The sequence below is a fragment of the Halomonas salinarum genome (assembly GCF_012062845.1).
Lineage (GTDB): Bacteria > Pseudomonadota > Gammaproteobacteria > Pseudomonadales > Halomonadaceae > Onishia > Onishia salinarum.
In genome coordinates this window covers 1-57,671 of record NZ_WWNB01000009.1, presented here as the reverse complement: position 1 = coordinate 57,671, position 57,671 = coordinate 1, and the positions used below count along the sequence as shown (strand labels likewise).

Below are 57,671 nucleotides of genomic sequence, written 5' to 3'. Positions count from 1 at the left end.
CCGCCGGGTGATCAAAGAGTGCACAGTCGTCCATCGACCAGTCGCTGGGCTGGAGGTTGTAGGGATGGCGGTTACTCATGCGAAAGTCCAGAGTCCAGACGTCGCTGAAGCCCGCGTCCAGCAGGTAGCTGACCAGGTTCTCGTGCTCAGGCTGGATGAACATGTCCGAGGAGGTGGTCAGGCCATGGATGATCATCACCACGTCGCGGCACGGCGCCCGGCAGAAGCGAAGCAGCGACAGCCCCAGGCCGTCCTCCGTGGTGAAGTGGTGGGTGCTGGTCTCGGCGTCGCGGACGCCTTCTAAAGTGTAGAGCGGAATCTCGCGTGACATGGAGCCCTCCTTGGAGATGAGACATCAACGGTCTTGAGGAACCGCTAAGCGAGGATCTCGCTCATCGCGCGCTCGGCCAGGGCGGCGATGGTTCGCGAGGGGTTGAGCCCCAGGGCCCGGGGCACGATGGCGCCATCCAACACGTACAGTCCCGGATAGCCGAACGCCTCGCCCTTGTGGTCCACCACCCCGTCCTCGGCACTCGTGCCCATGTTGCAGCCGCCCAGCGGATGCGGCGTCAGCAGGTAATCGAACAGCGTCCAGGACAGCGGCTCCAGCGCCAGCCCACCGGTGGCCTCGGAAAGACGCTTGTGGCGCTCGATCAGCGCCTGGATGGTGGGCCGCGAACGCTGTACGTCGTAGTCCAGCATCAGGTCCAGATCGCGACCGAGCCAGGAGCGGTCGAGGCGCATGACCCCGTCGCTGGCATCGACGCCCTGGCCGAACCAGGGCATCAGGTGGGCGTGAGGATCGTGGCTGCGCAGTAACCCGTCGAGTAGCAGCCGCCAGCCTTCGTAGAGCCGTTCGCCGGCGCCGTTGCGTGCCAGGGCGGCGTGCAGGGCATTGCCGACCACATCGGGGAAGCCACCGTCCTCCACGAAGTAGCGCTCGCCGCCGTCCGCGCCATCCAGATAATCGATGGCGCAGGTGATGGTCGGCCCCCGAGTCGGCGACACCTTGCGATCGGCATAGAACGCCGGGGTCAGGAAGTCGCCGTTGGCACACCAGCCATGGCCGAGCCGGGGCGATAGCGCCGGCAGGGTGCGATACTGGTCACGACAGCGCAGCAATAGCTCAGTGGAGCCCAGCGACCCTGCTGCCACCACCACTCGTCGGGCGGTCTCGCTTTCCTCACCACCGCCGTCCAGGCGCCGGTAGCGTACCCGGTATCCCTGCCCTTCCACCTCGATGGACCGCACCAGGCATAGCGGGCGAATCTCGGCGCCCTGATCCTCGGCGCGGGCCAGATAGTTGAGATCGAGGGTATTGCGGGCGCCTACCGGGCACCCCAGGTCGCACTCGCCGCAGTGCACGCAGGTGCCCTGAGGCCGGCCGAAGGCGTTGGTCTCGTCACGGCTGTGACGCGGATCGTGGGGCGCGTCGAGGCCATAGTGCCAGGACTCGTCGAAGCGCACCGCCATGGGTAGCTTGCGGAAACGCGACGCATCGCCGGTTCGTGAGGCAGCGTCGCGCATCAGGGCATAGCGTTCGGTGAGCTGGCCGTCGGGCAGGGTCTGGACCTCGAGCATGCGGCCGGTGGTGGCATAGTGCGGCGCGAGTGCCTCGAAACTGATCTCCTCGGGCCAGCCGTGATCGAAGACGAAGCGCTCGGCCTCGACGAAAATGTTGGCATAAATCAGCGACCCTCCGCCGACGCCGGCGCCCTGAGCCACCCCGACGCGGGGGAAGAGCCGCAGATCGAGCCAGCCGTGGTGGTGCTCGGGGTCCTCCACGTCGAAGATCCAGTCGTCGCCGGCGCCGCGGGGCAGGTCTTCGGTCTTCCAGCGCCGACCGCGCTCCAGCACCAGCACACGCTCGCCGGCCTCGGCCAGGCGGCAGGCCGACACCGAGCCGCCGAAGCCGGAGCCAATGACGATGGCATCATAGGTGAAACTCATGAGCGGCCTCCTCCTGCCAGGGGGGCGTAGAGATCCCAGAGCTCACCGAAGAAGAAGCCGCCGAAGGTGGCCAGGGTGCGCACATCACCGTCGCCGGTGGTGTGCAGGGTCGAAAGCAGCGCCATCAGTTGGGGCACACCGAGCTCGAGGATGCCGGCGCCGATCACTTCGCCGCCGGCATCCTCGCCCCGGTGCAGACGGGTATAGAGAGTGGTGGTATCACGCCACAAGTCGGGGCCGGGATCATTGCGCACCCGTTTCTCGCCGGCCAGGTAATAAGCGGAGCCGCCGGCCGTGAAGCCCAGCTCGTAGACCATGCGGCGCCCCGCTCCGTCCGCCTGGGCCGGCGAGAAAAGCTTGAAAACGCCGGAAGGCGCCGCGAGATCGACGCCCAGGGGCGCGAAGTCGATCCGACCCGTCAGCTCCCCGGGATGGTCAGGGTCGGCGACAAAGCGCGAGAGATCATCGATGAACACCTCAGCGTGCATGGCCAGTCGGGTACCGGTGCGGCGTCCTGCTTCCGCGCCGGAAACCGGATCTGTCTCGCCCAGAGCAAAGCAGCCCTGCATGGTCTCTTCGAAGGCGATGCCCGCGGTCATGATGTCGTCCTCTCTCAGTCCCAGGGCTCGAGCGGCAGGTCGTTGGCCTCCACCAGCCGCCCGCCGTCATCGGTCACTCTCACCGTCTGCCCCTCGGCATCGAGCACCCGCACGCGCAGTCGATGCCGGGTCTTGTCGATCTCAAGGCGACAGAAGTTGTCCTCCTGGCTGAACCCCCAGGTCCTGTAATGCACCACGGCGTCGCGCCCAGGTAATGGGAAGCCATCGAACTGTCCCGGTGCAGTTGAGTCATGGACGAAGCCGTTGGGATCACCGTCGGCAAAGGGAAAGGGCCAATAGAGTGCCGAGGAGGTGATGTCGTAGGCGCAGAGGTCGCTATCGCCCTGCCCGGCCTGGAAGCGCAGCCGGGCGATGTTGGCGCAATGCACGTCGCCGCTCAGGAACACCACGTTCTGGATGCCCTCGTCGAAGATGTGTTCGAGGATCGCTCGGCGAGTGGCCGGATAGGCCGGCCAGCTGTCGCTGCGCTCGCGCTGCTCGAGGTTCGCCTCGAAGATCTGCCTCTCAGGAGCGTCGTGAAACTCGTCGCCGAGGCGCTCGTCGATGGGGCTGGGCGCGAAGACGCTGGAGACGACCAGAAACTTGGGCACGTTGCCGTGCTCGCGCTGCTGCTCGCTCAGCCAGTCGCGCAGGCGGTCGAGCTGGCCGGGATGGGCCGAATCGATGGTCGGTCGCCCCAGCAGGTGATTGTCGTCCAGCCCCGACCGCTGGCGATAGCGCTGGGTCCGGGTGTCGACCACGAAGAACGGATAGCCGGCGCATTCAAAACGATAGTAGAGCCGACGGCCAAAGCTGCGTGGACCATGACTCCACTGGTAGCTCATATAGGCGCCAATGGCGATATTGAAGAGGTGGAGGTTGTCCCGCAGCCGGTCCTGACTCCAGTTGTCCTCGATCTCATGATCATCAAGGATCATGTAGACGGGGGACTGGCTCAGCAGGCGGCGCATATTGGGAGCACCGAAGGCCTCGTGGTAGCGCGACTGCATCTCATCGAAGGTGTCTGCCCGCCCGAGGGGCAGGTGTCGATTGAGCTTATCGGCGTAGATCTGATCTCCCATCATCAGCGTGAAGCGCGCCGCCTTGCGCCCACCCTGGCGCTGGAAATGCGCCGCCATCGGCCCGAAGATGCGATCCGCTTCCTTGACCTTCCACAGCAGGCCAGGATAGCGGCAGGAGCCGATCAAAAAGCTCAGCTCGTCTGCTGGGCCCGCAGCGGGGTCGGGGAAGGTGCGAAAGCACGCCTCGCAATCAGCCGGGTCGAGCTCTTTGAGGAGCGGCACCATGCTGGCGAGAGGCGGCAGGCGCTCGGCCAGGTCCGCGTCGGAGAGCGACGCGGCATCCGGCAGGGGGTCGTCGACGGTCAGGGTCGCCAGGCGCACCCGGTAGTCGGTATCCGGTTCGAGAGGAAAGGGGCCGGGGCCGTTATGGCCGCCGAGGGAGGACGCCTGACCGAGCACAAAGGTGCCGGTGCGATCAAACTCGCGGTGCAGGCGGAAGTAGTAGGCCCAGGGCTCACCGCTAGCCTCATCGATGAGCGGCCGGCCACGTTTGTCGACCACTGCCAGCAAGCCCAGCGTGCGCATCTCTGAGCCGAGATCCACCCCCTCGTCCCGTGTCGCGTGACCACGAATCCAGATCCGGCAACGGTCGTGGGCGGTGTGTCCAATGATGGGCCCGATCTGAGGTGAGCGTAGTCCCGACATGACAGCCCTCTTGTGCTGGCGTGATGGTCGGAGCATGGCCCCGACTTCCTGCGACGACACTTAGCAGCGTAGTACTGCCTCACCAAGTTGGCTAAGGCTACAGTACGGAGCACCCGTCATGCTTAAGCCAAGCACACCCGCCGATGCCTTGCTCACCAGATGAGTTTAGCCGGGTCCCGCTTGAGCGCCTGATGCGGCGTTTCAGCTAATTCCCCTGACGAGGCAGGGCCAAGGGTCGGCAGCATGTTAGGCTGAGCGGCGTTTCGATCAAGGATGCCGCCGCCATGAACCAGGCCGATACCCCGACCTTTTCCGTCAGCGAACTCAACCGCCGTGCCCGGCTGATGCTGGAGCGCGACTTCGGCGATTGCTGGGTCGAGGGCGAGCTTTCCGGTGTGTCGCGGCCGGCCTCGGGGCACGTCTACTTCACCCTGAAGGACGACCGAGCCCAGCTGAAGTGCGCGCTGTTTCGCAACCGCGCGCGCTTCGTGGCCACGCCACTCAAGGACGGCGACCGGGTACGCCTGCGCGGCAAGGTATCGATCTTCGAGCCCCGCGGTGATTACCAGATGATCGTCGAGGCGGTGCAGCCGTCGGGCCAGGGCGAACTGCTGGCCGCCTTCGAGCGCTTGAAGCACCAGCTCGATGCACAGGGGGTGTTCGCCAATGCACGGCCGCTGCCGAGCCCGCCGCGTCATCTCATCGTGCTGACGTCTCCCAGCGGCGCGGCGATCCGCGATGTGTTAGCGGTGCTCGCCGCACGCTGGCCGCTTTCGCGCGTCAGCGTGCTGCCGGTGCCGGTGCAGGGCAAGGAAGCCGCGCCGGCGATGATCCGTGCCCTGGCGCTTGCCAACCGCGACAGCCGCTTCGAGGCGGACCGAGACGCCATCCTGGTGACCCGCGGCGGCGGCAGCCTCGAGGACCTGTGGGCCTTCAACGACGAGCACCTGGCTCGGGCGATCTTCCATTCTCGACTGCCGGTGCTCTCGGCGGTGGGCCACGAGACCGATGTCACGCTTTCCGACTTCGCCGCCGATGGTCGCGCACCGACCCCCTCGGCAGCGGCGGAACGGCTGGTGCCCGACCAGGTGGCGCTGCGTCAGCGGCTCGATAACGCCCTGTCTCGCCTCGCTCGCGCCCAGCGCAGCCGCCTGGATGCCGACACCCAGCGCCTGGATCATCTGCGTGCTCGGCTGCGCCATCCCGGTGAGCGGCTCGCTCAGCAGCGGACGCATCTTGGCCAGCTCGAGGCTCGCCTGCGGCGCGCCATGCAGACACGGCTTGTCGAAGCCCGCACCCGTGAGCGCCACGCCACCGCCCGCCTTAATGCCTTTGATCCGCGCCAGCAGTTGCACAATGCCCGCCAGCGACTCGCGCAGGCCGACAGCCGCTTGCAGGCCAGCCTGCCCCGCCAGCTCGCGGAGAAGCGCAAGCGACTCGCATCGCTGGCGCGGGAACTGCAGGCGGTCAGCCCACTGGCGGTACTCGGGCGTGGCTATTCGATTCTTTCTGATGATGAAGGCCGGGTGATCCGGCGCAGTCAGGACACCCAGCCGGGGCAGCAGCTTACCGCCAGGCTGGGGGAAGGCAGGCTCAAGGTGGAGGTGAAGCGGCGCTTCAAGCCAGCACCCCAAGCGCCGGGAGAGGCCTAGCCCCTCAGTCTTCTTGCTTGGCCACGGCCTTGAAGCTGCTTGGCTCAAGGTCATGACGCCCCAGCAGCTTGTAGAAGTCGGTGCGGTTGCGCCCGGCGATGCGCGCCGCCTGGGTGACGTTGCCATCGGTGATCTTCAGCACCTTGATCAGATACCCCCGTTCGAACTCCGCCCGGGCATCATTGAATGACGGCAGCGCATTCTCTTCGGCAACCAACGCCTGGGAGACCATGGCCTCGGGAATGATCGGCGCGCTGGTCAGCGCCACGCACTGCTCGACCACGTTGACCAGTTGGCGGACATTGCCCGGCCAGGCCGAGGCCGCCAGCAGGTTGAGCGCCTCGGCGGAGAAGCCCTTGACGAAAGGCTTGTGGCGCGCCGCAGCCTGAGTGACCAGATGCTTGGCCAACAGCGGCACGTCTTCAGCGCGCTCCTTGAGCGGCGGCAGGCGCAGGTTGACCACGTTGAGGCGGTAGTAGAGATCCTCGCGGAAGTCGCCTTCCTGCATGGCCTGATCCAGGTCGCGGTGAGTCGCCGAGATGATGCGCACATCGACGGGAATGGAAGCCGTCGAGCCCAGCGGGCGTACCTGACGCTCCTGTAATACGCGCAGCAGTTTCACCTGCAGCGCCAGGGGCATGTCGCCGATTTCATCGAGGAACAGGCTGCCTCCCTCGGCGGCCTGGAAGAGACCTTCGTACTGGGTGATCGCGCCGGTGAAGGCGCCCTTGGCGTGGCCGAAAAGCTCGCTTTCCAACAACTGCTCGGGCAGCGCACCACAGTTGATGGCGATAAACGGCTTGCCGGACCGCGGGCTTGCGTTGTGCAGGGCGCGCGCCAGCAACTCCTTGCCCGAGCCCGAAGGGCCACTGACCAGCACACTGACATCGGCACCGGCGACCATCCGCGCCTGATCGAGGATGCGTTCCATTTGCGGGCTGCGAGTGATGATCGCCGACCGCCAGGCGTCATCGCCGTCACCGGCGGCGGGTGCCTGTAGCAGGGCCTCGTCGATGGCCGTGAACAGCTCATCGCGGTCAACGGGCTTGGTCAAGAAGCTGAACACCCCCTGGCGTGTGGCATTGACCGCCTCGGGGATCGAGCCATGGGCGGTAAGAATGATCACCGGCAGACCCGGGGCCTGACGCTGGATCTCCTGAAACAGTGCCAGGCCGTCCATCTCGTCCATGCGAAGATCCGAAAGCACCAGATCCGGGCGTTCAATCGCCAAACGATCCAGCGCCATGCGGCCACTATCAGCCGTGGTGACACGAAAGCCGCGGCTTTCCAGGCGCATGCCCAATAGCCTCAGCAGGCTGGCATCGTCATCGACCAGCAGGATATGCGCGATGGATTTTCCGCCCTTCAGGGCGCCGGTCAGTTGCGCAGCGTCTTTCACGATGATGTCCTTTCTTTATCAGACGAAGCCTGGACAGGCCCCTGCTCAGCGCGTTTCAGGGAGACTGTTGTCGCAGGTTCATGCTTTTCTCGATATCGCCCAGGGCGTCGAGCTTGTTCGTCAGCTCCTCGAGCTTGCCGGCCTGGTCGGCGTTCTCGGCGGCCAGCGCCTGACTTTTCTGGCGTTGCTCTGCCAGCCGCCCGGCCAGGGAACGGCGGCCCTCGAGTTCGTTAAGCCAGTAGCGCAGCAGCGGCTCCAGTTCTTCCGGGGCCTTGGAAATATCGGCCTTGTAAAGCTCTGAGGCCTTGTTCCATTCGCTCTCGTTCCCCCAGGCAAGCACCACGGCACGGACCAGCCGTTCGTGGGTGTCGTTGCCGTCGAGAAGGGCCAGCTGGCGGTCGCGCCACTCGCGGTCGCCACGCTGCGACTCGAGGCCGAAGGCCACCCAGGCCTCGGTCTGGCAGGTGCTGACGGTGAGGCTCGGCCACTTGCTCTGGCAATCGGCCGGCAGCTCCGAGACCGCCGGCTCATGGGAAAAGGGCTCCTCCGGCAGCCACTGGCAACCTGCCAGCAGAGAGATGGCGACCAGCCCCATCAGGGTGCGATACAGCATGGTTCATGAATTCCTTGCGTCTGCGTCTGCCGCGAGACGTGGCGGCGACGCTATTCTCGTCGTGTCTTGCTGTTGGCTATCCTGGGTATCCTGCTTGGTCAGTGACTGCCAGGGCAGTGTCAGGCGGAAACACACCGCCAGGCGCGGGTCGTCGACCAACTCGAGATGCCCCTGTTGGGCCTTGGCACAGTCGGCAGCCACCGACAGGCCTATTCCGGAGCCCTTGAGCGGCCCCTTGCGGCGGGCGTGGCCTTGATAAAAGGGATCGAAGAGCTGCTCGCGGTCTTCGGCACTGATCGCATCGCCGCTATTGGCGACCTCCAGCAGCATGACGTCGCCACGTTGCTGGACACGTAGCTCAAGCACTCCGCCATCTTCACCGTAGGCGATGGCATTGGACAGCAGATTATCGACAACCCGCCCGGTAGCGGTGCGATCGGCCTGCCAGTCGAGCGGCCGGTCGCGCCACTTGAGCTGCATGCCCTTGGCATCCAGGGCCAGCTGGTGCTTCGCCAGTAACTCCTTGATCAGCGTCGTGACATCGAAACGCTCGACGTTAATCTCGGCATGGTGCTGGAGCAAATTATAGTCGAGCAGCTGCTCGATGAGGCGCTGAAGCTCCTCTCCGCTGCCCTCGATCAAATCGAGAATCTCGTGCTGTCGCGATGTCAGCTCGCCGGCCACGCCATCGGAAAGCAGGGCGGTGCCTTCCCTGACGCTTGCCAGTGGCGTCTTGAGTTCGTGAGACATATGGCGCAGGAACTGGCGCTTCTGGGCCTCGAGCTCACTAAGCCGCGACGACAGCCAGTCCAGCCGCTCATCGAGACGCACCAGCTCAGCGGGCCCCTGTACACCCTTCGAAGGCTCGGGGTGACCAGTACTGCCAAGGCTCAGTATATGCCGTTCGAGCTGGCGAATCGGGCGAATGATCAGCCAGGTAAATAACAGCATCAACACCAGACTGGCCGAGACCAGTGCTGCGGTCTGCAACCACAGGCGGGTCTGCACGCCACCCGCCTGGGCGCGAATGCGTTCAATCCGCGCATCGATGTGCTGGTTGGTAGCCTGGCGCACGGCCTCGGTGCGCTCGGCAAAGGGCACAAAGTCATCTAGCCGGGATTTAATCTCGGGTACCGGGGCATCAAGCAGGTTCTTGAGATTATCGATGCGTTCGGCCAATGCCTTGACGTCAGGGTTGTCGGGCAACAGTAACCGCTGGCGCGCCAGCATCGCTTCGAACTCGTTGGCTCGCTGGGTATAAATCTCACGCAGGCCAGACTCCTCGAGTACCGCGTACTGGCGAGCGCTGCGCTCCATCTCTACGGCAAGCGATGACAACGCCCGGGCGCGACGTGTTTCCTCGACCGCCTGACGGGCGCTGTCATCGGCGAGCCGAGTCAATTCGGAAAGGGCCTGACCTGCCTGAAACATCAAGACACCCAGCGGCAGCATTACCACCAGAAAAGCCAGCAGCACCAGTTGTAGCAGGGAACGTGGGCGCCAACGGCGCGAGACCTGAGTGGTCATGACAAGGGTTCTTTGCAGAAGGAGTTGGGACGCTGTCATGGAGCTTACCACTGCAGGATACCAGAGTTGCCGGAAACGGCCGTGACCTTTCACGGGTCAGGGGCGTGGTCGGGTGCATGGGTCTGGCTTAGTACATGATCTTGGCTTTGATATACCGCGCCATGCTAATTAACAGGCAAAAAAAAGAGGCCGGCAGAGCCGGCCCAATACGCAGGGAACTTAAGGGTGAAACAATGTCGGGGGGCAGGCGCGTCTGGCCGGACTGTTCGACATTATTTCTGGGCCGAAGCCCCGAAGTCACACGGCAGTATCGTCACTCGCCAGAAGCTGGCCGCCGTGCTGGGGACGCATCCCCACTTCGTTCTGGTGGCAGCGCCGCTTGAGCGTCGCCGCCGAATTCAGCCCCAAAGGGCGAGGCATCCTTGCCGAGAGCATCCTTGCCCGTAGCGGTACCTTTCCATGCCTGTCGGCGGTACCCGTCTCATCGCTACATCAGTCACACATCGCGTGGAGCAGACGCGGACCGACCCGATCGGGTGGCATACACAGGGTAGTAAATGCGCCCTGTCAGGCCGGTCAGGAAACGGTTCGAGCCGTAATGAACCGAGTCCCTTGCTTGCTCACTTATTATATAGCGAGGAGCGTGCCAAAAACTTTAATACTCCATTTTTATCAATGACTTAGAAAAACCCAAAAGTGCCAAATGGGCTAATGCGCGTCACGGTATGGCAATGAAAGCCGCGACAGCCGGCGCTTTCTGTCTCCAATCGGAGACGCTGCGCCGGCCATTCATAAAAAACTGTTAAAAATCAATCTCTTACCATGTATCAGTTTGGCGACATGACCCGCATTTCTGCCACACCAGCCGATGCATGGCACTGGCTATCAGCCCAGGTGCTTGAGCAGGATCTTTGACTTGCGGGCATGGTTGTAGGCATCCCGCTTGAGGATCGGCAGAGCATCGATCTCGGCAAGCCCGAAACCCTGCTCGATAAACCAGTGAGCCGTATGGGTCGTCAGTGCGAACATCGCGGTAAGTCCCCGGCGCCGGGCACGGCGCTCGACGTCGGCCAGCAGCCGTTCGCCGCGATTGCCGCCGCGATAATCGCCATGCACCGCCACGCAGGCCAGTTCGCCCATCTGGGCGTCGGGGAACTCATGCAGGGCGGCGCAGCCGATGATCATGCCGTCACGCTCGATGACCAGGTAATCATCGATCTCGTGTTCCAGACGCTCCCGGGAGCGCGGCACCAACATGCCCCGCCTCTCAAGGGGTTCGAGCAGTTCGAGCAGGCCGCCGACGTCGCCCAGTTCGGCGTCGCGTAGCTGTTCGTAGCGATGCTGGGTAATCATGGTGCCAACACCATCGCGGGTAAACAGCTCACCAAGCAGCGCATCGTCGTCATGCCAGGACAGCAAGTGAGTACGGGCGACCCCGTGGCGGGCGGCCGCACAGGCCGCCGCCAGGTGGCGCGACAGTTCGCTGCCGGGTTCCGCCGCCTGCATCAGCGGCTCCGCCTGTGCCGGAGTCAGTTGGCGCTGCAAGGCGCCGCTTTCATCATGTAGCCCCTCGGCCTCGCCCAGCAGCACCAGCTTGTCGGCGCCAAGCGCCACTGCGGCCTGCTGAGCGACTTCGGCGGCGTCCAGATCGAAGACTTCGCCGGTACTCGAGAACCCAAGCGGCGGCAGTACCACCAGCGAGCCCTGGTCGAGCAGCGCGTCGATTGCCTCCGCACGCACCCGACGCACCTCGCCGCTGCGGGCGAAGTCGAGGCCGTTGCGCACCCCGAGAGGCTTGGCCATGACCAGGTTGCCGGAGACCGCGGTCAGTTCGATACCGTGCAGCGGCGTATTGGGCAGCCCAAGCGACAGCCGCGCCTCGAACCACAGCCGCTGCTCGGCAGCAATGCGCTCGACCCGCGCCATGATGGCATCTTCGGCTACCCAGCGGCCCTCCTCGCGACGCGGGGTAATGCCCTCCTCCGCAAGCGCCGCACTGACCTGGGGGCGAATGCCGAACACCAGCACCAGCCTGACGCCCAGGGTATGCAGCAGCGCCAGGTCCTGAATCAGCGACTCGCTATGACCTGCCGCCATCGCCTCACCTTCGATCAGCACCACGAAGGTTCGCCCACGGTGGGCGTTGATGTAAGGCGATGACTGACGAAACCAATCGACGAAGGGAAAGCGCGTATTCAAGGGCCGCACTCCGGCAGCAGGAAAGTGAAATCGGGCAGCGTGCCCACGATGTTCTGACTATAACAGAGGGCGAAAAAAGGCGGCACCGCCTGCGCGGTGCCGCCTTTTACGGAGACGCTCGAAAGCGTCGGGCGCCCCTGGCCCTGCTTACTTCATCATGCCAGCAGGCATCAGCCGAACATGCCCTTGAACATGAAGAAGAACATGATCGCCAGGAAGGCGCCGGCCGGCAGGGTGATCAGCCAGGACATGACGATGGTGCCGATCACGCGCAGGTTGAGCGCCGCCATGCCGCGCGCCAGGCCCACGCCGAGTACCGCGCCGACCAGGGTCTGCGTGGTCGAGATCGGCAGGCCGGTACCCGAGGCCAGCACCACGGTCGTCGCGGCGGCCAGGGTAGCGGCGAAGCCGCGGCTCGGCGTCAACTCGGTAATGCCGGTACCGACGGTCGCGATGACCTTGTGGCCATAGGTCACCAGGCCGACCACGATGCCGCCGCCGCCCAGTACCAGCACCCACCAGGGCACCATCGAAGCACCGTCGACGTCGCCGTGGCTGTACACCACGCTGATCACCGCGGCCAGCGGGCCGACGGCGTTGGCGACGTCGTTGGAACCATGGGCGAAGGCCATGGCACAGGCGGTGAACAGCATCAACACCGCGAAGACGCGCTCCACACCGCCGAAACCAAAGGCGTCATCCTCACTGCGGTTGCGGCTGACGCGACGCTCGAGGAGGCCCCCCAGCGCCATCACGGCCAGGCCGACAATGACCGCGTAGAACAGGCTCACGCCGAAGCTCAGATCGAGACCCACATGCTTGAGGCCCTTGGTCAGGGTCACCATGGAGACGATGAAGCCGACCAGGAAGATGTACATCGGCACATAGCGCTTGGCGGCCGCGAAGGGATCACGGTTCTCAAATATCAGATGCTGAACGGACTTGAACAGCATGAAGGCGATCGAGCCCGACATCAGCGGAGACACCACCCAGCTGGCGGCGATCTGACCGACCTTGCCCCAGCCGATGGCGTCGAGACCGAGGCCGGCCATGGCGAAGCCGACAATGGCACCGACGATGGAATGGGTGGTCGAGACCGGCCAGCCACGCATCGAGGCGATCAATAGCCAGGTACCGGCGGCCAGCAAGGATGCCAGCATGCCGTAGACCAGCAGCTGGGGGTCATCCTGCAGCAGGGTGGGGTCGATGATGCCCTTGCGGATGGTATCGGTGACCTGGCCGCCGGCGAGCCAGGCGCCCAGGAACTCGAAGATCACGGCGATGAAGATCGCCTGTTTGATGGTGATGGCCCGCGAGCCCACCGAGGTCCCCATGGCATTGGCGACGTCGTTGGCTCCGACGCCCCAGGCCATGAAGAAGCCGAAGAGACAGGCCAGAATGATGAAGATGTCGCCGTACTGCGCAATGATCGACATAAAAACTACATCCTTAGGGATGACTGTAAGTCCGCCTAGACACGCCTCGATGCGCCTATCCCTGGCGAGTGCATCACGTAGCACTCACGGTGGTCGTGGGGCGGAGAGTTCGAGGTCGTGAATCAGCGAGCGGTCAGCACCTGCAGACGGCTACCCACGCGTTCGGCACCGTCGGAAAGCTCGCCGACCCAGTCGATGATCTTGTAGAGGAACATCACATCGACCGGCGGCAGCTCGCTCTCAAGCTGGAACAGCTGGCGACGAACAGCGACCTGCTGGTCGTCGGCCTGGTGCTCAAGCACATGCAACTCACGGATCAGGTTCTGCATGACATCGGCGACGTTGCTGCCAAAGCCGGATTCGAGCAGGTCCTTGAGTTCTTCGAGCGCCTTGCGAGCTTGAGACACGGCAGCCACCGAGGTCCGCAGATAATCGCGCATCATCGGCGCCAGCGCGTCGGGGACCTGCATCTGCCGACCGAGCATGATGCCGGTGATATCGCGAGCCTTGTTGGCAATCTTGTCCTGCACGCTGATCAGGTCCAGCAGGTCAGAGCGTGAGACCGGCAGGAACATGGTGTTCGGCAGGTTGAGGCGCAGCTCGGTCTTGAGCTCATCGGCCTCGTGTTCAAGGTTGGTGATGGTGCCTCGATGACGCTCTGCCGCCTTCCAGTCACCGCTCAGGGTGGCCTCGAAGAACGCAAGCAGCTCATCGGCACACTCACTGACCTTGACGATATGCGCCAGCAGCGGCTGGAAGGGCGAGCGACCGAAGATCGCTGAGAACGGATTAGATGTCACCATAATAGGTAAGCGATTCGTGTTGGAAATGGCGGGGACATTATAGTGATGGCACCGACTGACGTCATAAAGAATTCACCAATTTGTCATAAGGATGCTTCGGTCATGAGCCAGGAAATCGAATTAACCCTCGCCCTGCCGCCGCAGAGCCCGAGCGGCTGCAGCCCCTGAAGACGACCGGCAGCGGCCAGGGCGGCCCGAGCCGCAGCGAGTGGGAATGGGAAGTGCCGGGCCCGGGGCCCGGCCTCGTGGGGCTGGCCGCTCTGCCCGCCCATACAGGCGTTGGGCGTAGGCGTGCTGGGTCGCCTGATGCCGCATTGAGCCGGCCGCAGGAGCACGGCTCGACGCCTGTGGCTTCAGGCTTTACGCCTCATCACTTTTTTCACGGCCGTACAGCTGGCGCTCGTACGCGTGCGCGGCATCGGACCAGAGGAAGCGCGCCTCGGCGGCTCGGGTTACCACCGCCTGCCATTCCTCCGGCCGCTCCGCGGCCATGGCCAGTACCTCATCAAGGCGCGCGACCAGGTTCGCGGCCTGCTCCTGCAGGCTGCCGCCACCGAACGAGAAGCCGTCGACGTTGTCCTGCACCGTATCGACCAGCCCGCCGACGCGGTGCACCAGGCAGGGCTGCCCAGCGCGCATCGCCAGCATCTGGCTGATACCGCAGGGCTCGAAGGAGCTCGGCATCAGGAAGAGGTCGCCCGCGGCGTACAGATGCTGCGACAGCGACTCCGCATAGCCCCGCAGGAACAGGAAGTTGCGCTTGTGCGCCGCGACCCGGGTGAGGAAGCGCTCCTGCTCGGCATCGCCGCTGCCCAACAGGATCAGCCGCCCGCGCCCCTCCAGGCGATCCAGCAGCTCCTCGAGCGCCGACTGGCCGCTCTCCAGCGGCTGGCGCAACAGCTGCACCTTCTGATCCGTGATGCGGCCCACCGACGTCATCAGCACACCCGGCGACGCCTGATCGGCCCACTCCGAGAGGCGGAAATGGGCAATCAGGTGGGCGCTTTCGGTCAGCGGATTGGCGCCGATCCACTCCAGCACCTGCTGCTGGCAACGCTGCAACAGTTCGCTTTCCGACAAGGGCTCCGGAGGCTCCCCGGAATAGTCGGCACCGTTGAGAATGCCGAACAGGCGATGCTCGGCACCGGCCCGCTGCAGATCCTGCTCCAGCCCCTCGCCACCGAAAAAGCCACGCCCGGGATCGCTCGGACGAACGATTTCCGTCACATAGGTCGGTGAAACCGCGTGTACCCGGTCGCAGAGATTGATCCCCACCCGCATGGCGTTGATGCATTCGGGGTAGCGGGGGTCACGCACCGCATCGGCGTCGTAGGACAGGTCCGGGTACCAGGCGACGAGCGACGAGGCGTCGCCGTCCAGCGGACGGATCCCCTGCAACGCGATATTATGGATGCTGAAGGCGAAACGGATATCGCCCAGCGCGCCGTATTCAGGGTGAAAGCGCCGCAGGAACGCCACTAGCGCCGCATGCCAGTCATGCAGGTGCACCACATCCAGCTGGCCGAAGGCGCCGTCGCGAATGCTCTGGGCGACCGCCAGGGAAAACAGCGCGAACTTGCTCGCATCCGTGGCGAACGGCCGGTCGGCCGGGTCATCGCAGTAGATCCTGCCGGCGCCGCCGGCGCCGAACAACGGGTGCTCCAGTACCCACTGGGTGACACCCTCCACCGGCGTGCGCCCGGTCACCTGGAACAGGCTGACCATCTCTTCCCGACCGCCGAAACGCACCTTGACGGCGCCCAGATGCCGGGCACCGGGCTGCCGCGAGAACAGCTGGTAGCCAGGCACCACCACCTGCACCTGATGCCCGATCCCCGCCAGCGCCGGCGGTATGTCGCGGACCACATCTCCTATGCCGCCGACCTTGCCCTTTTCGAGGGCGTCGTTCTCGGCGGCCACCATCAGTATATTCATTCGCGTCTACCGCTTATCAGGTGATGACATCGGGCGCTTCGCGGCCGGTGTACTTGCGAATGCCGGCGACCTCGTCGGCGGCGTCGATCAACCCGGCCAGCGCCACCTGCGCCGGCTGCCCCAGCAGCGCGGGGTCCACCTGATAGAGGTCATAGTAGACGCGCAGCGCGGCTCCGGAGGTGCCGGTGCCGGACAAGCGCATCACCACGCGGCCACCGTTGTTGAAGAACAGCCGCAGCCCCTGGCCGGTGCTGACGCTGTCGTCGACCGGGTCGCGGTAGCTGAAGCTGTCGGCCGACTCGACCGTCAGACCGGCGAACGTCTGGCCCGGCAGCGTATCCAGCTTTTCCTCCAGCGTAGCGATCATCCGCGTCGCCGCGTCGCTGTCGATGCCCTCGAAATCGTGTCGTGAGAAGTAATCGCGACCGAAGCGCTGCCAGTGATCGCGGACGATCTCGCTGGCCGGCTTGGCCTCCTCGGCAACGATGTTGAGCCAGAACAGCACCGCCCAGAGACCGTCCTTCTCGCGCAAGTGGTCAGAACCGGTGCCGAAGCTCTCCTCACCACAGAGCGTGATGCGCCCGGCATCCATGAGGTTGCCGAAGAACTTCCAGCCAGTCGGCGTCTCATAGCAATCGATGCCCAGCTCCCGCGCCACCCGGTCGACCGCCCGGCTGGTCGGCATGGAACGCGCCACGCCCGCCAGGCCGTCACGATACCCCGGCACCAGGTGCGCATTGGCCGCCAGTACCGCCAGACTGTCGCAGGGATTTATGTAGAAACCACTACCCATCACCATGTTGCGGTCGCCGTCACCATCGGAGGCGGCGCCGAAGTCCATCGGATCGTCGCCGTTCATCAGCGCGACCAGTTCGTGGGCGTGGACCATGTTCGGGTCCGGGTGACCGCCGCCAAAGTCCTCCTTCGGGTCGGCGTTGACCACGCTGCCCGGGCGGGCGCCGAGGCGGTTCTCGAAAATTTCCCGCGCATAGGGCCCCGTCACTGCGTGCATGGCGTCGAAGCAGAGTCTGAACTTGGGGTTGCGTACCAGCGCCGACATCTTCGGGAAGTCGAACAGGGCTTCCATCTGGTCGGCGTAGTCGGCGACCGGGTCGATCACCTCGATCACCGCCCCTTCCAGCCGGCTCTCGCCGAGCCGGTCGAGATCGACGTCCAGCGACTCCAGCGTCAGGTAGTGGTCGATCTCCTTGGACGCCTGCCAGATCGCATCGGTGACCCCTTCGGTCGCAGGCCCGCCGTTGTCACCGTTGAACTTGATGCCGAAGTCCTCGTCGGGACCGCCAGGGTTGTGGCTGGCGGACAGGACGATTCCGCCGCGGGTAGCGTACTTGCGGATCACGCAGGACGCCGCCGGCGTTGACAGCAGGCCGCCCTGGCCGACGATCAGCCGGGTGAAGCCGTTGGCGACCGCCATGCGGAGGATGGTCTGGATCGCCACCCGGTTGTAATAGCGGCCGTCACCGCCAATGACCAATGCCTGCCCGCTGCAGTCGCCGAGGGTATTGAAGATCGACTGCACGAAGTTCTCCAAGTACCCGGGCGTCTCGAACACCCGAACCTTCTTGCGCAGCCCCGACGTACCGGGTTTCTGTCCCTCGAAGGGCTGGCTTTCCACTCTTAGTACATTCATGCATTCCGCTCCTGGAACGACCTCGGTCAGGAAAAGTAGCCTTCGCCCTGGCCCAGCATGGCGCGTGTCACCAGCACCACGCCCTTGTCCGTGACCCTGAACCCGTTTTTCCGGTCCTGCTCGTTGTCATGGCCGATCACCATGCCGTCGGGTATCTGGCAGGCCCGGTCGGCGATGACATTGCGCAGCCGACATCCTCTCCCGACCTCCACGCTCGGCAGAATGACCGACCTCTCGACGACAGACTGGGAATGTACATGAACCTGGCTGAAAAGTACCGAGCAGCGCACCTCGGCGCCGGTGACGATGCAGCCGCCCGAGACCATGGATTCCAGCGCCATGCCGCGGCGCCCCTCGCTGTCGCAGACGAACTTCGCCGGCGGCAGCTGCTCCTGATAGGTCAACAGCGGCCAGCCGGGATCGTACATGTCGAGCGGCGCCTGGGCGTCGAGCATCTCCATGTTCGACTCCCAGAAGGCGTTCAGCGTGCCGACATCGCGCCAGTAGGCGCGCCCACCGGTCTCGGGGTCGCGGAACGGGTAGGCGTAGACCTTGTGGCTGTCGATGATCGACGGAATGATATCGTTGCCGAAGTCGTGCGACGAATCGGGATTCTGCGCGTCCTTGAGCAGCTGCTCGAGGAGGAACTCGGTGTTGAAGATGTAGTTGCCCATGGACGCCAGCGTCAGATCGTCGTTGCCAGGAATCGGCGACGGCTGCTCCGGCTTTTCCTCGAACCCGACCACGCGCTTGTCGGCGTCGACCTTCATCACGCCAAAACTGCGGGCGGCTTCCTCGACCGGCACCTCCAGGCAGGACACGGTCATCTCCGCACCGTTCTTGACGTGCTCGGCCAGCATCGGACCGTAGTCCATCTTGTAGACATGATCGCCCGACAGCACCAGCACGTATTTGGGGTTCATGGCGCGGATAATGTCCAGGTTCTGGTAGATAGCATCCGCAGTGCCCTGGTACCAGTCTTCCGAGTAGCGCTGCGAAGCGGGCAGGATCTCAACGGACTCGCCCAGTTCGCTCTTGAAGTGACTCCAGCCCCGCCCCAGGTGCCGAACCAGGGAGTGTGCCTTGTACTGGGTCAGCACGCCGATGCGGCGGATGCCGGAATTGACGCAGTTCGACAGCGGGAAGTCGATGATGCGGTATTTGCCGCCGAAATAGAGCGCCGGCTTGGCGCGCCAGCTTGTCAGCTCATACAGCCGAGACCCCCGCCCACCGGCGAGAATCAGGGCGAAGGTATCCCGGGTCGGAAGACTTGCGTAACGCAAATTATCATCAGCCATGGCCATTCTCTCTCGATGTTGTTGTTCTGATCGGGATCAGTTGCGAGTTTGGCCCGTATCGCACGCGAAAACGGGCCGATGCGGCAAAAGTTCAGTCCTTTTGAATCACTCCTTGGGTTTGTTCCAGATATCGCGTTCGTAAGCGCGGATGGTGCGGTCACTCGAGAAACGGCCGCTGCAGGCGGTGTTGAGGATGCTCTTGCAGCTCCAGAGCTCCGTGTCCCGGTAGACGCGGTCGACCCGGCGCTGGGCATCGACGTAGCTGCGGAAATCCGCGGCGGTCATCCAGGCGTCGTGTGGGCTGCGAATGGAGGCGCTGACCGAGTCGAAGATGCCCGGCTCGAGCAGGTTGAAATGACCGGATTCGATCAGCTGCATGACGCGCTCGAAGTCGCGGTCGCCGCTAATGATCGCATCCGGGTCGTAGTGCTTGCGGGTTTCCTGCACTTCGCTGGCATCGAGACCGAAAAGAAAGAAGTTGTCCTGGCCGACCGCCTCGAGAATCTCGATGTTGGCGCCGTCCAGGGTGCCGATGGTCAGCGCACCATTCATCATGAACTTCATGTTGCCGGTGCCGGACGCCTCCTTGCCGGCCGTGGAGGTCTGCTCCGACAGGTCCGCCGCCGGGCAGATCCGTTCCATGAAGGAGACCTTGTAGTCGGGCAGGAAGGCGACCCGCAGCCAGGGGCGGCAGCGCGGATCCCGGTTGACCGTCTCGGCGACATTACCGATCAGCTTGATGATGGTCTTGGCCATGGCGTAGCCGGGCGCGGCCTTGCCGCCGATCAGCACGCAGCGCGGCTGCAGCCCCTCGGTATCGCCACGGCGGATGCGGTCGTACAGGTGAATGACGTGCAGCACGTTCAGCAACTGTCGCTTGTACTCGTGGATGCGCTTGACCTGGACGTCGAACATCATGTCCGGATCGAACTGCACGTCGCATTTGCGCGCTACCAGCTCGGCGAGGCGGACCTTGGCATCGCGCTTGACGTCACGCCAGCGTGCCCGGAAGGCCGCATCGTCGGCCAGCGGCTTCAACCGCTCAAGAGCGTCCAGGTCGGCGACCCAGTCGTCGCCGATCGTCTCGCTGAGCAGGTCGCGCAGCCCGGGGTTGCAGTGGGCGAGCCAGCGCCGCGGCGTGACGCCGTTGGTCTTGTTGTTGAATTTCTCCGGCCAGAGTTCACAGAAGTCGCGGAACAGGCCCGACTTCAGCAGCTCGGTGTGCAACACCGCAACGCCGTTGACCGAGAAGCTGCCGACGATCGCCAGGTACGCCATGCGCACCTGTGGATGATCGCCTTCCTGGATGATTGACATCCGGCGCTGGCGATCGACGTCGCCCGGATAGTGCTCGGCCACCTCGGCCAGGAAACGGGCGTTGATCTCGAAGATGATGTCCAGCAGGCGCGGCAGCAGCTCGCGGAACAGCCCCACCGGCCAGCACTCGAGTGCCTCGGGCAGCAGGGTGTGGTTGGTGTAGGCCATGGTTTGGGTGGTGATCTCCCAGGCCTGCCCCCAGGACAGCAGGTACTCGTCCATCAGCAGGCGCATCAGCTCCGGTACCGCCACCGTCGGATGGGTGTCGTTGAGCTGGAAGCCGTTCTTCTCGGCGAACTGGCTGAAATCCCGGCCATTGTGCCTGACCCAGCGGCGCAGCACGTCCTGTAGGCTGGCCGACGACAGGAAATACTGCTGGCGCAGGCGCAGTGCCTTGCCGTTTTCGCTGGCGTCGTTGGGATAGAGCACCATGGTGATCTGCTCGGCGAGGTTCTTCGCCGCCACGGCGTCGGTATAGCTGCCGGCGTTGAACTCGTCGAGGTTGAACTCGTCGGTCGCCTCCGATTTCCACAGCCGCAGGGTGTTGACGGTGCCGTTGCGGTAGCCCGGCACCGGCACATCGTAGGGCACCGCCAGCACGTCGCTGGTGGCGACCCAGCGCGCCCGCTCCGTGCCGTTGTCGTCCTGGTAATATTCAGTGTCGCCGAAGAACTGCACGCGGCAGGTGTTTTCCGGGCTTTCGATCTCCCAGGGGTTGCCGTTGCGCAACCAGTTGTCCGGGCTCTCGACCTGGTAGCCGTTGCGCACGATCTGGTGGAACATGCCGTACTCGTAACGGAGACCGTAACCGGTCACCGGCAGATCGAGGCTGGCGCAGCTGTCGAGGAAGCAGGCCGCGAGCCGACCCAGACCGCCGTTGCCGAGCCCGGCGTCCATCTCCTCCTCGACCAGCGCTTCGAGGTCGCAGCCGTACTGCTGCAGCGCCTCACGCACCACCGGTTCCATATCCAGATTGAGGGCGGCGTTGCTCAGCGCCCGCCCCATCAGGAATTCCAGCGACAGGTAGGCGATGCGCTTCGGATTCTCATCCCGGTAGCGGTCGCGCGTCGCGCGCCAGCGCTCGACCAGCCGGTCGCGCACCGTCAGTGCCAGCGCGGTATACAGATAGTGGTGGGACTCGCCCACTTCGTCGCGCCCCAAGGTCAGGGCGAAATGCCGTTTCAGGTCGGCGGCGACCGACTCCGGGTCCATGCCCAGCCAATCGGGTTTCTCGACACAGCCGCGTGTTGCCTTGTCCATCTCAGATTTCCTGTATGTCAGTGCTCGTCGGCATCGCCGAGAGTATGCACAAAGAGCGCTCCGGCCGTTCGAGGCACTCGTCGCTCTCCATCGGGATTAAATCGGAGCCGGCATCGGCCGCGGTGTCGAGCAGCAGTTCCCAGCCGTCGTACCCCTCGACCGTCGGCAACCGGAAATCGGCCGCCTGCAGTCCGTTGTTGAAGATCACCAGCAAGGCTTCCTTGCCGTCGGCGTCGTCCACTACTGCCGTCAGCAGGTAGCCCAGCAGGTTGTTCTCCGGATCGTGCCATTCGTCCGGACACATCGGCTCACCCGCCGCCGAGTACCAGTGGATGCCTGGGCTGTCCGGAGATTCGGCCGCGTGCACGTAGTGGGCGAAGCCGAACGCCGGGCAGCGCCGGCGCAGCGCGATCAGCTCGCGGGTGAAGGCCAGCAATCCGGCCCCCTCCCCTCCCTCGAGACAGGACCAGTCGACCCAGTTGATGGCGTTGTCCTGGCAGTAGGCGTTGTTGTTGCCCTGCTGGCTGCGGCCGATCTCGTCGCCGCCGAGCAGCATCGGCGTGCCCTGGGACACCAGCAGCGTGGCCAGGAAGTTTTTCTGCTGTCGCAGGCGCAGCGCCCTGACGGACGGATCCGCCGCCGGCCCCTCGACGCCGCCATTGTCGCTGAAGTTCTCGTGGTGGCCGTCGAGGTTCTGCTCGCCGTTGGCGGCGTTGTGGCGCTGCCGGTAGCTGACCAGGTCACGCAACGTGAAGCCGTCGTGACTGGTGATGAAGTTGACGCCTGCCCAGGGACGGCGGCCGTCGTGCTCGAAGCAGTCGGCGGAGCCGTGCAGGCGACGGGCGAAATCGGGCATTGCACCGGCATCGCCACGCCAGAACCGGCGCACCGAGTCGCGGTACTTGTCGTTCCACTCGCTCCAGCCCGCCGGGAACTGGCCCAACTGATAGCCCCCCGGGCCGATATCCCAGGGCTCGGCGATCAGCTTGACCGTCGACAGCAGCGGGTCCTGCGCGATCGCCTGGAAGAAGGCGTGTCGGCCGTCGAACCCCTGCGCCGTGCGCCCGAGGATCGTCGCCAGGTCGAAGCGGAAACCGTCGACGCCCATGACGCCGGCCCAGTAGCGCAGGCTGTCCATCACCAGCTGCAGCACCCGTGGATGATCCAGGTTGAGGACGTTGCCGCAGCCAGTGTCGTTGACGTAGTGCCCCCGATACTCGAGCTGCAAGCGGTAGTAGGAGGCATTGTCGATGCCGCGGTAACAGAGCGTCGGGCCCAGGCGGTCGCCCTCGGCGGTGTGGTTGTAGACCACATCGAGGATCACCTCCAGCCCGGCATCATGGAAGCGGTCGACCATGCGGCGAAACTCCTGCACTTCGCCGCTGGCCAGGTAGCCGCCATGGGGGCAGAAGAAATTGAGACTGTTGTAGCCCCAGTAGTTGGTCAGGCCGCGGTCGTGCAGAAAGCGCTCGCCGATGAAGGCGTGCACCGGCATCAGCTCGACACTGGTGATGCCCAGCGCCTTGAGGTAGTCGATGACCGCGGCGTCGGACAGGCCGGCGAAGCTGCCGCGCAGCGATTCCGGCACGTCCGGGTGCAGTAGGGTAAAGCCGCGCGGGTGCGCCTCGTAGAGCAACGTATCCTGGGGTGCCGCGCGCCAGGGGCCCGGCTGCGGCGGCCCGACTTCCGGCGGCGCCGTGACCACGCACTTGGGCATCCAGGCGGCGTTGTCGCGGCTGTCGAAGGAGGCGTCCTCAAGGGGATCATCCCGGCGGTAGGCGTAGTGGGCGTCATGCCAGCGGAAGCGCCCCTGCAGTTGCCGGGCGTAGGGGTCGAGCAGCAGCTTGTGGTGATTGAAACGGTGGCCCGCGGACGGGTCGTAGGGACCGTAGACCCGGTAGCCGTAACAGCTGCCGGGCGTGACCCCGGGCAGGTAACCGTGCCAGATGTCATGGGTTTTCTCGGGCAGCGGGTAGCGCGCCAGCTCCCGTTGCCCGGAGGAATCGTAAAGACACAGCTCGACGCGCTCGGCATGCGCGGAAAACAGTGCGAAGTTGGTGCCCTCGCCATCGAAGGTCGCGCCCAGCGGCGTCAAGCTTCCTGCCATCATCACCGGACTCCTCCGTCAGTCCCTGTCATACGCCGCCCAATTCGAGCACCAGTGTCGCCAGCGGTGGCAAGGTTAGCGCTACCGAGAACGGGCGACCGTTGCACGCCTCGGGCTCGGCCTCGACGCCGCCATGATTGCCGACATTGCTGCCACCATAAAGCGCGCTGTCCGAATTGATGCGTTCGACGTACTCCCCCTCGACGGGCACCCCGACACGATAGTTGTAGTGCACTTCGGGCGTCATGTTGCTGACCACCAGCGCCAGCGAGCGGCCGTCCTCGCTCCTGCGCAGCCAGGCGAACACCGACTGCCGACTGTTGTCGCCCTGCACCCACTCGAAACCCTCGCTATCGCAGTCGCTCCGGTACAGCGCCGGGACATCGCGGTAGACCCGGTTCAGATCCTGCACCAGCGCCTTGACCCCGGCATGCCCCGGATACTCGAGCAGGTACCAGTCCAAGCTCTGGTTGTGGTTCCACTCGCCGCGCTGCGCCAGCTCTCCGCCCATGAACAGCAGCTTCTTGCCCGGATGGCCCCACATCAGGCCGAGGTAGGCGCGCAGGTTGGCGAACTGTTGCCATTCATCACCGGGCATGCGCGCCAGCAGCGACCCCTTGCCGTGCACCACCTCGTCGTGGCTGAGCGGCAGTACGAAGCGCTCGCTGAAGGCGTACACCAGGCCGAAGGTCACCTGGTCATGGTGGTACTGCCGGTAAAGTGGGTCCCGGCCCATGTACACCAGGCTGTCGTTCATCCAGCCCATGTTCCACTTGAAGTCGAAGCCCAGCCCACCCTGTTCGACCGGCGCCGTCACGCCGGGCCAGGAGGTCGATTCCTCGGCGATCATCAGCGCGCCGGGATAATGGCGGGCGACGCTGGCGTTGACCCGCTTCAGGAACTCGATGGCCTCGAGATTTTCCCGACCGCCGTCGCGGTTCGGGATCCACTCGCCGTCCTCGCGGCTGTAATCCAGGTAGAGCATCGAAGCCACGGCATCCACGCGCAGGCCATCGATATGGAACTGATCGAGCCAGAACAGCGCATTGCTGAGCAGGAAGCTCAGAACCTCGTTGCGGCCGTAGTTGTAGATCAGGGTGTTCCAGTCCGGGTGAAAGCCCTGGCGCAGGTCCTCGTGCTCGTACAGGGCGGTGCCGTCGAAGCGCGCGAGGCCGTGAACATCGGCCGGGAAGTGGCCGGGCACCCAGTCGATCATCACGCCGATCTCGTTGCGGTGACAGCAATCGACGAAATAACGCAGGTCGTCGGGGGCGCCGAAGCGGATGCTCGGCGCGTAAAGGCCGATCGGCTGATACCCCCAGGACCCATCGAACGGATACTCGCTGATCGGCATCAGCTGAATATGGGTAAAGCCCATCTCGAGGACATAGGGAATCAATTCGTCGGCCAGCTCGCGATAGCTCAGATAGCGATTGCCGTCCTCGGCGCGGCGGCGCCAGGAGCCGGCATGCACTTCATAGATCGAGATTGGCTGATCGCTGCCCTGGCGCGCGGCGCGCTGCATCATCCACGTCTTGTCGGACCAGGCGAATTCGGACTCGCCGATCACCCGCGACGCCGTTTCCGGTGGATGCTGCATCGACAGTGCATAGGGGTCGGACTTGAGCGGCAGCAGGTTGCCCTGCGCATCGAGGATTTCATACTTGTACAGTGCCTGCGGCTCGACGCCGGGAATGAACACCTCCCAGACGCCGGACGCCGGATGCTTGCGCATGATATGCCGGCGCCCGTCCCAGAGGTTGAAATCACCGACTACCGAGACCCGGCTGGCAGCGGGCGCCCAGACCACGAACAGCACGCCGTCGATGCCGTCGACGCTGCGGGGATGGGCGCCCATCCAGCGATAGGTGCGCTCCTGCGTCCCCTCGCCGAACAGATAGAGATCGTCATCGTTCAACATCGACGGAAACCGGTAGGGATCCTCCTGAACCACCTCGGCATCGGCGTAACGTACCTTCAGCCGGTAATCGAAGCGGTTCTTGCGCCGCGGCATGACCGCCTCGAACAGACCGTTCGCGCCGATAGGCACCATCCTGGTGATGGTCCGGCCGTTGCGCCGGTCGACGACCGCCGCCTCCTGAGCCCCCGGCAGCAGGGCCCGGACCACCAGGCCGTTGCCCACAGGATTCTGCTGAAGCCCCAAAACCGAGAAGATATCGGAAAATTCACCACTTTCAATGCTATCGATTTGCGACGCATCAATCGTCGCCTGGACAGTCAGTTCCATCATGATCCCCGAATATCGCTGTTTGTTTGTAACTATTCAGCTCACGCTACCCGACCTAGGTTGTCCTGTCGCATGAAGGCAGGCACTTCACCGACACACAGTTGCTCCAATGCCGTGTCCGCCGCCAAGCCCTGCTTGACGGAACTCGAGAGGAAGCGTCACATCCGGCACACTATCTCGGCGCCCTCTCAGGATTGCACACAGCCCAAGATCGTCTACTGGACCTTGGTCATCCGCAGATCGCGCCCCCTGGTTGGTGGTGAAGGGGACGGCGGCTGGCTGCTATTGCGACTGCTGGCGGCCCCGTTCCAGGGCCTCGTCGATGTTGATGTTGATGTTGATGTTGATGTCGCTGATGGTCATGTCCAGGCTAACGCAGGGAAGATGAGGCTAAATATGCCAGAGGAAACGGCAGATTAGCGAGCCTCACACGGCACTGAATAGTTACAATTCATCTAACCTTCACTGACATCCGACAAGGGGCCCACACATGGCAAACGAGATCGAGCTCAAGCTGGCCCTGGGGCCCACCGGCCCCGAGGCCCTGCGCCACCATCCCCGGCTCGCCGGCCTGGCGCCCCGCACCACGCGCCTGGGCAACACCTACTTCGATACCCCCGAGGGGGAGCTCGAGGCCGCCCGCATGGCCCTGCGCCTGCGCCATGTCGATGATCGCCTGCTGCAGACACTGAAGACCCGCGGCGAAGGCAGCGGCGGCCTGTCGACCCGCGGCGAGTGGGAATGGGAGGTGATGGGCCCGGGGCTCGACCTGACCCGACTCGCCGACCTGCCTCCCATGGAGGCGCTCGGTGAGGGCGTGCTGGGTCGCCTGATGCCGCGCTTCTCCACCGACTTCGTACGCGAGACCTGGTGGCTGGAAGACAACAACGCCACCATCGAGGTAGCGCTGGATCTCGGCGAGATCCGCGCCGATGAGCGCAAGGCGCCGATCCGCGAGCTGGAACTGGAACTCAAGGCCGGCGACCCGGCCGCCCTGGTGGAGTTGGCCGCGCGCCTGGCCGAAGACGTGCCGCTGCGTCCCTCCGACACCAGCAAGGCGGCCCGCGGCAGTGCCCTGCTGGGTCGCGGCTGGACACTGCCCGAGGGCGATTCGGCGCCCACCTGGCTGCATCGCGCCGTGGTGGCCCTGGATGCCCTGGCCGACACCGACGACGCCGCCTGGCGCCACCAGGCCCACCAGGCCTTCCAACGCCTGGCCGAGCTGGGCGATGATGCCGTGAGCGCCGACGCCCAACGCCTCGCCGAGGCCCTGGCGACGCCGACCTGGCTGACCACGACCTTCGGCCAGCGCGCCCTTTCCTTGGCGCGGCGACTCCCCGGCGAGGTATCGCTCGGCTGAGCCCGGCCACCACAAGGATGACGCCCGTGAACCACCACGACCTCAAGCCCGCCGCGGAAGGACTCCGGACCCGCGTCTTCCAGATCATCTTCGAATCGGACACCCGGCTGGCCAAGGGCTTCGACATCGCTCTGATCGTGATGATCCTGGCAAGCGTCGGGGTGGTGATGCTGGAAAGCGTCCCGGCCTATGAAGCCGCCTATGGCAGCCTGTTCAGGCTGATGGAATGGGGCTTCACCGGCCTCTTCACGCTGGAACTGGCGGTACGCCTTTACTGCCTGGATCGCCCGACCCGTTATTTGAGAAGCTTCTACGGCATCATCGATGTGTTGGCGATCCTGCCCACCTGGCTGGTGCTGTTGCTGCCCGGGGTACATTCGCTGGTGGTGATCCGCCTGCTACGGGTGCTGCGCATCTTCAGGGTGCTCAGGCTGATGCAGTTCGTCGGTGAGGGACGTCTACTGATCGAGGCCCTCAAGCGTAGCTCGCATCAGATCCTGCTGTTCCTGTTCACGGTGTTCATGCTGGTGACCATCTTCGGCTCGCTGGTCTACATGATCGAGCCGCCAGAGGCGGGATTCACCAGCATTCCCGTCTCGATCTACTGGGGCATCGTCACGCTGACCACGGTCGGCTATGGCGATATCACCCCCACTACCCCATTGGGTCAATTCATCTCGATGACAGTGATGCTGATGGGCTACTCGATCATCGCCATCCCTACCGGGGTGTTTTCTGCCGAGGTGATCCGCTCGATTCGCGCCGACCGCTATTCAGACGAGGCCTGCCCCGGCTGTGGCTACGACCGCCACGAACACAAGGCGCAATATTGCCTGAAATGCGGCACCTGGCTGGACGAGAACACCGAGGACCCGCGAAAGGCGGAACAACGTGAAGAAGCACAGCGGCAAGAGTCCAGCCGCCAGGCGCAACAGGCAGAAGACGCGAGAGAAAAAGCGGAACAGTCGCGAAACGCGCGCGACGCTCAACGGGATCAACAGAGAAAAGGCGGGGGCGACAACTCAGATAACGGCTCAGACGACGAGCAGGACGACGCCTGAGCCCCACAGGCCAAGGCGCCGTCGCAGGGTAGATTCATCCCCTGAAGGGCGCCAGATCGCCGCGCCCTTCGCGCAGGATGACCGGCGGCAGATCGCGTAGATCGATCACACTGGTCGGCTCCAGGTGGCAGGCGCCACCATCGATGACCAGGTCGAGGTGAGCGCCGAAACGCTCACGGATTTCCTCGCCATCGGTCATCGGCAATTCCTCACCAACCGGGATCAGCGTCACGCTCATCAGCGGCTCACCGAGCGCCTTGAGCAACGCGTGGGTGATGCGGTGATCCGGCACTCGCACCCCGATCGAGCGGCGCTTGGGATGCAAAAGCAAGCGTGGCACTTCGTTGGTGGCATTGAGGATAAAGGTGTAGGCCCCCGGCGTATGCGTCTTGAGCAGCCTGAACTCCGCATTATCGACCTTGGCATAGGTGCCGATCTCGGACAGATCCGAACACACCAGGGTGAAGTTGTGCTTGTCATTCAGCGAGCGTAGCCACTTGATCTTCTCGATGGCCTTCTTGTCGCCCAGGTGGCAGCCCAGCGCATAGCCGGAATCGGTGGGATAGGCCACCACGCCGCCACGGCGGATGATCTCGGTCGCCTGGTCGATCAGGCGCTTCTGGGGAGTCTCGGGGTGCATCTGGAAGAATTGCGTCATGCTCACTCCTGTGTGCGTGATCCATGAAGGGAAGCGGCGTGTCAGGCCGCCTCGGCGAAGATTGCCGCGAGACGGGGGTGCTGCCAGATGGGGCGCAGCGCGGTGCGCGGCACCGCGCTCATGCTGCCCGGCGCCACCGGCCCGCCGGGAAAGTGAAAGTCGCTGCCAAGCGAGCCATAAAGGCCCCGCTCGTCTAGCTGGCGGGCAAGATCCCGGGTCACATCGGCGTTCTGGAAGCCGCTGACCAGCTCGGCGGCCTCACCGCCCGCGGCGGTGAAGGCGTCGAGCAGCAGGCCGCGCTTGCGCCGGGTCAGGCCATAGCGCAGCGGATGCGCCAGCACCGCCACGCCGCCGGCATCATTGATCCACTCGACCACTTCAGACAGATACGGCCAACCGGCCTTGACGTCTCCCCGCTTGCCGCTGCCCAGATACTTCTTGAAGGCCGTGCCCATGTCCTTGACCAGACCATCGGCGACCATCGCCCGGGCGAAGTCGGGGCGTCCCAGCGGACGCTCGCTACCGGCCTGTGCGCGTGCCTTAGCCAGGGCGTCATCAAGCCCCAGCTTTTCCATGCGCCGGGCGATCTCTTCACCGCGGGCGATCCGCGCGCGCGCCTGAGACTCGAGCCCCGCCACCAGGCTGCCCTGGGCACCCTCTGGCAGCAGACCCACCACATGAATGTTCAACCCCTGCCATTGAGACGACAGCTCGAGCCCCGGCAGCAGCGTCAACCCCAGCGTCGCCGCGGCGTCTTGCGCCTCGGCAACGCCATCCAGGGTGTCATGATCGGTAAGTGATACCCGTGAGAGGCCACGCTCATGGCACAGTTTCATCAGCGCGGCGGGCGAGAGGGCGCCATCCGAGGCGGTAGAGTGCATATGCAGGTCGATGCCCGGCGCCTCGTCGAAGGCACTATTGGCCTGAGGGGCAGATGCATCAGCGGTAGCGGGGGGCACGTGAGTCTCGTTCATCAGCATGACGCCGGCAGGCGTCTTTGTCAGAATAGGCCTCCTATGGTGCGCGCCGCGCCGGTTGCGGTCAATTTCAGGTGCGACGGCGCCTTCCTGCCCACTCAGCGAAGGAAACTGCGATGCTCTACGCCATCATCAGTGAAGATGTGAATAACAGCCTCGAATGGCGCATGGCCGCCCGCCCCGACCACCTGGCCCGCCTCGAGAAGCTGCGCGACGAAGGCCGCCTGGTGCTCGCGGGCCCGCACCCGGCCGTCGATGCCGAGAGCCCGGGCGACGCCGGTTTCAGCGGCAGCCTGGTGGTTGCCGAGTTTGAGGATCTGCCCACTGCGCAAGCCTGGGCCGATGCCGACCCCTACGTGATCGCCGGCGTCTACGCCAAGGTGACCGTAAAGCCATTCAAGAAAGCACTACCCTGAGCCGCGCATGAACACCGCCTGAGCCTGCCCGCCGGAAGACGTTTTCCCCAGACGGGTTTTCCACAGCCAGTTTTACACCGTGGCTGTGGAAAAGCTTGTTGAAAGCCCGCGGACGCCTTGCCATAAGCCAGCCAAGACGCCCATGCGGCGAAACTGGTTATTTTTTGATCAATCCTGATGCTTTTCGGAGCCCACCTTGAGTGCCGCCGACGACCGCCCTGCGCCCCTGCCTCCCCTGGCCGCCCTCGAGGTTGCGCGCCTCGATTGGCCGCGAGACGACACCGACAGCGAGGCGCCCCACTCCAGCGCCTTCGATGATGTCTACTTCTCGCGCCACGACGGTCGTGCCGAGACCGAGCACGTCTTCATCAATGCCAACCATTTGCCCGAGCGGCTGGCGGCCTGGCAGGGGCCGCGGCCCTTCGTGATCGGCGAGACGGGCTTTGGCACCGGGCTCAACATGCTGTGTGCCTGGGCCGCCTTCGAGCGCCATGCTCCACCCAAGGCGCGGCTGCACCTGGTCTCCACCGAGCGCTTCCCGATGACCCGGGACGATCTGGCCAGGGCCCTGGCCGGCTGGCCCGATTTCCGCGACAAGGCCGCCTGTCTCATCGGCCAATGGCCGGCGCCGGTCTCAGGCGTCCACCGGCTGCGTCTCGATGAGCGCGTGACCCTGGACCTGCACTTCGGCGACAGCGCCGAGCGACTGGGCCAGCTCGATGGCAAGGTCGATGCCTGGTTTCTGGATGGCTTCGCGCCGGCCAAGAACCCCGAGATGTGGCAGCCTGAGCTTTTCACCGCCATGGCCCGCGCCAGCCGCCCGGGCGCCACCTTCGCGACCTTCACCTGCGCCGGCGTGGTCAAGCGCGGCCTCAAGGCCGCCGGCTTTGTCTGGCGCAAGGTGCCCGGCCACGGTCGCAAGCGCGAGATGCTCGCCGGCGAGATTGCCACCCCACCCCACCATGATCCGCGCCCGACGACACCCTGGTTCACTCCGCCCGCGGCGGCACCCAGCCGGCATGTGGCGGTGATTGGCGCCGGCCTTGCCGGCACCACGGTCGCCGAGGCCCTGGCAAGGCGCGGCGTGACCGTGACCCTGATCGAGCGCGAGGCACCGGGGGCCGGCGGCTCGGGTAATCGTCAGGGCGCGCTCTATGTGAAGCTTGCCGCCGAGACCAACCCGCAGAGCCGCGTCTATCTCTCGGGGCTCATGTACAGCCGGCGCTGGCTGTCGACGCTGGACCCCGAGCACACGCTGTGGGACGACTGCGGCGTGCTGCAACTGGCAACCGGTGAGCGCGAGGCCAAGCGTCAGGCGCGCTTCCTGGCCAACCATGGGCTGCCCAATGACGTAGTGGAAGGGGTAGACGTCGAGACGGCCTCGGCGCGGGCGGGTGTGGCCATAGAATCACCGGGCCTCGACTATTCCGGCGCCGGCTGGGTACGACCCGACCTGTTATGCGCGCGCCTAGCCGCGACACCCGGCATTAGCCTGCACCATGGCGACGTCACCAAACTCACGCGGCTCGGCCCGGATCAAGACGGCTGGACGCTGACACTGGCCGATGGCGAGCCCCTTAATGCCGATCAGGTGGTGGTGGCCACGGCGGCACTCGCCAACCGCTTTGTCCAGACCGAGGCGCTACCCCTGCAGCCGATTCGTGGCCAGGTCAGCGCCCTGCGCCTGCCTGAGGGCATTGATGTGCCGACGCTCTCGCGGGTGGTCTGCGCCGGTGGCTATGTGCCCCCGGCAACAGACGGCGTGCTGAGTTTTGGCGCCACCTTCGCGCCCCATGACACCGACACGGCACCGCGCGACGCCGATCATGCGGCCAATATTGCCGAACTGGAGGCGAGCCTGCCGAGTCTGGTCAAGGCACTGCGCGATGCCCTGCAGAAGGCCGGCGCCGACCTGACACCTGAGCACCTCACGGGGCGGGTAGCGGTGCGCGCCGCGAGTCCCGACAAGACACCTTACGCAGGCCCGGTGCCGGACGCCGCAAAGTGGCACGAGAGCTATGCGGTGCTTGCCAAGGATGCCAAGCGCGTCCCGGACGTCCCCGGCCCCCATCATGCGGGGCTGTGGATCAGCGCTGCCCACGGCTCCCGGGGGCTCGCCAGCGCGCCGCTCTGCGCCGAGGTGATCGCCTCACGAATCTGCGACGAACCGCTGCCGGTGGAGCGGGCACTTGCCGATCACCTTCATCCGGGACGGCGACTGATCAGCGACCTGATCAAGAGCCAGGCCCCTTAGCACCCGGTGATCGAGGCAGCGGTCGCTGAACGACGAAGGCCCCGCCGGGCGGGGCCTTCGTGTTTTCAGGGCCTCGACGCTGTCGATCAATCCTCTTCGTCGTCGGCAAGCTCGCGGCCAAAGGCGCGCCACTGGGCAAGCGTCATCACCTCGGTCAGCTCGGTCTGCAGGTCATGGGCGATCAGCAGCTCGCCGTGCTCGAGCTGGCGCTTGAGCTCGGCGGACCAGCCACGCATGCCCTCGCCGGTATCGGTGGTGTCGTAACCCTGGCGGGTGACAAAGGCCTCGAGCAGAGCATCCAGGGTCTCGCCGGGCAACATGCGATAGGGAACTTCCACGAAACGGCTCATTCGGCCTCCTCATTGGCTGTCGGGTCGGGGGATTCACCGCGCTCCCAGGCGGCCAGGCGCTCCAGAAATTCGGACTCATCGATCACCGGCACACCGAGATCATTGGCCTTGGCAAGCTTGCTGCCGGCGGCTTCGCCGGCCACCAGGCAGGCGGTCTTCTTCGAGACGCTGCCAGCGACCTTGGCGCCCAGGGCCTGAAGCCGCGCCTTGCCTTCGTCACGGGTCAGCTGCTCGAGGGTGCCGGTCAGCACCCAGGTCTCGCCCGCAAGCGGCTGGGGCCGTTCGCCCACCGCCTCTTCCTGCCAGGTGAGGCCCTGGGCGATCAGCGCATCGATGGTCTCGCGGTTGTGGGGCTGGCGAAAGAAGGTGTGCAGATGGGCGGCGACGATCGGCCCCACATCCTCGACCCCCTCGAGATCGGCTTGTTCGGCAGCCATCAAGGCCTCGAGAGTGCCAAAGTGGCGCGCCAGGTTGTTGGCAGTGGCCTCGCCCACCTCGCGGATGCCGAGCGCATAGATGAAGCGCGGCAGCGTCGTGCGCTTGGCCTTCTCGAGCGCCGCCACCAGATTGGCCGCTGACTTCTCGCCCATGCGCGGCAGGCCGGCCAGATCAGCGGCGGTCAGGGTGAAGAGATCCGCCGGCGTTTTCACCCAGTCTCGCGCGACCAAGGCATCGATCAGCTTCACGCCGAGCCCCTCGATATCCAGGGCGCGACGGCTGGCGAAGTGCTTAAGGGCCTCCTTGCGCTGGGCCGGGCAGTAGAGCCCACCGGAACAGCGGGCCACGGCCTCGCCTTCCAGGCGCTCGACCTGGGACTCGCAGACCGGGCAGCACTCGGGAAAGACGATCTCCCGGGCATCCGCAGGCCGTTCTTCCTCGATTACCCTCACCACCTGCGGAATGACGTCACCGGCGCGACGGATACTGACCCGATCACCGATCTTCACGCCCAAGCGCGCGATTTCATCCTGATTGTGCAGGGTGGCATTGGACACGGTGACGCCGGCCACCGAGACCGGCGCCAGCCGTGCGACAGGGGTAATGGCGCCGGTACGCCCGACCTGAAACTCGACATCCTCGAGGGTGGTGAGCTGCTCCTGGGCGGGGAACTTGAAGGCAATTGCCCAGCGTGGTGCCCGGGCAACGAAACCCAGCTCACGCTGCGCTCGCAGGTCATCGACCTTGATCACCACGCCGTCGATGTCATAACCGAGGCGATCGCGCTTCTCGCCGAGGCGGCGGCAGTAGTCGATGATGCCCGTTGCGCCGCGCACCACGTCCAGTTCCGGGCTAACACGAAAGCCCCACTCCCGCAGCAGCGCCATCTGCTCACTATGGGTCGGGGTATCGATATCGGCGAGGCTCGACATATCCTGGCCAACCAGCTGATAGGCACTGAATTCCAGAGGGCGCTTGTCGGTAATACGCGGGTCGAGCTGACGCAGGCTGCCGGCGGCGGCGTTACGCGGATTGGCAAATACCTTGGTGCCTTCTTCGCGGGCCCGCTCATTCATGGCCTCGAAGTCGGCGTGGCGCATGGTGACCTCGCCACGCACTTCGAGTCGCTCCGGCCACTCTTTGCCGCGCAGTTTTAGCGGGACGGATTTCAGGGTCTTGAGGTTGGAGGTGATGCCCTCACCGGTATGGCCATCCCCGCGGGTCACGCCTGCATCAAGCTCCCCCTTGCGGTAGACAAGCGACACCGCCGCACCATCGAGCTTGGGTTCGCAGCAAAAAGACAGCGTATCTGGCTCGACCTCGAGCCGAGCGGCCACCCGGTGCACAAACTCGGCCAGCTCATCCTCATCGAAAGCGTTATTGAGCGACAGCATGGGGACGTTGTGCTGAACCTCGGGAAAGCCATCCGCCGGCGAGGCACCGACCCGCTGGGTCGGCGAGTCCGGCGTCACCAGCGCTGGATACTCGGCCTCGATTTCCTGCAGGCGGCGCAGCTTGAGGTCGTAGTCCGCATCGGTCAGCTGCGGCTCGTCGAGCACATAGTAGCGGTAGTTGGCATCATCAAGGGTGGCACGCAGCTGGGCCACCTCATCGTGGATCTTGGCGTCAGGCTGGTTCATGAAGGGGCGGCATCACGTCTGGTAAGCAAACGGCTATTGTAGGCGTATTGGGGCCGTGGCCCAAACGACACATGGGCTCCCGAAGGAGCCCATGTGAGAGGGTCGTACGGCAGATGTTGCCGATTCAGTTGACCTGGGTACGATGCAGCCGGTGGCGGCGTTCGAACTCCTGTACCCGCTCACGGGCGAAGCCGACGGTCTGCGCGGTCATCACGCTGTGGTTCTCGTCCTTCAGCTCGCCGCCCAGATGGCGCACGACGACCATGGCCGTTTCCACCATGGCCTCGAAGGCCGCCGAGCCATCGTGCGCGCCCGGCAGCGGCATCAGAAAGCTGATACCCGGCGTGGTGAAGTCATCGCCGTCAGCGATCGGGAAGGTTCCCGGCTTGATCACGTTGACCATCGAGAACTGGAGTTCGCTGTGCGGATCCTGCGTCTCGAAGCGATGGAATATCTGCATATCGCGGCAGTAGCGCAGGCCACAGACCAACATCAGATCCAAGAGGGCAGTTCCGGAGAATCCTTCCTCATCACGGGACATTACACTGATGACGACGATCTCTTCGGCGTTGCCCAGGGTCTCACGGGGGTGATCGACCCTGACGCTGGTGCGTAGCGCACTCTGGATCGTCGGATCCATGGGTACGTCGCTGTCCGTCGCGGCCATCGGCTCTTGTGCATACTCAGGTTCATGATCCGGCGCATAAGCCCTTTCTTGGGGTGCGTACTCTTGCGCTTCACCGTAGCGGGACTCTGCCGGGTGCGGGGCGCTAGGGGATGAGAACAGCGGATCACCGCCGTCACTTTGCGCAGTCGATCCGCGGCGGGCCTCGGCCTCCCGCTCAGCTTTTTCCTGCTGCTGGCGGCTGGCCTCGCGGGCCTTGCGTTCGGCCTTCTGGCGCTCGCGCTCCAACTTGTCCTTCTTGCGCTGCTCCTTACGGCTGGCCATCTTCTGCTGGAGGGAGGAACCCAAGCGTTGCACCGAGTCGCCGACCTTGGCTGAGCGTTCACGCAACGAGTCGGAGACGCCATCGAAGTCGACTATCCGATAGCGCTCGTCATCGTGATAGCCCTCATGATCCGCCGGATCGGCAGCCAGCCCGGAGAGGGTATCGTCATGAAATGCGTCTTGCTCCTCAGCCTCGATATTGCCATGGGCACTCTCTTTATCAGCCATGGCTTTATCGGCTCTCGCGGTGACCGCCGCTTCATCTTCTATCTGATCGTCAACCTGAGCGGGCCGAGCCATCTGTGGACGCTCACCGGATGGCGCCTGGCGCGTATCGGCGCGGGGGGCACCGTGAGGTTCCTGGCTATGTTCAAAGGAACGCTCAGCCGGGTGCTCAGCCCCGGCGGGCGACCCGAAGGCGGATGCTGACGTAGCCCTGGTGGTGCTCGGCGCACCTGTGTCGAGATCGGCTTGCCGCGAAGGGGCCTCGGCTCGAGAGCGCGCTTCCTCGGACTGGCTCTCCTGACGCCAATTGGCAAGCACCCTGGATGGCCCCGGGTGCTCCTGGCGCTGGAGCTTGGGTTTCGAGCGCACTTCATAGGCAGCGGGTTTAACCACCCGCGCGCCCCCATTGGGCAGCTCACTGCGCACTTGGGCGTCCCGAGCTTCCTGCTCAGGGTCGGTGTCTGCCCCCGACGCTGCATCGGTCGATGAAGCATCGACCTGATCCAGGCGGGGGACGCGACGCTGACGCTGCAAGCGACGTACACCATCGATCACGATGATGGTCACCAGCGCCAACCCCAGGATGATCAGCCACTCTCTAAGTTCCATGAGTCGTCTTGCCTGTCTGCTAGGGGCACCATGCCGGAAATATTAATAGCCATCAGCATAGCGCGATTACCAAAAAAAGGGCCATGTCTTTTTTGATTGTCAAGCAGCATTCATTGCATGACAGCATGTCGAATGGCCTGCGTAATCACCCTACGTATGCGCTCACCGACACCGTTCTTATCAGCCATCTTGTTACCCGCTTTGGCGATCAGGTGCAAGCGTCGCATTTCACCGACTCTCGCCATGCGCTGCTTGCTTCAAGCTTCGGCAAGCACTGCCGCTTCCTCAACACCCACCGATACCAGACGTGAAACCCCGGGCTCCTGCATGGTCACCCCCATTAAACGCTCACCGGCTTCCATGGCGATCTTGTTGTGGGTGATATAGATGAACTGAACGGTCGCGGACATTTCCTTCACCAGGTTGGCATAGCGCCCCACGTTGGCATCATCCAGAGGGGCATCGACCTCATCCAGCATGCAGAACGGGGCGGGGTTGAGCTGGAAGATGGCAAATACCAGCGATAGCGCAGTCAGGGCCTTTTCGCCCCCCGAGAGCAGATGAATGGTGCTGTTCTTCTTGCCCGGAGGTCTTGCCATGATGGCGACCCCGGTCTCCAGCAAATCCTCGCCCGTGAGGGTCAACCATGCGGTTCCACCACCGAAGACTTTGGGAAAAAGTGTCTGTAGACCGGCATCGACCCGATCGAAGGTGTCCTTGAAACGGGTACGGGTCTCCTGATCGATCTTGCGAATGGCCCGATCCAGGGTCTCCAGGGCCTCGGTCAGCTCGGCGTGCTGGGCCTCGAGATAGTCGCGCCGTTCGGCCTGCTGGTCGTATTCCTCGATGGCGGCGAGGTTGATGGCGCCGAGTCGGCGAATCTTGTCGCCCAGACCGTCGAGGCGCTCACGCCAGGCGGATTCGGTGGCATTGGGGTCGAGGTGTTCGGCCAGGGTATCGGCATCATGATTGAGCTCGGCGAGCTGTTCGTCCTGTGCGTCGGCCTTCAAGGCCAGTGCCTGCACCTGCATGCGCGCTTCCTGCAGACGCTCGCGTATGCCCTCCAGATTGCGCTCATGCTGCTGGCGAGCCAGTTCGTCCTCACGTAGCTGCTCGGTGAACTCGGCCGTCTTGTCGCGACAGGCGGTCAGGGCCCGCTCATCGCGATCGCGCTGGTGCAACAGCTCTTCAAGGCGCTCGCGATTCTCCTCGTCGGGCTCGCGCAGCATCTCGAGATTTTCCTCGAGCTCGGCGCACTTCTCCTCGAGCCTCGCACGGGATTCCTCGGCCCGCCCCTGCTGCTGACCGAGACCGGCCCGCTCGGTGGTCAGACGCTGATGATCCAGTGCCAGCTGCTGGGCGCGCTGGGCCAGCGGTCGCTGGCGAGTCCGCAGGGAGGCGAGTCGCTCCTGCGCCTCGCGGCGGGCACGTTCCAGCTGCTCGCGCTCGGCGCTATCGTCTTCCAGTTGCGCCATTGCCGCCTGCCACTGCTCGCGGGCTTCCTCCAGCGCCAGGGCCCGCTCTTCGCGCTGCTCCTCGAGACGCACGAGCTCCTCGTCGATCTCCCGGGCACGCGCTTCCTGATGCTCGAGCCGAGTGGCGAGGTTGGATTCGGCGAGGGTCCACTGCTGATGGCGCTCCTGCTGCTGTGCCTCGTCGCGCCGACATTGTTCGAGGCTCGCTTCGATCTCCTGATCACGGGCCTCGAGAGTGGCCAGCTGCTCATCCAGGGTGGAGAGCGTGGTTTCGACCTCGTCCAGTTCCGCGGCCACCTCGTCACGGCGACGGCGGCTGGTCAGCAGACTGTCGCTGCCCTGGGCCTCGCCGCGTCGACGCACAAAGCCCGGGCCAAGCCAAAGGCCAGCCGGGGTGACCAGGCTCTCACCCGGCGCAAGGCTTTCAACACGCGCCCAGGCCTCTTGTTCGTCAGCGGCGCAGTGGATACCCGTGAGCAACAGCGCCGCGGCGCCAGCGCCCTCTACCTTGGCGGCCAGCCCCTCTGCGGCGTCTCTGACCTCGCGCGTTGCATCCAGCAGCGCCAGGTCACCGAGTGCCTCGGTATTGGCGTCAGCATCCAGTGCCTGTCGGGCATGCGCCAGATCGACGAGGCGCGTATTGAGCCAGGGGGCGAGAATCCAGCCCACGACCTCTTCCCAGTCGGCGTCCACCGACAGCCGCTCTCCGAGACGGGGGGCCTCGTTGAGCCCGTGCCTGGCCAGATGCGCTTCCAGGGCCTCGTCGTGGTCGGCAAGCGCCGCCTCGATCAGGGCATCCAGCGAGGCCAGTTCGCCCTGCAAGCGGTTACGACGCTGGCGTTCGGCTTCCCGCTTCGCCTCGGCGTCGCGGCGTTCGTCACGGTTCTGCTGGCGGCGGTCCAGGGTCTGCTGGCGCTTGTCTTCCAGGGCCTCGCGCTCAAGCTCCGCCTCGGCCAGGCGCTCGGCATATTCGGCGCGCTGCTCACGAAGCTCAGAAGCATCGGGAAGCTCCGCTTGCTGCTGGCGACGGCGCTGCACATCGGCGGCCAACGACTCCACGCCCTGCTCGAGGTTACGCACCCGGTCCTGGGTGCGCTCGGCCTCGTGGCTTGACTGCTGATGGCGCTCGTTGAAGGCGTCCCAACGCTCGCTATGCTCGGTGTTGGCGGCCTCGGCTTCCTCAAGAGCCTCCTCGAGCTGCGCCAGTTCCTCGGCGACCTCTTCCTGTTCGGGCCCCAGGGTCTCGAGACGCTCATCCAGGGCCGCAAGGCGCTCCCCGTCGCTTTCGTTCACACGGTCGAGCTCGGCCAGTTCGGCACGGGCGCTCTCAAGATCCCGCGTCAGTTGTTGCTCGCGAGTCCGCGCATGCTCGAGGCTCTGCTCGAGGCGGGCGATGGCGGTGGTGGTCTCGTAGAAGCGGGCCTGATGGCCCTCGAGTTCCTCGGCGAGGCGGTCATGCTCGCTTCTCGCCTGCTCGAGGCGCGTCTCGCACTGGCGCGCACCCAGCACCTCACGCTCGACCCCGGTCTCGAGTTCACGGACGCGCCCCTCCTGCTCGGTCTGCTCGGCGCGCAGGGCGCGACCGCGCAGCAGCGCCAGCTCGCCCTTGAGGCGATACTCCTCCTGCTTGAGGGTCTGGTAGCGCTTGGCGGCATCGGCCTGGCGCTTCAGGCGCTCGAGCTGCTTGTCGAGTTCCTCGCGGATGTCGTCGAGGCGCTCCAGATTCTCCTGGGTGCGCCGCATGCGGTTCTCGGTCTCGCGACGGCGCTCCTTGTACTTGGAGATGCCGGCGGCCTCCTCGAGGGTCGAGCGCAACTCCTCGGGGCGAGCCTCGACCAGCCGCGAGATCATGCCCTGGCCGATGATGGCGTAGGAGCGCGGGCCCAGGCCGGTGCCCATGAACAGGTCGGAGATATCGCGGCGCCGACACTTCTGGCCGTTGAAGAAGTAACTGGACTGGCTATCGCGGGTGACCACGCGTTTGACGGCGATCTCGGCGTACTGGGCGTAGGCGCCGCCCATGCTGCCGTCACGGTTGTCGAACAAGAGCTCGATGGACGCCTGGCCGACGGGCTTACGCCCGGTGGAGCCATTGAAGATGACATCGGTCATTGACTCGCCGCGCAGCGTCTTGGCCGAGGACTCGCCCATGACCCAGCGCACGGCATCGATGACGTTGGACTTGCCGCACCCGTTGGGACCGACGATGGCGGTCATGTTGCTGTCGAAGGGCACGGTGACCGGGTCGACGAACGACTTGAAGCCGACCAGCTTGATGGACTTGAGCTGCATGGTTATTCGCCGGTCTCGCTGCTGCCCGCCTCGACCACTCGGTCAATGATCACCGCAACCGGGGCGTTCTCGCCGTCAACCGGCACCGCCTGATGCTCGCCGACCAGGTCGCCGGCCTGGGGCTCGGCCTGGCCGCTGGAGGAGACCCGCACCACCAGGCGCGCCTCATCCACCTGAGAGAGCTTGGCCATGGGGCTCATGGCATCATTATCATCGAGGCGCACGGTGAAGGGCAGATCGCGGACAGTGGCGCGCACGATCGCCAGCGGCGGACGCTCGCCGGCCACATCACGGGCCACCACGAAGACGCTGGCATCGGGGCCGACGCGCTCGGCGAGACGCTCATCCAGGCTCACCTGCACGCGGATGCCGGGACCGGCACTAGCGACCTGCTGGCTACCGACCTGCTGGCTATTGGCATTCTTGCTATCGCTTGCCTGACTATCGCTTGCCTGATTGTCGCCTGCCTGGCCCAGACGCGACTGCGCCACGGCGATGCCCTGACGCAGCGACTCGGCGGCGGCAGGATTGTTGAAGCCGGCCACGGCACGACGCCAGTAGTCGATGGCCTCTTCATAGCGACCATGATCGAAGGCATCGATACCCAGCATGCCGAGAATGGTCGGCTCGCGCGGATCCTTGTCGAGGGTCTCGTCGACCAGCGACTGCACCTTGTCGGTCAGCGTACGGTTGGCGGCGAAAAACTGGATCTGTGCCAACTGCGCGAGCAGCGATGGCTGACGGCCTTCCAGCGCGATCAGTCTCTCAAGTGCGTCGATGGCCTTAACCGACTGGCCGCGGTCGCGATAAAGCGGGAAAAGTGCGGCCCATACATTGGGATTCTCGGGCTGGCGAGCGGCCTCCTCTTCCAGGCGATCGATCATCATCGCAGGCGAACCCTGGGGATTCTGTCGCACGTCCTGCTGCGCGCCATAGAGTGCCAGATCGCCGGTAGCGCCCTGCTGGCTGTACCAGACGAAGGCCACCACGGTCACCAGTACCATGGTGATCGGTACCATCAGCCGGCCGGCGCCCGCCGCCTTGAGCGGGCGCTTGGCCTGGGTCTCGGTGTCCTCGAGCAGGCTGCGCTCGAGCTCCAGCCGGTCCTCGTCGAAGCGGGCGTCGCTGATTTCACCACGCTCGCGGGCGGCCTCCAGTGACGCCAGGCGACGATGATAGATAGCCAGATTCTGTTCGACGGTGCGATCAGCATCCTCGTAGGCGCGCTGGGCCTTGGCGAGGGCGCTGGCACGGCGCAAGGGCAGAGCCAGCAGCCATAGCGCCGGCAGCAGCAACACGGCCAGGGCGAGCCAGAGTAGGGTCATTCAGTGATCTCCCGATGCATCAGAGTGTCGATTGACCAGGGCGTCCAGTCGCGCGCGCTCCTCCGCGGAGAGCGCACGGGCCGAGGCACGCCGACGCCGTCGCACGATCAATGCCACCAGCACGCCGCCGAGCAGCACCAGCGCGGCGGGCAGGCCCCACAGCAGCAGGGTGCGATCTTCGAGGCGTGGGTTATAGAGCACATAGTCGCCGAAGCGGGCGACCATGAAATCCTGGATCTCGCGATCGCTGCGGCCTTCGCGCAGCAGCGCCGCGACCCGTTCGCGCATGTCCTTGGCGACCGGCGAGTCGGAATCACCGATCGCCTGGTTCTCACACTTCGGGCAGCGCAGGCCATCGGTCAATGAGCGATAGCGCTCGGCGGTCACCGGCGAGTCGAAATCGCGCACCTCGACCGCGGCCTGGGCCTGGTTAGCGGCAAGCCCCGCCAGCAGCGAAAGCGCCAGTGAAAACAGTATTGAGAAAACGAACGATACTCGCAGCGTCGCGGTGCCATGTCGGCTGAAAGCCGGCAATCCAAGCCGTCTTATTGCCATTTTCGCACCTCCGGCATGATGGTCTCGGTGACATCTTCTGGCGTGATGTAGCCGGTGTGGTGATAGCGGATCACCCCATTCGCATCGACCAGGAAGGTCTCCGGTGCTCCATAGACGCCAAGCTCGAAGCCAAGCTCGCCCTCAGGGTCGAATAGATTGACCTCGAAGGGATTACCAAACTCCTCGAGAAAGGCGCGGCCCTTCTCGCGGCTGTCCTTGTAATCGACGCCGACCAGCCGTACGCCGCGATCCGCGAGATCAAGAAGCTGCGGCATCTCCTGCTTGCAGGTAGGACACCATTCGCCCCAGACGTTGACCAGGGTGACCTCGCCTTTGAACAGCGAGGCGTCATAACTCGCCCCGGGATTCTCGAGGCTCGAGAGCGAGAAGGCCGGAAAATCCCGGGCCAGCAATGCCGAATCCCGAGCCGAGGGATCCAGGGACAGGCCGCGATACAGAAGCCCTGCCAAGGCGATGAAGACCAGCAGCGGAATGACCAGCAATAGACGACGCTTCATGCGCTTGCCTCCCGTGGTGCACCCAAGTGCGCGGCACCTTGATCCCCAGAAGACTGACCGCTGCGCGCCTTGACCCGCCGGCGGTAGCGCCGGTCAACGACCGCCACCAGACCACCGGCGGCCATCAGCAGCGCCCCCAGCCACAGCCAGCGCACGAAGGGCTTGTACTGAATGCGCAGCGCCCAGGACCCATCGCCCAGTTCCTCGCCCATCGCCACGTAGAGGTCTCGCAACAGGCCGGGGCGCAGGGCCACCTGGGTCATCGGCATGCCGCGGGCGATATACAGGCGCTTCTCGGGGTGCATGGTGAAGAGACTCTCCTCACCGCCACGGCTAACCGCAATGGTCGCGGTATCGGCCATGTAGTTGGGGCCACGCTGCTGACCCAGGTCGGTCAGGGTGAAGTCATAGCCCGCCACGGAGGCGCTTTCACCCACAGCAAGGCGCACGTTGCGCTCGACGTTATAGTTCGAGACCACGGTGACACCGACGATGGTCACCGCAAGCCCCAGATGGCCGAGCACCATGCCCCAGTAGGCCGGTGACAGGCGCTTCAGGGCCGCGACCGGCGACCCCGAGCGACGCGACTTGTCGATGAGATCACGTACCAGCGGCAGCACCACCCACAGCGCCGCGACCAGGCCGAGCGACACCCAGAGGTTCCACTCACCGCCATAGACCAGTGGCGCCAGCAGGCCGATCGTGAGCGCCAGTGCGCCGGAAAGCGCCAGGCGGCGTGCCATCTCGCGGCCCGCCATGGCCTTCCAGCGCGACAGCGGCCCAAGGCCCATGAACACGCACAGGATCACGGTCAGTGGCACGAAGAGCGCATTGAAGTACGGCGGGCCGACGCTGATCTTGCCCAGATCCATGGCATCCAGCACCAGCGGGTAGAGGGTGCCGAGCAGCACGGTGACGGTCATGATCACCAGCAAGAAGTTGTTGACCAGCAGCAATGCATCCCGCGACAGCCAGCTAAAGCTCACCGCATGGCTGACGCGTGGCGCGCGCAGGGCGAACACGAAAAGCGACGCCCCCACGGTGATGCCCAGCAGAGCGAGGATGAACATGCCGCGCGAGGGGTCGTTGGCGAAGGCATGCACCGAGGTCAGTACGCCCGAGCGGACCAGGAAGGTACCGAGCAATGACAGCGAGAAGGTGGTGATGGCCAGCAGCACCGTCCAGCTCTTGAAGGAGCCGCGCTTTTCGGTAACCGCAAGCGAGTGGATCAGCGCGGTGCCGGCAAGCCAGGGCAGCAGGGAGGCGTTCTCGACCGGGTCCCAGAACCACCAGCCGCCCCAGCCAAGCTCGTAATAGGCCCACCAGCTGCCCAGCGCAATGCCGACGGTCAGAAAGGCCCAGGCCACGTTGGTCCAGGGGCGTGCCCATCGGGTCCAGGCAGCATCGAGCCGACCGCCCAGCAAGGCGGCAATGGCGAAGGCAAAGACCACCGAGAAGCCCACATAGCCCATGTAGAGCATCGGCGGATGGATGATCAGGCCGACATCCTGCAACAGCGGGTTCAGGTCGGCGCCATCCTGGGGCGGCGTCGGCAGCAGCCGCGTGAAGGGATTCGACGTCACCAGCACGAAGGTCAGAAAACCTGAGCTAACGAGCCCCATGACGCCCAGCACGCGTGCCAGCATGTCGCTTGGCAGGTCACGGGAGAAGCAGCTGGCAGCAAACCCCCAGGCGCCGAGCATGAGGCTCCAAAGCAGTACCGACCCCTCGTGATTGCCCCAGACGGCACTGGCCTTGTAGTACCACGGCAGCAGTGAATTGGAATTGTTGGCGACATTGGCGACGCTGAAGTCATCGAGCAAATAGCTTGCGGTCAGGCAGGCGTAGGCGACCAGCAGGAAGAAAAGCTGCCCCGCCGCCATGGGCCGAGCGAAGGCCATCCATAGCGGGCGACGCGTCGCCGCCCCGGCCAGCGGTACCACCGCCTGTACCAAGGCCATCAGCAGAGCCAGGACCAACGCGAAGTGGCCGAGTTCGGGAATCATCTCAATCAGCATGGCAACTCCGGATTAGTAGGTGGCGCCGCCCGCACTCTCGGTGTTCTTGGCGGCGTCACCGTAGTCGGCGGGGGAATAGCCGGCGGCTTCCAGAGCGTCGGCAACCTCGCTGGGCATGTAGTTCTCATCGTGCTTGGCGAGCACTTCGCTTGCCATCAGGTGGCCCTTGCCATCGAGTTGCCCGACCACCACCACGCCCTGACCCTCGCGGAACAGGTCAGGCAGGATGCCGCTGTAGCGCACCTCGAGATCCTCGACGTAATCGGTGATCACGAAACCGACGTCCAGGCTCTCGGGGTCGCGGGCCACACTCCCTTCCTTGACCATGCCGCCGGCACGCAGGGTGCGCTGCACCGGCGCCTCGCCGGCGGCGATCTGCACCGGGCTGAAGAATAGATTGATGTTGCTGCGCAGGGCATACAGGGTCAGGCCGATCGCCATGGCGGAAAGCGTCACCAGCCCGAGAATGATAAAGAGCTTCTGCTTGCGTTTAGGATGCATCGTGGTCAGTCCTCGGGGTGGCGGTGTCGCGGCGTACTCGGCGCTGAATATCACGCAGCAGGCGATGATGCTCCGCCCGGGCATGGACCACGCTGCCCACCATCGCGAGGGCGGCAACCGCCCAGGCGGACCATACATAGGCGCCATGGCCGCCCATGGCGAAGAAGACGTCGAGGGAGTCGAAGGCCATCAGGCACCTCCAGCAGCGAGTTCACGCACCCAGTGCTTGCCGGCCTCGCGGCGCAAGATCTCATTGCGGGTACGCATCAGGGTGATGGCGATGAAGAAGGCATAGAAGCCCAGCACCATCAGCAGCAGTGGCCACCACATTTCGACCGGCATCGAGGGCCGCGAGGTGATCGAGAAGGAGGCCGGCTGGTGCAGGGTGTACCACCAGTCGACGGAATACTTGATCACCGGAATATTGATCACGCCGACCATGGACAGCACCGAGGCGGCCCGAGCCCCGCTGTCGCGGCTGGTGAAGGCGCCGCGCAGGGCGATCACCCCCACGTACAGGAACAGGAGGATCAGCATCGAGGTCAGACGGGCGTCCCAGATCCACCAGGTCCCCCAGGTCGGCATGCCCCACACCGAGCCGGTAAACAGCGCCACGAAGGTCATGGTCGCGCCCAGTGGCGCCATCACCGCGGCGGCCATATCGGCCACCTTGATCTTCCAGACCATGAACACCAGTGCCGCCACCGCCATGGAGACGAAGATCGACTGGGCGAGAAAGGCCGCCGGCACATGGACATAGATGATGCGAAAGCTGTCGCCCTGCTGGTAGTCGGCGGGTGCAAACGCCAGCCCCCAGACACTGCCGACAAGGATCAGCATCACCGCCAGAGACCAGCACCAGGGCAAGAGCCTGGCGCTGATGCCGTAGAACCACTTGGGAGATCCGAACTTATGAATGAACGCCCACATACCCTGAGATTCCTTAACCGTTGATACTGATGCGCAGCGACGCGGCGATGGCAAAGGGTGCCATCATCAGCGCCGCGCAGCACAGGGCGCCAAGAATCGCCAGATGCGGCCCCACCGGGTCGCCGATAATCGCCGCCTGGACGGCACCGGTGCCGAAGATCAGCACCGGAATGTTCAGCGGCAGCACCAGCAACGAGAGCAGCACGCCGCCCCGCGACAGCCCCACTGTCAGGGCCGCACCGATGGCACCAATCAGGCTCAAACTGATACTGCCAAGCGCCAGTGACAAAGACAGCACCAGATAGCTCTCCGCCGGCAGCGCCAGCAACAACCCCAGCAGCGGCGCCATCAGCGCCAGTGGCAAGCCGGTCATCAGCCAATGCACGCAGACCTTGCCCAGCACCAGCGCCGGCAGCGGCTGAGGCGCCAGCAGTAGCTGTTCCAGGCTGCCATCCTCATAGTCGGCGCGAAACAGCGCCTCAAGTGACAGCAGCGTCGCCAGCAAGGCGGCCACCCACAAAAGTCCTGGCGCAATGGTCGCCAGCAGCGCTGGCTGCGGCGAGATCCCCAGCGGGAACAGGGTGATCACCAGGGCGAAGAAGGCCAGCGGGTTCATGATATCGCTGCGCCGGCGCGCGGCGAGCGTCAGGTCGCGCTTGAGGGTGGCTGCCATTGCGACCCCCAGGCCACCCAAGGGTTCCACCGGCTCAACGCCGCGCACGCTTTCCGCATCAGTGCGGGACATACTCACCTCCTCCACCGAGCCTGATGCACCGCAAGGTCCCCTGAGCCGACAGATCATGATGGGTGGTCAGCAGCACACTGCCGCCCCGCGCAACATGGTCATGCAGGCGCTGCTCCAGCGCCATGACACCGGCCTTGTCGATGGCGGTGAAAGGCTCATCGAGCACCCATAGCGGGCGCGGCGTGAGTTCCAGGCGTGCCAGCGCTACCCGACGCTGCTGCCCCGCCGACAGTTGGGCGACCGGCAGATCCTCGAAGCCGGCCAAGCCGACCTCGCGAAGCGCCGCCAGGCGCGCCGCCTCACTCCCCGTCTCGCCAGCCAATGCCTGATACCAGGCAAGATTCTCAAGCGCCGTCAGTGCGGTCTTGATACCGGTCGCGTGCCCCAGGTAGACAAGATTGGACAGGAAGGCTTCGCGCACGCGGGAAAGCGGTGCATCACCCCAGTAAAGGTCGCCCTCGTAATCGCCGAGCTGCCCCGAGAGAATCTTCAACAGCGTGGTCTTGCCACTGCCGTTGGGCCCCTCGATGCGTACCAGCTCGCCGGGGCCGATTGCCAGATCAAGGTCACGAAACAGCATGCGTCCGTCGCGTTCACAGCTCAGGTTTCGCGCTTGCAGGCGAGCAGTCACGAGGGGTCTCCAAGGGTCAATAATCCGCTCGGCACTGTACACGGTACGGCCTTTTCTCGCCAGCAAAGGCCTTGCGGCAGCGGGTCGCACCGGCCAGTCTCGACGCGGTTTTACAGGGATTCCCTTGCCAGTCTCGCTGCCCTTGCTATGATGCAGAAGCATCGACGAAAATACTGTAAATAATAACAGCTTCTGAGCCCACAGCTCGCCCCGCCGCGCAAGGGAGAAAGATCATGCCGCACACCGCACCGCATTATCTGCACCGCCTGCCCAATCTGCCCTTAAGCAATGCCTGGGAAGAGATCACCGCCAACGACATGATCGAAGTGGAACTGCTCGGCAAGGTCGCCGCTGGCCTGCCCATCGAGGCCTGCCCCGAGCAATCCAGCGTTCTTATTCCCTCTCGCATGGTGCGGCGCAATACCTATGCCCTCAAGGTATGTGGCGATTCGATGATCGACTGCAATATCTTCGACGGCGATGTGATCATCATCGAGCGCCAGGAGAGTGCCGAAAACGGCGAGACGGCCGTGGTGATGATCAATGATCAGGAGGTGACCCTGAAGAAGCTCTATATCGAGAAGTCGGGGGTGCGGCTCCAGCCGGCCAACGAAACCATGGCCCCGATCTTTCTCAAGAACGATGATATCCAGGTGCTGGGCCTGGTGATGGGTGTCGTGCGACAGTCGGCTCAGGCGGCCTGATGCGCTACCCGATTCCCGATCTGGCGAGTGGCGACTGGCGTGAAACCGAGTTCGAGGTCGAGAAGAGCCGCTTTTTGACCTGGACTTGCCATGCCCCCGATGCCGCAAGCTTCGAGGCTCTGCTGACCGAGGCACGCGCTCGCCATCCCAACGCCAGCCATCATTGCAGCGCCTTCATTGCCGGCCCGCCCGGCGAGCAGCAGGCCATCGGCTTCTCGGACGACGGTGAGCCTGGCGGCACGGCCGGACGCCCCATGTTTCAGGTACTCGAGGGCGCCGGCATGGGCCAGGTGGGCTGCGTGGTCATTCGCTACTTCGGTGGTACCAAGCTCGGCACCGGTGGCCTGGCCAGGGCCTACGCCAAGGCTGTGGCGCAGGCCATCGAGACGCTACCGACTCGCGACTTCACCGAACGCACCCCGCTACGCATGAAGCTAGGCTTTGCCGGCGAAGCCGAGGCCCGGGCCTGGCTTACCGACCAGGACATCCCCGTCGAGCAGGCTGATTACGGCGCCGATGGTGTGGTGCTGACCGTCGGCTGGCCCGCGGATCGAAAAGCGGATTTAAGCGCTCTGGACAGTCGCCTCAAGGGGCAGCTCGAACAGCTCACCGACTGACGCGACCCAAGCGCATCACTCCTGCCTTTAAGCCCCCAGACAACAAAACGGCGCCCCGCGGGGCGCCGTTCTTGTTACTGGCCACAGTGCAGCCTGAGGGTCTCAACCCAGGTACTTGATCATCACGCCGGCGGCGACCGCCGAGCCGATCACACCGGCCACGTTCGGACCCATGGCGTGCATGAGCAGGAAGTTGTGAGGGTTGTACTCCAGGCCGACCTTGTTCGACACCCGCGCAGCCATCGGCACGGCCGACACGCCGGCCGAACCAATCAACGGATTGATCTCCATCTTGCTGACCGTGTTCATCAGCTTGGCCATCAGCACACCACAGGCGGTACCGATCGCGAAGGCAACGATACCCAGGCTCAGAATGCCCAGGGTCTCGACGGTCAAGAAGCGATCGGCGACCAGCTTGGAGCCTACAGACAGGCCAAGGAAGATGGTCACAATGTTGATCAAGGCATTCTGAGCGGTATCCGAGAGGCGCTCGACGACGCCGCACTCGCGCATCAGGTTACCGAAGCAGAACATGCCAAGCAGCGGCGCGGCATCCGGCAGGAAGAGCACCACCAGAATCAGCAACACCAGCGGGAAGCAGATCTTCTCCAGCTTCGACACCGGACGCAACTGCGTCATGACGATCTTACGTTCCTTCTCGCTGGTCAGCAGGCGCATGATCGGCGGCTGGATCAGCGGTACCAGTGCCATGTAGGAGTAGGAGGCCACGGCAATCGCGCCGAGCAACTCTGGCGCCAGAATGCTCGACACATAGATCGAGGTCGGGCCGTCGGCGCCGCCGATGATGCCGATGGCGGCCGCCTGCTTGAGCGAGAAGTCCATCCAGCCAAGCGAGGTCATGCCCACAGCACCGATCAGGGTGGCGAAGATGCCGAACTGAGCCGCCGCGCCCAGGAACAGCGTGCGTGGGTTGGCGAGCAGCGGACCGAAATCGGTCATTGCACCCACGCCCATGAAGATCACCAGCGGCGCGATGCCCGAAGCGATGGCCACGCTGTAGAAGTTGTAGAGCATGCCGTTGGCAAAGCCCACATCCTTGGCCACGTCCTCGGCGGCCCGCACCAGGTTCGGCGCGGTATCGCCGTGCACGGCTTCGGCAATGGCATGACGCACGGACTCGATCGACGCACCGGGCTCCAGGCTAATGCCCAGCACCTCCGCCATGCGCGCGAGCACTTCGGCTTTCGCCAGGTGCGCCGCCTGCTCGGCGGCGGACAAGGCAAGCCCGGCCTCGGGAATATTGGCGAGAATGCCACCGAAGCCGATCGGCACCAGCAATAGCGGCTCGAACTTCTTGTGGATCGCCAGATAGAGCAGCAGCAGACCGATGACGATCATCGCCGCTTGCCCCAGGCCCAGGTTATAGAGACCCGAGCCGTACCAGAGAGTCAACAGTTTATCCATGAATCCGAGCCCTTACAGGACGACCAGCGTATCACCCACGGATACGCTGTCGCCTTCTTTGACATTGACTGCAGAGACGCTACCGGCGCTCGCCGCGCGGATTTCGGTCTCCATCTTCATGGCCTCGAGAATGATGACTATCTCACCCTCGGCGACCTGATCGCCCGGTTTGACGTTGACCTTGAAGATGTTGCCCGCAAGCGGTGCGCTGATGGTCTCGCCGCTGGACTGTGCCGGCGCGGCTGGCGCGGCGGCCTGTCCGGCATCCCCCTTGGCCTGCACCTGGCCGATCTCGCCACCCTCGGAGACCTCGACCACATACTGCTTGCCGTTGACGGTAATGGTGTAGGTCTCGGGACCGGCAGCCGGCACCGAGGCGCCTCCTGCCTTTGCCGGCACGCCGGCAGACTGAGCCTCTGGCGCTTCGGGCGCGGGCTCGAAGGCCTCGGGGTTATCGCGGTTCTTGAGAAACTTGAGCCCGATCTGCGGGAAGAGTGCATAGGTCAGCACATCGTCGATGCGCCGCTCGCCCTCTTCAAGGCGAATGCCCTCTTCCTTGGCCTTGGACTCGAGCTCCTTGGTCAAGCGATCGATCTCGGGCTCCAGGCGGTCGGCAGGCCGGCAGGTAATCGGTTCCTTGCCTTCCAGTACCCGCGCTTGCAGTTCCTTGTTAAAGGCCGAGGGCGCAGCGCCGTACTCACCCCTGAGCAGCGCCTGGACCTCCTTGGAGATCGACTTGTAGCGCTCGCCCATCATCACGTTCATCACCGCCTGGGTGCCGACGATCTGCGAGGTGGGGGTGACCAACGGAATGAAGCCCAGATCCTCGCGTACCTTGGGGATCTCGCCGAGCACGTCATCCAGCTTGTCGCCGGCGCCCTGCTCCTTGAGCTGGCCTTCCATGTTGGTGAGCATGCCGCCAGGCACCTGGGCGATCAGGATCCGCGAGTCGATGCCCTTCAGCGAGCCCTCGAAGGCGGCATATTTCTTGCGCACCTCGCGGAAGTAGGCAGCGATGTCCTCGAGCAGCTCGAGATCAAGGCCCGTGTCGCGGTCGGTGTCCTTGAGCATCGCCACCACGGATTCGGTGGGGCTGTGGCCGTAGGTCATCGACATCGAGGAGATGGCGGTGTCGATATTGTCGATGCCGGCTTCGACGGCCTTGAGTGCCGTTGCCGTGGACATGCCGGTGGTGGCATGACACTGCATGTGAATGGGGATCGACAGTTCCTTCTTGAGCTTGGAGACCAACTCATAGGCGGTATAGGGGGCCAGCAGACCCGCCATGTCCTTGATCGCCAGAGAGTCGGCCCCCATGTCAGCGATCTGCTTGGCGAGCTCGACCCAACCATCGACGGTATGTACCGGGCTTACCGTGTAGGAGATGGTGCCCTGCGCATGACCGTCGTTGGCGCGAACGGCCTTGATGGCCCGTTCGAGGTTGCGCGGATCATTCATGGCATCGAAGACACGGAAGACATCGACGCCGTTAGTGCGAGCGCGCTCGACGAACTTGTCGACCACATCGTCGGCGTAGTGGCGGTAGCCCAGCAGGTTCTGGCCACGCAACAGCATCTGCTGCGGCGTGTTGGGCATCGCTTCCTTCAGGGCACGAATGCGCGCCCAGGGATCCTCACCCAGATAGCGGATACAGGAATCGAAGGTGGCTCCACCCCAGGATTCCAAGGACCAGAAACCAACCCGATCGAGTTTCTCGGCGATCGGCAGCATGTCATCAAGGCGCATGCGCGTGGCGAACAGTGACTGGTGCGCGTCACGCAGCACCACATCGGTGATGCCCAGTGGGCGTCGAGTCTCACTCATTAGGGTTTATCCTTATTCGATAATTCTGGCTGGCTGACGGACGGCGATGTTCACGCCCGAAAGCAATGTCGCGTGGCAGCGGTCCAACTAGCGGTGATGACGCTGACGGTATCGGTGCACGGCGGTACTGATGACCACCATCAGGTCATCATCCTGGGCGGCAGGCGCTTGCGCCCGCGGTGCGGCCTCCGGCTTGGCCGGCACCGGGGCCCAGCGAGAGACCAGCTTCGACATCCCGGTGGTAGCGATGACCAGCACCGTCAGGAAGACGAAGACAAAGCCCATGCCGAACACCATCAGCATCAAGCCTTCGTTCATTAGCGAGTCTTGCATAGTGAGCTCCCCTTGCTCGGTCGCGCCCAACCACGACTGGCCTGGGCATACTATTCAACTGGTACAATAACCTGCCTGAACCTACCAATAATGCAATGACACCATGGTTGAGCAGAACGTAGTTAATTTACTACATGAAGGCCGTATCGGCCTAGCGCCCATGGAGGGCGTAATCGATGTCCATACCCGCGCTCTGCTCACCGAGCACCCAGGCTTCGACTGGACGGTGACCGAGTTCGTGCGCGTGGTTGACGCGCGCTTGCCGCCGCGCGTCTTCTACAAGCACTGCCCGGAACTCGCCGGGGACCGCGTCATCACTCCCCACGGCATCCCGGTGCACCTGCAGCTACTCGGTTCGGACCCCGCGGCCCTTGCGGCCAATGCGCGTCAGGCAGTGAGCCTCGGCGCCGTGAGCATCGATCTCAACTTTGGCTGCCCCGCCAAGACGGTCAATCGTCACGACGGCGGTGCCTCGCTGCTGCGCGACCCGCACCGACTCGAGCGAGCCGTATCCGCCGTCCATCAAGCCGTCGATGGCGCCGTACCCGTTACCGCCAAGATACGCCTGGGCTTCTCGGACCGCTTGAAGGCGCTGGATTGCGCGCTGGCCGCCGAACGCGCCGGCGCCACCTCCCTGGTGGTGCACGCCCGTACCCGCGATGAGGGCTATCGCCCACCGGCCCACTGGGAGTGGATCGGTCGCATCCGCCATGCCTTGCGCATCCCGGTAATCGCCAATGGCGACATCTGGACGCTTGAAGACTACTGGAAAGCGCGCACGCTTTCCGGTTGTCCCGATGTCATGCTTGGCCGTGGCGCACTGGCGGACCCCTATCTGGCCCCGCGTATCCGCCACTGGCAAGCTACCAACGAGCGGCTGCCGGTTACCGAATGGGCGGCACGCGCCGAGATACTCTGCACCTACGCTGCATTGCAGCGTAGCACACTCCCAGAGCGTGTCGTGGTCTCGCTGCTAAAACAATGGCTCAACCATATGCGTAGCCGCGACCCCGAGGCCGCACGCCGATTCCAGGCACTGCGCCGCGAGACTCGCCTGGATCCCTTCCTGGCAGGTCTTGCCGCTGGTACTCCACGGGAAGCATCGAGCCTCGCTTCAGTCAGGCAGCCAACAGCGGCACTGGCGACCTGACGCCACTCGAGAAGCTTCAGGGCTTCACGCTTCAATCAACAAAGGCGGCGAGGAAGCGCCGGTAGGCATCCTGCGCGGCCCCCATGGCGACCGGCGCGAGATATACGGTCTGGTCAGGCTGACACTGGGCAAGCCGCGCACAGGCAAGCGGCGTGAGAGTGCCAAGCCTGGGGTAGCCGCCTACGGTCTGACGATCGTTTAGTAGTGCGATGGGCTGGCCATCCGGCGGTACCTGCACAGCCCCCAGCGCAATACCCTCTGAAATCATGCTACCTAGCCGGCATTCGAGCCTGGGACCGGTGAGTCGCACGCCCATGCGATCAGCGCGGGCATCGACCCGCCATTTGTCGTGAAAGGCACGGAAGAGGCTGGGGCCCGTGAAATCAGCAATCTGCGCGCCGGGAATCAACTCGAGTTTTGCCGGCGCCATATAATCAAGGCACTCCCGCTCGGGCACTGTTCTCCCCTCGCCGGTGGCGATGGCATCAACGACATTGGCGTCAACATGCAGCATCTCACCCTCGGCCAGCGGCTTGCCCTCCCCCGTATGGCCGCCCAACCCCTCGCGAGTCACGCAGGCAAGGCTGCCAAGGACCGGCTCATCCCGAAAGCCGCCGGCAACGGCCAGATAGGCGCGCACCCCCGCCTTGGGCGAATCGAAAGCCAACTGCACCCCCTTGTGCAGCGTGAACGCCTGCCAGGGGGCAAGGGGCTCGCCATCACAGGTCGCATTCAGGTCTGCGCCGCACAGCGCCAGGCGCAGGTCGCGCTCTGCGATCAGGGTCAACCCGCCGAGGGTAATTTCGAGCACTGCCGCTCCCCAGGCGTTGCCCAGTAGATAGTTGGCCCAGGCGAAAGCATGCAGGTCAGCAGGACCGCCCTGCGTCACCCCCAGGCGGCGCACGCCGAAGCGCCCGGCATCCTGCAGGGTGGCCATGGGCCCCGCTTTCTCTACGCGCAGAGCGTCCTTCCCCATGATCGTGGTGGCTTCATTCATGAGCGTCCCTCCTGTTGAGACGCCACTGGGCGCGTATCTCCCCCCAGGCGTTCGAACTCGGCCCGCTCGACCGGTTGGAAACGTACCCGGTCGCCGACCTGCAGAAAGCTCTGCTCGTCGCGATGCTGATCGAAGAGCGTGATCGGCGTGCGACCGATCAAGTTCCAGCCCCCCGGTGACTGGCGCGGATAGGCCGAGGTCTGGCGCCCGGCCACCGCCACACTACCGGCCGGCACCCGCTGACGTGGCGTATCGAGCCTGGGCATTTCAAGGCGTTCATCCAGGCGCCCCATGAAGGCGAAACCGGGAGCGAAGCCCAACGCAAAGACCCGATACTCTTGGCCGGCATGCAAGTCGATCAGCGCCTGCCGGTCGAGATCAGCGGCAGCCATCAGGCGCTCAAGCTCAGGGCCCACGCTACCGTCGTACCAGACCGGCAGTTCCTTGACGGCGCCTTCAGCCGCGGCGTCGTCCGGGCGCAAGTCGGCAAGAATGGTTGCCAGTCGCGCGCGGGCTTCTCCCGGGGTGAGCCTCACAGGGTCGTAGTGAACCAGCAGCGTGGTATAGGACGGCACCAGGTCGATCAGTGCCGGGCCAAACGCCTCTTCACAGCGACGGCACAGGGCCATCAGCCAGGGCATGTTGGCCTCATCGATAGTGTCGAAAAGGCGTACCAGCCAGGCCTCGACACCGGCATTCTCGAGACGTGGCAGCTTCATGAGGTGGCCTCGATATCCTGTAGCGCCTGGCGGATGGCCTTGACTGCGGCAATGGATTCCGGATTATCGCCGTGCACGCAGAGGGTATCCGCCTCGAGTACCAGCTCACTGCCACCAAACGCCGTGAGCGGCTTGCCGGTGGCGATACGCCGTGCCTGGTCGATGATCACCTCGGCGTCGTGGTGGACGGCGCCGGCTTCACGACGCGAGACCAGACGCCCCTCGGCATCGTAAGCCCGATCGGCGAAGGCCTCGAGCCACAGGCTGATGCCATGTTCAGCCGCCACGGCACGCGCCATCGAGGGATCGCGGGTCGCCATCACCATCAGAGGCAGTTGTGTATCGAAGGCACGCAGCCCCCGCATGACCGCCGCCAGCTTGTCGGGATCACGCATCATGTCGTTGTACAGGGCGCCATGGGGCTTCACATAGCCCAGCCGTGCGCCCTCGGCGTGGCACATCGCGCTCAGCGCACCGATCTGGTAAAGCACCAGGTTCTCGATTTCATCGCTTGAGCAAGCCATCGAGCGTCGGCCGAAGCCGACCAGGTCGGGATAAGCAGGGTGTGCGCCCACGGTAACGCCATGCTCAGCGGCCAGCCGGACCGTCGCACGCATGGTATCGGGGTCCGAGGCATGGAAGCCGCAGGCGACATTAGCCAAGTCGACGATCGGCATGACCTCATGGTCCAGCCCCATCTTCCAGGGACCAAAGCTTTCCCCCATATCGGCATTAAGCAGCAATGTCGTCATCGAGGCCTCGTTTCTATGGAATGTAATGATGACAATTTATCGGCAACGTAGCGCCAAATCACTTCAGCATCGGCCTGAACACCGCAGCCAGTGGCTCACGCAGCGTTTGGATAGCACTCAGCAACAGCGCCCACGCTTGATGTCGGCCCAATCGACGGATAGCGCCTGTCGCCCGTGTTGTCCGCGGTAGGGCGCAGGACGAGGCGACGTCCAGTCAGCGAGCAGGCTCTCTGCGACCGCATACACCTCGACACCCAGGGGGTGGCAAGTCGTCAGTGGATCACGAGCATCAGGGCCCCACAGATCGACCGACAGGTCACCGCCGGGACAACAGGAAAGGGCGCACAGCAGGTCAATCTCGGCAAAGAATTCAAGATAATCCCCCTGCCGTGCCGGGCTTGCCTTCATGAAGTACTGGTCATCCTCGTTAAGGCCGGTGCACTGGAAGACGTTGAGCACGTCGTGCACATCAAACTCCGTCAGCCCCCAGGGCTCGATGGCCCTGACCAGGTTCGAATGACAGTGAAAGTCGAAGTCCTCGCCGGTCAGCAGTCGATTGACGTAGGGATCGCAGCGCGTACCGAGCAGGTCGTGGACGCGGCCACCCTGCGTATCGATGCCATAGTCTGCGAGCGTGTCATCAATGATGGTGGCCATGGGCCGAAGGTAAGGCAAGGTCGACCAAAGCCGGTCGTAGGTACTGACATGGGCGCGCTGCAGCTGACGAGTACGAGAGGCCCACATTCGCTCGCGGGGATTATGCAGGTGCCACATGTTGAAATCGCCTACCTGAGCGCCTTCGGTCACCTTGATGCGAAAGATATGACCGGCCGGCACCTCCCATGCCAAACCATCACGCATCGGCACGGTATGAGTCGCCACCAGGCGGCGCTCGGATTGAGCGGCACTCAGCCCACTATAGAAGGCCTTGTCTACATCGAGGATAGACCCTTCGCTTGCCTGATAGGCCGCAGGCACCTTGGACATGAAACTCTCCTCGCGCCGAGAGGCGCCTTGGAACTGAGGGACGGCGCGACATGAGGCTCACGCCTTCTGTCAGCGGCGCGCGCTCAATACTCTCCTAAGCATCACACATACCGCCAATAACAGGATGCGCTCTTTACACAGACGATGGACACCACCGATCCGCGTGACAAGAGACTCTATATCCTGAAGCGTAACGCATGGCGCACTCACCGACAGGCTGAATGCTTAAGGTTGAAGGCGCTTGATGTCTCTTGAGGGCTTAAGGCAGGTGGGGAAGACGAGAAGCGACATGCATTGAGATTGAAGAAGGTCAAGGGAAAGGTCGAAAGGTCAGGGGAAAGGTCACAGCCAAAAACGTACGTTTCGTCCAGCCATAAAAAAACCCCGACCTGTAAGGGCCGGGGTTTCTTCAGTGTAAGTGCCTGACGATGACCTACTCTCGCATGGAGAGACTCCACACTACCATCGGCGCTAAGCGGTTTCACTTCCGAGTTCGGCATGGGATCGGGTGGTTC

Annotated in this window: 47 protein-coding genes and 1 rRNA gene (1 of these 48 running past the window's edge); 8 read left to right on the top strand and 40 right to left on the bottom strand. The window is 64.4% G+C overall.

The window, feature by feature from the left end; translation table 11 throughout:
* The 4 genes in view from HF027_RS08360 to HF027_RS08345 are tightly spaced (at most 44 nt apart) and all read right to left on the bottom strand, a layout consistent with a single transcriptional unit that may run on beyond the window.
* A protein-coding gene (locus tag HF027_RS08360) for an alpha/beta fold hydrolase (RefSeq protein WP_168014668.1) crosses the window boundary here: on the bottom strand, positions 1–331 show its 5' portion. It extends 830 nt beyond the left edge of the window; only the first 331 of its 1,161 coding nucleotides appear in the window; the start codon lies at positions 329–331; the stop codon falls past the left edge of the window.
* Positions 332–375: 44 nt separating this feature from the next.
* Positions 376–1,950: a GMC oxidoreductase gene (locus tag HF027_RS08355; protein ID WP_168014666.1), complete on the bottom strand. Its 1,575-nt coding sequence runs from the start codon at positions 1,948–1,950 to the stop codon at positions 376–378.
* The gene (locus HF027_RS08350) at positions 1,947–2,549 is read right to left on the bottom strand and encodes a hypothetical protein (protein WP_168014664.1); all 603 of its coding nucleotides are present in this window, start codon (positions 2,547–2,549) and stop codon (positions 1,947–1,949) included. The genes HF027_RS08355 and HF027_RS08350 overlap by 4 nt, the downstream gene beginning before the upstream one ends.
* A gap of 14 nt (positions 2,550–2,563) precedes the next feature.
* Complete coding sequence (locus HF027_RS08345) at positions 2,564–4,276, bottom strand: alkaline phosphatase D family protein (RefSeq protein WP_168014662.1); 1,713 nt, start codon at positions 4,274–4,276, stop codon at positions 2,564–2,566.
* Between the two features lie 284 nt (positions 4,277–4,560).
* Here HF027_RS08345 and xseA point away from each other — a divergent pair, with 284 nt between their 5' ends.
* The gene (xseA, locus tag HF027_RS08340; RefSeq protein WP_168014660.1) at positions 4,561–5,928 is read left to right on the top strand and encodes an exodeoxyribonuclease VII large subunit; all 1,368 of its coding nucleotides are present in this window, start codon (positions 4,561–4,563) and stop codon (positions 5,926–5,928) included.
* A 4-nt stretch (positions 5,929–5,932) separates the two neighbouring features.
* On the opposite strand, the gene glrR is transcribed toward xseA, so the two are convergent.
* The 13 genes from glrR to glgB form a co-directional block, all read right to left on the bottom strand.
* Positions 5,933–7,327 carry a two-component system response regulator GlrR gene (gene glrR, locus HF027_RS08335; protein WP_280730178.1) on the bottom strand — a complete coding sequence of 465 codons (1,395 nt, stop codon included), beginning with the start codon at positions 7,325–7,327 and terminating at the stop codon, positions 5,933–5,935.
* A gap of 55 nt (positions 7,328–7,382) precedes the next feature.
* Positions 7,383–7,940, bottom strand: coding sequence for a hypothetical protein (locus HF027_RS08330; RefSeq protein WP_168014658.1), 558 nt, complete (start codon positions 7,938–7,940; stop codon positions 7,383–7,385).
* A gap of 3 nt (positions 7,941–7,943) precedes the next feature.
* Complete coding sequence (locus HF027_RS08325; protein WP_168014656.1) at positions 7,944–9,467, bottom strand: sensor histidine kinase; 1,524 nt, start codon at positions 9,465–9,467, stop codon at positions 7,944–7,946.
* Between the two features lie 297 nt (positions 9,468–9,764).
* Positions 9,765–9,887 (bottom strand): hypothetical protein, encoded by a 123-nt coding sequence (locus HF027_RS15765; protein ID WP_280730177.1) that lies wholly within the window; start codon positions 9,885–9,887, stop codon positions 9,765–9,767.
* A gap of 465 nt (positions 9,888–10,352) precedes the next feature.
* Positions 10,353–11,666, bottom strand: a complete 1,314-nt coding sequence (argA, locus tag HF027_RS08320) for an amino-acid N-acetyltransferase (protein ID WP_168014654.1) — start codon at positions 11,664–11,666, stop codon at positions 10,353–10,355.
* 170 nt (positions 11,667–11,836) lie between these two features.
* Positions 11,837–13,102, bottom strand: a complete 1,266-nt coding sequence (locus tag HF027_RS08315; protein WP_168014652.1) for an inorganic phosphate transporter — start codon at positions 13,100–13,102, stop codon at positions 11,837–11,839.
* Between the two features lie 122 nt (positions 13,103–13,224).
* Positions 13,225–13,905, bottom strand: a complete 681-nt coding sequence (locus HF027_RS08310) for a TIGR00153 family protein (protein ID WP_168014650.1) — start codon at positions 13,903–13,905, stop codon at positions 13,225–13,227.
* A 360-nt stretch (positions 13,906–14,265) separates the two neighbouring features.
* Complete coding sequence (locus tag HF027_RS08305) at positions 14,266–15,840, bottom strand: glycogen synthase (protein WP_168014648.1); 1,575 nt, start codon at positions 15,838–15,840, stop codon at positions 14,266–14,268.
* Positions 15,841–15,856: 16 nt separating this feature from the next.
* Complete coding sequence (locus HF027_RS08300; protein ID WP_168014646.1) at positions 15,857–17,491, bottom strand: alpha-D-glucose phosphate-specific phosphoglucomutase; 1,635 nt, start codon at positions 17,489–17,491, stop codon at positions 15,857–15,859.
* Between the two features lie 26 nt (positions 17,492–17,517).
* On the bottom strand, positions 17,518–18,789 hold the full coding sequence (glgC, locus tag HF027_RS08295; RefSeq protein ID WP_168014644.1) for a glucose-1-phosphate adenylyltransferase: 1,272 nt from the start codon (positions 18,787–18,789) through the stop codon (positions 17,518–17,520).
* Between the two features lie 105 nt (positions 18,790–18,894).
* The gene (locus tag HF027_RS08290) at positions 18,895–21,366 is read right to left on the bottom strand and encodes a glycogen/starch/alpha-glucan phosphorylase (protein WP_245184605.1); all 2,472 of its coding nucleotides are present in this window, start codon (positions 21,364–21,366) and stop codon (positions 18,895–18,897) included.
* 1 nt (position 21,367) lies between these two features.
* The gene (gene glgX / locus HF027_RS08285) at positions 21,368–23,476 is read right to left on the bottom strand and encodes a glycogen debranching protein GlgX (RefSeq protein ID WP_168014642.1); all 2,109 of its coding nucleotides are present in this window, start codon (positions 23,474–23,476) and stop codon (positions 21,368–21,370) included.
* Positions 23,477–23,501: 25 nt separating this feature from the next.
* On the bottom strand, positions 23,502–25,721 hold the full coding sequence (gene glgB / locus HF027_RS08280) for a 1,4-alpha-glucan branching protein GlgB (RefSeq protein WP_168014640.1): 2,220 nt from the start codon (positions 25,719–25,721) through the stop codon (positions 23,502–23,504).
* A 490-nt stretch (positions 25,722–26,211) separates the two neighbouring features.
* On the opposite strand from glgB, the gene HF027_RS08275 reads away from it, so the two are divergent.
* Together HF027_RS08275 and HF027_RS08270 are read left to right on the top strand one after the other, a co-directional pair.
* Positions 26,212–27,081 (top strand): CYTH domain-containing protein, encoded by an 870-nt coding sequence (locus tag HF027_RS08275; protein ID WP_168014638.1) that lies wholly within the window; start codon positions 26,212–26,214, stop codon positions 27,079–27,081.
* 17 nt (positions 27,082–27,098) lie between these two features.
* A complete protein-coding gene (locus HF027_RS08270) occupies positions 27,099–28,142 on the top strand; it encodes an ion transporter (RefSeq protein ID WP_168014636.1) in 1,044 nt (347 codons plus the stop codon).
* 34 nt (positions 28,143–28,176) lie between these two features.
* Here HF027_RS08270 and HF027_RS08265 read toward each other — a convergent pair whose 3' ends face one another.
* Complete coding sequence (locus HF027_RS08265; protein WP_168014634.1) at positions 28,177–28,800, bottom strand: L-threonylcarbamoyladenylate synthase; 624 nt, start codon at positions 28,798–28,800, stop codon at positions 28,177–28,179.
* Between the two features lie 41 nt (positions 28,801–28,841).
* A complete protein-coding gene (locus HF027_RS08260) occupies positions 28,842–29,681 on the bottom strand; it encodes a PHP domain-containing protein (protein ID WP_245184609.1) in 840 nt (279 codons plus the stop codon).
* A 212-nt stretch (positions 29,682–29,893) separates the two neighbouring features.
* On the opposite strand from HF027_RS08260, the gene HF027_RS08255 reads away from it, so the two are divergent.
* Positions 29,894–30,193, top strand: coding sequence for a YciI family protein (locus tag HF027_RS08255; RefSeq protein WP_168014630.1), 300 nt, complete (start codon positions 29,894–29,896; stop codon positions 30,191–30,193).
* Between the two features lie 196 nt (positions 30,194–30,389).
* Entirely contained in the window at positions 30,390–32,447 is a 2,058-nt protein-coding gene (gene mnmC / locus HF027_RS08250) for a bifunctional tRNA (5-methylaminomethyl-2-thiouridine)(34)-methyltransferase MnmC2/FAD-dependent 5-carboxymethylaminomethyl-2-thiouridine(34) oxidoreductase MnmC1 (RefSeq protein WP_168014628.1), read from the top strand.
* Positions 32,448–32,533: 86 nt separating this feature from the next.
* Here mnmC and HF027_RS08245 read toward each other — a convergent pair whose 3' ends face one another.
* From HF027_RS08245 to ccmA, 13 genes are all read right to left on the bottom strand, one after another.
* On the bottom strand, positions 32,534–32,797 hold the full coding sequence (locus tag HF027_RS08245; protein ID WP_168014625.1) for a YheU family protein: 264 nt from the start codon (positions 32,795–32,797) through the stop codon (positions 32,534–32,536).
* Positions 32,794–34,875 (bottom strand): NAD-dependent DNA ligase LigA, encoded by a 2,082-nt coding sequence (gene ligA, locus HF027_RS08240; protein WP_168014623.1) that lies wholly within the window; start codon positions 34,873–34,875, stop codon positions 32,794–32,796. Before ligA ends, HF027_RS08245 begins: the two co-directional genes overlap by 4 nt.
* A 124-nt stretch (positions 34,876–34,999) precedes the next feature.
* Positions 35,000–36,658, bottom strand: a complete 1,659-nt coding sequence (zipA, locus tag HF027_RS08235; RefSeq protein ID WP_168014621.1) for a cell division protein ZipA — start codon at positions 36,656–36,658, stop codon at positions 35,000–35,002.
* 257 nt (positions 36,659–36,915) lie between these two features.
* Positions 36,916–40,425, bottom strand: a complete 3,510-nt coding sequence (smc, locus tag HF027_RS08230; protein WP_168014619.1) for a chromosome segregation protein SMC — start codon at positions 40,423–40,425, stop codon at positions 36,916–36,918.
* 2 nt (positions 40,426–40,427) lie between these two features.
* Positions 40,428–41,750 carry a c-type cytochrome biogenesis protein CcmI gene (ccmI, locus tag HF027_RS08225; protein WP_168014617.1) on the bottom strand — a complete coding sequence of 441 codons (1,323 nt, stop codon included), beginning with the start codon at positions 41,748–41,750 and terminating at the stop codon, positions 40,428–40,430.
* The gene (locus HF027_RS08220) at positions 41,751–42,305 is read right to left on the bottom strand and encodes a cytochrome c-type biogenesis protein (RefSeq protein WP_168014615.1); all 555 of its coding nucleotides are present in this window, start codon (positions 42,303–42,305) and stop codon (positions 41,751–41,753) included.
* The gene (locus HF027_RS08215) at positions 42,296–42,823 is read right to left on the bottom strand and encodes a DsbE family thiol:disulfide interchange protein (protein ID WP_168014613.1); all 528 of its coding nucleotides are present in this window, start codon (positions 42,821–42,823) and stop codon (positions 42,296–42,298) included. The genes HF027_RS08220 and HF027_RS08215 overlap by 10 nt, the downstream gene beginning before the upstream one ends.
* Positions 42,820–44,841, bottom strand: coding sequence for a heme lyase CcmF/NrfE family subunit (locus HF027_RS08210; protein ID WP_280730176.1), 2,022 nt, complete (start codon positions 44,839–44,841; stop codon positions 42,820–42,822). The genes HF027_RS08215 and HF027_RS08210 overlap by 4 nt, the downstream gene beginning before the upstream one ends.
* A gap of 12 nt (positions 44,842–44,853) precedes the next feature.
* On the bottom strand, positions 44,854–45,342 hold the full coding sequence (gene ccmE / locus HF027_RS08205) for a cytochrome c maturation protein CcmE (RefSeq protein ID WP_136256028.1): 489 nt from the start codon (positions 45,340–45,342) through the stop codon (positions 44,854–44,856).
* On the bottom strand, positions 45,332–45,532 hold the full coding sequence (ccmD, locus tag HF027_RS08200) for a heme exporter protein CcmD (protein WP_168014611.1): 201 nt from the start codon (positions 45,530–45,532) through the stop codon (positions 45,332–45,334). Before ccmD ends, ccmE begins: the two co-directional genes overlap by 11 nt.
* On the bottom strand, positions 45,532–46,272 hold the full coding sequence (locus tag HF027_RS08195; RefSeq protein ID WP_168014609.1) for a heme ABC transporter permease: 741 nt from the start codon (positions 46,270–46,272) through the stop codon (positions 45,532–45,534). The genes ccmD and HF027_RS08195 overlap by 1 nt, the downstream gene beginning before the upstream one ends.
* Before the next feature lie 13 nt (positions 46,273–46,285).
* Positions 46,286–47,017: a heme exporter protein CcmB gene (ccmB, locus tag HF027_RS08190; protein WP_168014607.1), complete on the bottom strand. Its 732-nt coding sequence runs from the start codon at positions 47,015–47,017 to the stop codon at positions 46,286–46,288.
* The gene (gene ccmA, locus HF027_RS08185) at positions 47,004–47,648 is read right to left on the bottom strand and encodes a cytochrome c biogenesis heme-transporting ATPase CcmA (protein ID WP_168014605.1); all 645 of its coding nucleotides are present in this window, start codon (positions 47,646–47,648) and stop codon (positions 47,004–47,006) included. The genes ccmB and ccmA overlap by 14 nt, the downstream gene beginning before the upstream one ends.
* Before the next feature lie 233 nt (positions 47,649–47,881).
* On the opposite strand from ccmA, the gene lexA reads away from it, so the two are divergent.
* Positions 47,882–48,352: a transcriptional repressor LexA gene (lexA, locus tag HF027_RS08180; RefSeq protein ID WP_168014603.1), complete on the top strand. Its 471-nt coding sequence runs from the start codon at positions 47,882–47,884 to the stop codon at positions 48,350–48,352.
* The gene (locus tag HF027_RS08175; protein ID WP_168014601.1) at positions 48,352–48,969 is read left to right on the top strand and encodes an IMPACT family protein; all 618 of its coding nucleotides are present in this window, start codon (positions 48,352–48,354) and stop codon (positions 48,967–48,969) included. The genes lexA and HF027_RS08175 overlap by 1 nt, the downstream gene beginning before the upstream one ends.
* A 102-nt stretch (positions 48,970–49,071) precedes the next feature.
* Here HF027_RS08175 and HF027_RS08170 read toward each other — a convergent pair whose 3' ends face one another.
* From HF027_RS08170 to HF027_RS08160, 3 genes are all read right to left on the bottom strand, one after another.
* Positions 49,072–50,394 carry a sodium ion-translocating decarboxylase subunit beta gene (locus HF027_RS08170; RefSeq protein WP_168014599.1) on the bottom strand — a complete coding sequence of 441 codons (1,323 nt, stop codon included), beginning with the start codon at positions 50,392–50,394 and terminating at the stop codon, positions 49,072–49,074.
* Positions 50,395–50,406: 12 nt separating this feature from the next.
* Entirely contained in the window at positions 50,407–52,218 is a 1,812-nt protein-coding gene (gene oadA / locus HF027_RS08165) for a sodium-extruding oxaloacetate decarboxylase subunit alpha (RefSeq protein WP_168014597.1), read from the bottom strand.
* A gap of 87 nt (positions 52,219–52,305) precedes the next feature.
* Positions 52,306–52,551: an OadG family protein gene (locus HF027_RS08160; protein ID WP_168014595.1), complete on the bottom strand. Its 246-nt coding sequence runs from the start codon at positions 52,549–52,551 to the stop codon at positions 52,306–52,308.
* A gap of 160 nt (positions 52,552–52,711) precedes the next feature.
* Between HF027_RS08160 and HF027_RS08155 the strand changes: the two genes are divergently transcribed.
* Positions 52,712–53,701, top strand: coding sequence for a tRNA dihydrouridine synthase (locus tag HF027_RS08155; protein ID WP_168014593.1), 990 nt, complete (start codon positions 52,712–52,714; stop codon positions 53,699–53,701).
* Positions 53,702–53,732: 31 nt separating this feature from the next.
* Here HF027_RS08155 and HF027_RS08150 read toward each other — a convergent pair whose 3' ends face one another.
* From HF027_RS08150 to rrf, 5 genes are all read right to left on the bottom strand, one after another.
* On the bottom strand, positions 53,733–54,698 hold the full coding sequence (locus tag HF027_RS08150; protein ID WP_168014591.1) for a 5-oxoprolinase subunit C family protein: 966 nt from the start codon (positions 54,696–54,698) through the stop codon (positions 53,733–53,735).
* Positions 54,695–55,417 (bottom strand): 5-oxoprolinase subunit PxpB, encoded by a 723-nt coding sequence (pxpB, locus tag HF027_RS08145; protein ID WP_168014589.1) that lies wholly within the window; start codon positions 55,415–55,417, stop codon positions 54,695–54,697. The genes HF027_RS08150 and pxpB overlap by 4 nt, the downstream gene beginning before the upstream one ends.
* Positions 55,414–56,169: a 5-oxoprolinase subunit PxpA gene (locus HF027_RS08140; RefSeq protein ID WP_168014587.1), complete on the bottom strand. Its 756-nt coding sequence runs from the start codon at positions 56,167–56,169 to the stop codon at positions 55,414–55,416. The genes pxpB and HF027_RS08140 overlap by 4 nt, the downstream gene beginning before the upstream one ends.
* Positions 56,170–56,286: 117 nt before the next feature.
* Positions 56,287–57,156, bottom strand: coding sequence for an urea carboxylase-associated family protein (locus HF027_RS08135; protein ID WP_168014585.1), 870 nt, complete (start codon positions 57,154–57,156; stop codon positions 56,287–56,289).
* Positions 57,157–57,576: 420 nt separating this feature from the next.
* A 5S ribosomal RNA gene (gene rrf / locus HF027_RS08130) occupies positions 57,577–57,671 on the bottom strand; the annotation flags it as partial.

What these genes read in the sequence shown, in the direction of transcription:
- HF027_RS08355 (WP_168014666.1), bottom strand. Translation starts at nt 1,950, where the DNA reads ATGAGTTTCACCTATGATGCCATCGTCATTGGCTCCGGCTTCGGCGGC.
- HF027_RS08350 (WP_168014664.1), bottom strand. Translation starts at nt 2,549, where the DNA reads ATGACCGCGGGCATCGCCTTCGAAGAGACCATGCAGGGCTGCTTTGCT.
- HF027_RS08345 (WP_168014662.1), bottom strand. Translation starts at nt 4,276, where the DNA reads ATGTCGGGACTACGCTCACCTCAGATCGGGCCCATCATTGGACACACC.
- xseA (WP_168014660.1), top strand. Translation starts at nt 4,561, where the DNA reads ATGAACCAGGCCGATACCCCGACCTTTTCCGTCAGCGAACTCAACCGC.
- HF027_RS08330 (WP_168014658.1), bottom strand. Translation starts at nt 7,940, where the DNA reads ATGCTGTATCGCACCCTGATGGGGCTGGTCGCCATCTCTCTGCTGGCA.
- HF027_RS08325 (WP_168014656.1), bottom strand. Translation starts at nt 9,467, where the DNA reads ATGACCACTCAGGTCTCGCGCCGTTGGCGCCCACGTTCCCTGCTACAA.
- HF027_RS15765 (WP_280730177.1), bottom strand. Translation starts at nt 9,887, where the DNA reads ATGCCTCGCCCTTTGGGGCTGAATTCGGCGGCGACGCTCAAGCGGCGC.
- HF027_RS08315 (WP_168014652.1), bottom strand. Translation starts at nt 13,102, where the DNA reads ATGTCGATCATTGCGCAGTACGGCGACATCTTCATCATTCTGGCCTGT.
- HF027_RS08310 (WP_168014650.1), bottom strand. Translation starts at nt 13,905, where the DNA reads ATGGTGACATCTAATCCGTTCTCAGCGATCTTCGGTCGCTCGCCCTTC.
- HF027_RS08305 (WP_168014648.1), bottom strand. Translation starts at nt 15,840, where the DNA reads ATGAATATACTGATGGTGGCCGCCGAGAACGACGCCCTCGAAAAGGGC.
- HF027_RS08300 (WP_168014646.1), bottom strand. Translation starts at nt 17,491, where the DNA reads ATGAATGTACTAAGAGTGGAAAGCCAGCCCTTCGAGGGACAGAAACCC.
- glgC (WP_168014644.1), bottom strand. Translation starts at nt 18,789, where the DNA reads ATGGCTGATGATAATTTGCGTTACGCAAGTCTTCCGACCCGGGATACC.
- HF027_RS08290 (WP_245184605.1), bottom strand. Translation starts at nt 21,366, where the DNA reads ATGGACAAGGCAACACGCGGCTGTGTCGAGAAACCCGATTGGCTGGGC.
- glgX (WP_168014642.1), bottom strand. Translation starts at nt 23,476, where the DNA reads ATGATGGCAGGAAGCTTGACGCCGCTGGGCGCGACCTTCGATGGCGAG.
- glgB (WP_168014640.1), bottom strand. Translation starts at nt 25,721, where the DNA reads ATGGAACTGACTGTCCAGGCGACGATTGATGCGTCGCAAATCGATAGC.
- HF027_RS08275 (WP_168014638.1), top strand. Translation starts at nt 26,212, where the DNA reads ATGGCAAACGAGATCGAGCTCAAGCTGGCCCTGGGGCCCACCGGCCCC.
- HF027_RS08270 (WP_168014636.1), top strand. Translation starts at nt 27,099, where the DNA reads ATGACGCCCGTGAACCACCACGACCTCAAGCCCGCCGCGGAAGGACTC.
- HF027_RS08265 (WP_168014634.1), bottom strand. Translation starts at nt 28,800, where the DNA reads ATGACGCAATTCTTCCAGATGCACCCCGAGACTCCCCAGAAGCGCCTG.
- HF027_RS08260 (WP_245184609.1), bottom strand. Translation starts at nt 29,681, where the DNA reads ATGCACTCTACCGCCTCGGATGGCGCCCTCTCGCCCGCCGCGCTGATG.
- HF027_RS08255 (WP_168014630.1), top strand. Translation starts at nt 29,894, where the DNA reads ATGCTCTACGCCATCATCAGTGAAGATGTGAATAACAGCCTCGAATGG.
- HF027_RS08245 (WP_168014625.1), bottom strand. Translation starts at nt 32,797, where the DNA reads ATGAGCCGTTTCGTGGAAGTTCCCTATCGCATGTTGCCCGGCGAGACC.
- ligA (WP_168014623.1), bottom strand. Translation starts at nt 34,875, where the DNA reads ATGAACCAGCCTGACGCCAAGATCCACGATGAGGTGGCCCAGCTGCGT.
- zipA (WP_168014621.1), bottom strand. Translation starts at nt 36,658, where the DNA reads ATGGAACTTAGAGAGTGGCTGATCATCCTGGGGTTGGCGCTGGTGACC.
- smc (WP_168014619.1), bottom strand. Translation starts at nt 40,425, where the DNA reads ATGCAGCTCAAGTCCATCAAGCTGGTCGGCTTCAAGTCGTTCGTCGAC.
- ccmI (WP_168014617.1), bottom strand. Translation starts at nt 41,750, where the DNA reads ATGACCCTACTCTGGCTCGCCCTGGCCGTGTTGCTGCTGCCGGCGCTA.
- HF027_RS08220 (WP_168014615.1), bottom strand. Translation starts at nt 42,305, where the DNA reads ATGGCAATAAGACGGCTTGGATTGCCGGCTTTCAGCCGACATGGCACC.
- HF027_RS08215 (WP_168014613.1), bottom strand. Translation starts at nt 42,823, where the DNA reads ATGAAGCGTCGTCTATTGCTGGTCATTCCGCTGCTGGTCTTCATCGCC.
- HF027_RS08210 (WP_280730176.1), bottom strand. Translation starts at nt 44,841, where the DNA reads ATGCTGATTGAGATGATTCCCGAACTCGGCCACTTCGCGTTGGTCCTG.
- ccmE (WP_136256028.1), bottom strand. Translation starts at nt 45,342, where the DNA reads ATGCATCCTAAACGCAAGCAGAAGCTCTTTATCATTCTCGGGCTGGTG.
- ccmD (WP_168014611.1), bottom strand. Translation starts at nt 45,532, where the DNA reads ATGGCCTTCGACTCCCTCGACGTCTTCTTCGCCATGGGCGGCCATGGC.
- HF027_RS08195 (WP_168014609.1), bottom strand. Translation starts at nt 46,272, where the DNA reads ATGTGGGCGTTCATTCATAAGTTCGGATCTCCCAAGTGGTTCTACGGC.
- ccmB (WP_168014607.1), bottom strand. Translation starts at nt 47,017, where the DNA reads ATGTCCCGCACTGATGCGGAAAGCGTGCGCGGCGTTGAGCCGGTGGAA.
- lexA (WP_168014603.1), top strand. Translation starts at nt 47,882, where the DNA reads ATGCCGCACACCGCACCGCATTATCTGCACCGCCTGCCCAATCTGCCC.
- HF027_RS08175 (WP_168014601.1), top strand. Translation starts at nt 48,352, where the DNA reads ATGCGCTACCCGATTCCCGATCTGGCGAGTGGCGACTGGCGTGAAACC.
- HF027_RS08170 (WP_168014599.1), bottom strand. Translation starts at nt 50,394, where the DNA reads ATGGATAAACTGTTGACTCTCTGGTACGGCTCGGGTCTCTATAACCTG.
- oadA (WP_168014597.1), bottom strand. Translation starts at nt 52,218, where the DNA reads ATGAGTGAGACTCGACGCCCACTGGGCATCACCGATGTGGTGCTGCGT.
- HF027_RS08160 (WP_168014595.1), bottom strand. Translation starts at nt 52,551, where the DNA reads ATGCAAGACTCGCTAATGAACGAAGGCTTGATGCTGATGGTGTTCGGC.
- HF027_RS08155 (WP_168014593.1), top strand. Translation starts at nt 52,712, where the DNA reads ATGGAGGGCGTAATCGATGTCCATACCCGCGCTCTGCTCACCGAGCAC.
- HF027_RS08150 (WP_168014591.1), bottom strand. Translation starts at nt 54,698, where the DNA reads ATGAATGAAGCCACCACGATCATGGGGAAGGACGCTCTGCGCGTAGAG.
- pxpB (WP_168014589.1), bottom strand. Translation starts at nt 55,417, where the DNA reads ATGAAGCTGCCACGTCTCGAGAATGCCGGTGTCGAGGCCTGGCTGGTA.
- HF027_RS08140 (WP_168014587.1), bottom strand. Translation starts at nt 56,169, where the DNA reads ATGACGACATTGCTGCTTAATGCCGATATGGGGGAAAGCTTTGGTCCC.
- HF027_RS08135 (WP_168014585.1), bottom strand. Translation starts at nt 57,156, where the DNA reads ATGTCCAAGGTGCCTGCGGCCTATCAGGCAAGCGAAGGGTCTATCCTC.